The organism is Agrobacterium sp. S7/73 (assembly GCF_019355535.1).
In the GTDB taxonomy this organism is placed as follows: domain Bacteria; phylum Pseudomonadota; class Alphaproteobacteria; order Rhizobiales; family Rhizobiaceae; genus Agrobacterium; species Agrobacterium tumefaciens.
Genome location: NZ_CP072138.1, coordinates 396,904 through 454,574, shown reverse-complemented (window position 1 = coordinate 454,574; position 57,671 = coordinate 396,904). Strand labels below are relative to the sequence as shown.

32 protein-coding genes (2 of these 32 only partly in view) are annotated in these 57,671 nt (G+C 58.8%); 20 read left to right on the top strand and 12 right to left on the bottom strand.

Going from position 1 to position 57,671, the window contains the following annotated elements; genetic code table 11:
- Positions 1–751, bottom strand: the 5' portion of a protein-coding gene (locus J5276_RS26715; RefSeq protein ID WP_019565640.1) for a sugar ABC transporter substrate-binding protein. 203 nt of this gene lie to the left of the window's left edge; the window shows 751 of its 954 coding nt (coding positions 1–751); the start codon lies at positions 749–751; the stop codon falls past the left edge of the window.
- Positions 752–926: 175 nt separating this feature from the next.
- On the opposite strand from J5276_RS26715, the gene J5276_RS26710 reads away from it, so the two are divergent.
- Positions 927–1,922, top strand: a complete 996-nt coding sequence (locus J5276_RS26710) for a LacI family DNA-binding transcriptional regulator (RefSeq protein WP_209159918.1) — start codon at positions 927–929, stop codon at positions 1,920–1,922.
- A 584-nt stretch (positions 1,923–2,506) separates the two neighbouring features.
- Here the strand turns inward: J5276_RS26710 and J5276_RS26705 are convergent.
- The 5 genes from J5276_RS26705 to J5276_RS26685 all read right to left on the bottom strand — a co-directional run bounded on the left by J5276_RS26705 (position 2,507) and on the right by J5276_RS26685 (position 5,793).
- The gene (locus J5276_RS26705) at positions 2,507–3,574 is read right to left on the bottom strand and encodes an alkene reductase (RefSeq protein WP_209159917.1); all 1,068 of its coding nucleotides are present in this window, start codon (positions 3,572–3,574) and stop codon (positions 2,507–2,509) included.
- A gap of 116 nt (positions 3,575–3,690) precedes the next feature.
- Entirely contained in the window at positions 3,691–4,098 is a 408-nt protein-coding gene (locus J5276_RS26700; RefSeq protein WP_080802563.1) for a helix-turn-helix domain-containing protein, read from the bottom strand.
- A gap of 260 nt (positions 4,099–4,358) precedes the next feature.
- A complete protein-coding gene (locus J5276_RS26695) occupies positions 4,359–4,652 on the bottom strand; it encodes a type II toxin-antitoxin system RelE/ParE family toxin (protein ID WP_112664746.1) in 294 nt (97 codons plus the stop codon).
- Positions 4,652–4,906 carry a type II toxin-antitoxin system ParD family antitoxin gene (locus J5276_RS26690; protein WP_013637268.1) on the bottom strand — a complete coding sequence of 85 codons (255 nt, stop codon included), beginning with the start codon at positions 4,904–4,906 and terminating at the stop codon, positions 4,652–4,654. Before J5276_RS26690 ends, J5276_RS26695 begins: the two co-directional genes overlap by 1 nt.
- 194 nt (positions 4,907–5,100) lie before the next feature.
- Positions 5,101–5,793, bottom strand: a complete 693-nt coding sequence (locus tag J5276_RS26685) for a 4'-phosphopantetheinyl transferase superfamily protein (protein WP_112650650.1) — start codon at positions 5,791–5,793, stop codon at positions 5,101–5,103.
- 181 nt (positions 5,794–5,974) lie between these two features.
- On the opposite strand from J5276_RS26685, the gene J5276_RS26680 reads away from it, so the two are divergent.
- Both J5276_RS26680 and J5276_RS26675 read left to right on the top strand, forming a co-directional pair.
- On the top strand, positions 5,975–6,580 hold the full coding sequence (locus J5276_RS26680) for an Rrf2 family transcriptional regulator (RefSeq protein WP_236759717.1): 606 nt from the start codon (positions 5,975–5,977) through the stop codon (positions 6,578–6,580).
- A gap of 21 nt (positions 6,581–6,601) precedes the next feature.
- Positions 6,602–7,069, top strand: a complete 468-nt coding sequence (locus tag J5276_RS26675; protein WP_065662647.1) for an aspartate 1-decarboxylase — start codon at positions 6,602–6,604, stop codon at positions 7,067–7,069.
- Positions 7,070–7,101: 32 nt separating this feature from the next.
- Here J5276_RS26675 and J5276_RS26670 read toward each other — a convergent pair whose 3' ends face one another.
- The 6 genes from J5276_RS26670 to J5276_RS26645 form a co-directional block, all read right to left on the bottom strand.
- Positions 7,102–7,623, bottom strand: coding sequence for an Rrf2 family transcriptional regulator (locus J5276_RS26670; protein WP_065662646.1), 522 nt, complete (start codon positions 7,621–7,623; stop codon positions 7,102–7,104).
- A 131-nt stretch (positions 7,624–7,754) separates the two neighbouring features.
- Positions 7,755–9,107 (bottom strand): MATE family efflux transporter, encoded by a 1,353-nt coding sequence (locus J5276_RS26665; RefSeq protein WP_065662645.1) that lies wholly within the window; start codon positions 9,105–9,107, stop codon positions 7,755–7,757.
- A gap of 31 nt (positions 9,108–9,138) precedes the next feature.
- On the bottom strand, positions 9,139–12,525 hold the full coding sequence (locus J5276_RS26660; protein WP_209159916.1) for a non-ribosomal peptide synthetase: 3,387 nt from the start codon (positions 12,523–12,525) through the stop codon (positions 9,139–9,141).
- A 10-nt stretch (positions 12,526–12,535) separates the two neighbouring features.
- Positions 12,536–13,603 (bottom strand): LLM class flavin-dependent oxidoreductase, encoded by a 1,068-nt coding sequence (locus tag J5276_RS26655; RefSeq protein ID WP_112650645.1) that lies wholly within the window; start codon positions 13,601–13,603, stop codon positions 12,536–12,538.
- A gap of 39 nt (positions 13,604–13,642) precedes the next feature.
- A complete protein-coding gene (locus J5276_RS26650; RefSeq protein WP_209159915.1) occupies positions 13,643–18,202 on the bottom strand; it encodes a type I polyketide synthase in 4,560 nt (1,519 codons plus the stop codon).
- 41 nt (positions 18,203–18,243) lie between these two features.
- The gene (locus J5276_RS26645; protein ID WP_236759728.1) at positions 18,244–20,481 is read right to left on the bottom strand and encodes an AMP-binding protein; all 2,238 of its coding nucleotides are present in this window, start codon (positions 20,479–20,481) and stop codon (positions 18,244–18,246) included.
- A 337-nt stretch (positions 20,482–20,818) separates the two neighbouring features.
- Between J5276_RS26645 and J5276_RS26640 the strand changes: the two genes are divergently transcribed.
- From J5276_RS26640 to J5276_RS26560, 17 genes are all read left to right on the top strand, one after another.
- Positions 20,819–25,384, top strand: coding sequence for a non-ribosomal peptide synthetase (locus tag J5276_RS26640; RefSeq protein WP_209159914.1), 4,566 nt, complete (start codon positions 20,819–20,821; stop codon positions 25,382–25,384).
- Positions 25,381–26,277 carry a class I SAM-dependent methyltransferase gene (locus J5276_RS26635; RefSeq protein ID WP_065662639.1) on the top strand — a complete coding sequence of 299 codons (897 nt, stop codon included), beginning with the start codon at positions 25,381–25,383 and terminating at the stop codon, positions 26,275–26,277. Before J5276_RS26640 ends, J5276_RS26635 begins: the two co-directional genes overlap by 4 nt.
- Complete coding sequence (locus J5276_RS26630) at positions 26,274–27,734, top strand: aspartate aminotransferase family protein (protein ID WP_112650641.1); 1,461 nt, start codon at positions 26,274–26,276, stop codon at positions 27,732–27,734. Before J5276_RS26635 ends, J5276_RS26630 begins: the two co-directional genes overlap by 4 nt.
- 14 nt (positions 27,735–27,748) lie before the next feature.
- A complete protein-coding gene (locus J5276_RS26625) occupies positions 27,749–27,988 on the top strand; it encodes an MbtH family protein (RefSeq protein ID WP_112650640.1) in 240 nt (79 codons plus the stop codon).
- Between the two features lie 11 nt (positions 27,989–27,999).
- The gene (locus J5276_RS26620; RefSeq protein ID WP_065662637.1) at positions 28,000–28,518 is read left to right on the top strand and encodes a siderophore biosynthesis protein; all 519 of its coding nucleotides are present in this window, start codon (positions 28,000–28,002) and stop codon (positions 28,516–28,518) included.
- Entirely contained in the window at positions 28,515–29,078 is a 564-nt protein-coding gene (locus J5276_RS26615; RefSeq protein ID WP_112650639.1) for a siderophore biosynthesis protein, read from the top strand. Before J5276_RS26620 ends, J5276_RS26615 begins: the two co-directional genes overlap by 4 nt.
- A 37-nt stretch (positions 29,079–29,115) precedes the next feature.
- Complete coding sequence (locus J5276_RS26610) at positions 29,116–33,549, top strand: type I polyketide synthase (RefSeq protein ID WP_174066495.1); 4,434 nt, start codon at positions 29,116–29,118, stop codon at positions 33,547–33,549.
- Complete coding sequence (locus J5276_RS26605; RefSeq protein ID WP_174066494.1) at positions 33,546–40,745, top strand: non-ribosomal peptide synthetase; 7,200 nt, start codon at positions 33,546–33,548, stop codon at positions 40,743–40,745. The genes J5276_RS26610 and J5276_RS26605 overlap by 4 nt, the downstream gene beginning before the upstream one ends.
- 11 nt (positions 40,746–40,756) lie before the next feature.
- Positions 40,757–48,460, top strand: a complete 7,704-nt coding sequence (locus J5276_RS26600; RefSeq protein ID WP_209159913.1) for a non-ribosomal peptide synthetase — start codon at positions 40,757–40,759, stop codon at positions 48,458–48,460.
- Positions 48,461–48,464: 4 nt separating this feature from the next.
- Positions 48,465–50,129, top strand: coding sequence for a condensation domain-containing protein (locus J5276_RS26595; protein WP_112650635.1), 1,665 nt, complete (start codon positions 48,465–48,467; stop codon positions 50,127–50,129).
- 14 nt (positions 50,130–50,143) lie between these two features.
- Positions 50,144–50,887 (top strand): thioesterase II family protein, encoded by a 744-nt coding sequence (locus J5276_RS26590; protein WP_065662631.1) that lies wholly within the window; start codon positions 50,144–50,146, stop codon positions 50,885–50,887.
- Positions 50,888–50,926: 39 nt separating this feature from the next.
- Entirely contained in the window at positions 50,927–51,829 is a 903-nt protein-coding gene (locus J5276_RS26585; protein WP_236759716.1) for a ferric iron reductase, read from the top strand.
- Positions 51,830–52,006: 177 nt separating this feature from the next.
- Positions 52,007–54,379, top strand: coding sequence for a TonB-dependent receptor (locus tag J5276_RS26580; RefSeq protein ID WP_236735649.1), 2,373 nt, complete (start codon positions 52,007–52,009; stop codon positions 54,377–54,379).
- Between the two features lie 53 nt (positions 54,380–54,432).
- Positions 54,433–55,353, top strand: a complete 921-nt coding sequence (locus J5276_RS26575; RefSeq protein WP_112650632.1) for an iron-siderophore ABC transporter substrate-binding protein — start codon at positions 54,433–54,435, stop codon at positions 55,351–55,353.
- On the top strand, positions 55,350–56,399 hold the full coding sequence (locus J5276_RS26570; RefSeq protein ID WP_112650631.1) for an iron ABC transporter permease: 1,050 nt from the start codon (positions 55,350–55,352) through the stop codon (positions 56,397–56,399). Before J5276_RS26575 ends, J5276_RS26570 begins: the two co-directional genes overlap by 4 nt.
- Entirely contained in the window at positions 56,396–57,370 is a 975-nt protein-coding gene (locus J5276_RS26565) for an iron ABC transporter permease (RefSeq protein WP_081307459.1), read from the top strand. The genes J5276_RS26570 and J5276_RS26565 overlap by 4 nt, the downstream gene beginning before the upstream one ends.
- Positions 57,363–57,671 carry the 5' portion of an ABC transporter ATP-binding protein gene (locus J5276_RS26560; protein ID WP_065658838.1) on the top strand. 486 nt of this gene lie beyond the right edge of the window, so the window shows 309 of its 795 coding nt (coding positions 1–309); the start codon lies at positions 57,363–57,365; its stop codon lies off the right edge, out of view. The genes J5276_RS26565 and J5276_RS26560 overlap by 8 nt, the downstream gene beginning before the upstream one ends.

Genomic DNA, 57,671 nt, shown 5'->3' with positions numbered 1-57,671 from the left:
AATTGGCCGAGAGATCGAAAGAAGCGACCTTGACCTTGTCGCCATTGCCCATCTTCTCGACAACAGCAACCGCTCGCTCACCGACGAGCGGTGCCGACAGGCCAAGCACGACATCGACAGAAGAATCCGAGGTTAAAGCAGCCTGGATCTTTGATTCAATTTCCGCCGGGTCGGCGGAAGTCGGCAAGACCGTTACCTTTCCACCTTCGAAGCCCTTGGCGGTACCTGCACAGCGCTGGTCAAGGGCGGCATTTCCCACCTCCTGGTTTACGCACAGCACATGCTTCATGCCGAGAGACTTGAGTTTTTCGCCGACCTTGGCCCCTGCGGTAAGTTCGTCCTGGCCAACATGAAGCTTGATGCCAAGCTTTTCCGTTGCGGCAATGCCGGAGTTCATGGAAATGACGGGGATACCGGCCGCGATGGCCTTGGCAATCGCCGGGCCTAGCGCATCCGGATCGGGATTGGAAATTACAATGCCCGCCGGGTTTTGATTGACTGCGGCCTCAATGAGCTGAGCCATTGCGACCATATCGAAGGTCTCGGGTGCCCGGTAGTCAACCTTGGCATTGATGTCCTTGCCGGCCTGCATCATTCCGTTTTTCACGATCGACCAGAAGGGGTCAGAAGCTTGTCCATGAGTGACGGCGATGATGCTGGGCTGCTCCTCGGCTTTGACGCCAACCGACCAAGCGCCAATCAGTGACACGGCAATAGCCGCAGAAGCGAAATTCTTCCAAATGGATTTCATTTTTTCCTCCTCAATGTCACCCACTCCTCTGAGTGACGAATTCGAATGCTACCGGGTGCAAATGTGTTTGCTACCGGGTGCAAGCAGGTGCATGTTATGTCAGAATGCGTTAAAAGCAAGCATTCATTTCACTGAATCAAAAAAATGGAATTTATGTTCCATTACCGGAGAGTTTATGCGCAAGAGAGCAACGGCTAAACAGGTGGCAGATGCGGCGGGAGTCTCCAAGTGGACCGTGATACGCGCTTTCACACCGGGAGCATCGATTACCGACGAAAGCAAGCGGAAGGTCCTGGAGACCGCTGCAGCTTTGAACTACACGCCGAACCTTCTTGCACGAAGCCTTGCCACCAACTCGACGGGGCAGATCGCTGTCTTCGTGGATGACTTTTCCAACCCGCAAAAGCTCCCTTTCCTTGAGGCGCTTACCGAGAAGCTCCAGGCCGCAGGCCTGGTCGTGATGCTGATCAATATCAATAGCCACTTCAACCATGTGAACGCACTTCTCCATGCGGACCAGCGTCAGGTCGATGCCATCATTCTGTTTGGTACAGCGTTTCGCGACGAAACCCTGACAGACCTGCAGCACGGACGCGGCATGCCGCCTATGTTCGTGCTTGCACGTGACAGTCAGATCGACGGCGTGCCAGCGGTTGTCTGCGACGCGGAACTTGCTCTCAGGGAGATCGTCGACCACCTTCATGCGCAGGGATACAAACGCCCGGGCTTCATGAGCGGTGCTGCCGCTTTGTCCACGGCTTTAAAAAGAAGCCATTACTTCACGGAGTTCTGGGCAGAAAAAGGCATCAAAAACATCGTCCAAATGAGCGCGGAAAAATACAGTCTGGACGCTGGTGCGGCCTCGGTGAGGAAGTACTTAAGCGAGACTTCACCGCAAGATCGCGTCGATGTGCTAATGTGCGAAAACGACATTCTGGCAATGGGCGCAATGGATGAGATCCGGGCAAACTTTCGCCTTCAAGTTCCCGAAGATATTGCGATAGTGGGTTTCGACAACTACGAGATATCCGGTTCGTTCGGATACGGCATTACCACCTATGAGCAACCGCGCGACGAAATGATTGATGCAATTCTGAGTATGATCAAGGGGAGTTTGGCTTTGAAGACGGTAACTCTTCGGGGCGAGCTTGTCGTTCGAAGCTCAACTTAAACGCTGTCGACTGATCACAGTTGACTATTCTTTAGGACCATCCGATCGGAACGTCACAAAGTCGCGGCGAAGCTTGGGTGTCATCCAAACTGGATTTCATCAACGAGGCAGGCATGCAGTGTGCGTACCGACCGCCTTGGACGGAATCGAGCCGTCGACCTGCCACTACTTCAAATGCAAACTCGCAGATAAACCCGCCAGATCAAGTACCTGGCCCACTTGGAATGTCGGGAAGGGGTCGCGCGGGGACTATCTGGTGTTGGGGTGTCAAAGGCTAGAGCGAACATCGAAGGATCTGCCGCCTTGTCCGAGTTCGGCCATTGCGGCATCGGCGTCGATGGTCACTGAAATGGCCTTGCCCAAACTGAGGGCGCACTTGCAAAAAACGCCGAGCGAACCATTCATGGCCTCCGGGCGACCATCGCCCCATCCTCGACCTCTATCGCCCAGGAACGGCTGAACTACTTCGCAGCCGCTCGTTACGATCTAGAGCCATCAGGAACTGCTCTCACGACGATCCCGTCACTCTGTCCGAAATGGAGTGAGAGCGACGGGACAGCAGATGAAGCCTAGCCTGACATGCTTCAGCCGAGGGGTGGATAGTCGGTATAGCCTCGCTCGTCGCCCACGTAGTAGCTGGACGGGTCGGACGGCGCCAATGGGGCATTTTGACGGAAGCGTTCGGGCAGGTCCGGGTTGCTAATGAAGAGAGTTCCGAACGTCACCGCGTCCGCCAGATTGCTTGCTATCGCCCGCTCGCCACTTTCTCGGTCATATCCAACGTTTACGACAAACAAGCCGGAGAACCGCTTTCTCGCCTCGGGCGCCAGCAGCTTGAGACTCTCGGGAAGCTGCGCCGACTCCATGAAGTGAAGAATGCCTACCTTCCTCGTTTCGAGAGCTTCGACGGCGAACATATAGGTGCCCTCCAGGTCGCTATCGCCCATATCGTTGTAGGGTATCCGGGGCGAGAGCCTGACCGAAACACGGGAAGCCCCAAATACCCGGATTGCGGCGTCGGTTGCTTCGAGCAGGAAGCGGGCGCGGTTTTCGACAGGGCCGCCATAGGCGTCCGTTCTCTTGTTGGAACCGTCCTCGAGGAATTGGGCCGGCAGATAGCCGTTGGCGCCATGCACCTCAACCCCATCGAAACCAGCGGCCTTGGCCGCACGCGCGGCGGCCTCGTAGTCCTGAATCGTACTGTGGATCTCGTCGAGGGTGAGAGCCCGGGGGGTGACGGTCGGCTTTGGCCCCTCGGGCGTGAAAGCCTGGCTATTGAAGGGCACAGCCGAAGGCGCGACAGGCAAGGCTCCGCCATGGAAGTCTGGATGAGAAGCGCGGCCGGTATGCCAGAGTTGGGCGAAGATGAGGCCCCCGGCGTTGTGCACGGCCCGGGTGACCTTTCGCCATCCCTCGATCTGCTCGGCCGTGTGGATTCCCGGCGTATTCGTCCAGCCGATCGCCTGCTCGCTGATCTGAGTCCCCTCAGAGATGATCAGGCCAGCGGTGGCGCGTTGGGCGTAGTAGGTTGCAGTGAGCTCGTTCGCCACATGGTCTGGTGACCGCGCTCTTGTCATCGGGGCCATGAAGACGCGGTTCTTGAATTCGAACATCTCGGTCTTCAGCGGGGTCAGCAATTTTAACTCAGTCATTTTGACGCTCCAGTTGATCTGGGACGCCTAGGTATACGTTGTAGACTTGCTGTCAATCAGGCACCTTAAATCGCCTTGGTAGGCCTGAGGATACCTGGTCGCCGTCTTGGTTGGGCTCAATCAGCGCGTTTTCCCAGCTGAATACCGCTGAAACCGTCATCTGATCGTCGGGCGTCGAAGGCTTCTCGCGCTGCATTGACCTCCGGCAGCTTGTCCAGCGTCCACCGGTGAAGCTCGCCGAACGGCTTTTGCAGTGTTTGGCCCAGCTTGGTGATCTCATACTCCACAGCCACCGGCGATACGGACACGATGCGTCGAGTGATGAGGCCGTTGCGCTCCAGTTTGCGGAGACACTGCGTCAGAGCCTTCTGGCTCACGCCCTCCAGGCGCTTACGGATGAGGTTGAACCGATGAGGTCCGTCCGACAGCACCGCCAGAACCATCATGGACCATTTATCGGCGATCTGATCGAAGAGTGTCCTGCTGGCGCAGTCCGAGGAGAAGCAAATCGGATCTAATTCCATGACGATACGCACCTTCACAATCCATTCATGTCGATATCTTTATGCGCACAGGTAGCCCATGTATACTTGTGTTTCCCGAGGCGCTCCCTCAACACAAACTTCAGCCGAGTGCAGCAGACTCAAAATGACCGGATGTGGGGTGCGAAGCGACCATTGCGTGCGGGCCGCGAGTGGGCCATCAAAACCGCGCTGCCAGCATCGTGCTCTTGATGAGATTCGCACTGACGACCAATATGTTATAAATTCGGCGAAGTGGTTGGTTAGAAAGAATCTCCCGCCCAATCTTCATGGCTGTGCCGTATGCGGATGATGAATACGCTCCCGTCTTCAATGATGCGGTACACGACAAGGTGAGCCTTGAAAGGATGGATCCTGACAGGAGGAGAAATCTCATGGCGTTCGCGTGCCATTCTTGGGTTGGTGGCGATGAGCTCGAGCAAGGCAAAAAGCTCATCGTGATATTGTCTGGCGACTAGTGCTCCGAAGATGCGGATGCCTTCTTCTGCAATGGAAATAATATCCTCTTCCGCTTGGACAGATAGGCTAAATGGCATTAAGCGCGTCCGCGGCTGATGTCAGCTCGAGAAGTGGCTAAAGCAAACAACTCTTCCGTTGAACGGCTCCCAACTCCGCTTCTGATCCCGTCGTCGACAAATCGCTGCATCTCGGCAATCTTGTCCGTACGCGCTTGGTCTCTGCGGATCAGGTCCCGGACATAATCGCTCGCATTCGAGTATCGACCAGTCTTGGCCTGTGCTTCAACCCAATCTTTCATTGGGTCTGGCAGGGATACATTCATCGTCGCCATTCGAGTCTCCTTAATGCCTCAACATACTCGCTGATGGCAAAGTTTGTCAAAATAATGATGAGGTCGCAATTACAGCTCTTGAACCAATATGAACCGGCGATCATAAATTGGTCCTGAAGGCTTTATTTGCCAAGATATTAGCCGATCACCCGAAGTTAAAAAGGGAGGCCCGTGGGGCGGCAAAGGTAGGCGCGTCACCGCAAAAAATTGAATTCCGTCAATGTATGCTTTAAGATACTGACGCTGCTGCATACACAAATTGTGGGTATGTTTGTGTCGGTAGCCACGGCTAGAACATGGGTTGTATCGAGTTGCCGCCATTCGCCAGATAAACTTTCTGTCGGAAGAGTGGCAATGAAAATTTCCGAGCCTTCCGTATCGATGACAACATCGGTGAGTGGAATGGCAAGACCCGCACCATTGGCCTTTACAGCTGCCTCCTTCGCCGTCCACAATTTTAAGAACTCGACATTATTCGCTTCCTTCGGCGCGAGAAACGCTGAGGCGATCTGCCGCCAAACGTCGTCCTCTCTTTCGGATTCGACATCGACACCGATGGAGCCCGACCGTGAAAGCGCTACGGCGACCCAATCACCGCCATGCGACAGATTAAAATCCAACGAGCCACAGTCTAAGACAATCGGCTTACCGCCTGCTGCGCGTGAAAAATTCAGATCTACAGCATCCTTTCCAACGGCGGCACCGATCAGTAAACGCTTGAGGACATGTGCAGCTTGATAACGAAGACTGTCCTCCATTTTATGAAAGCGTTCCGCCTTGGCCCGCTCGACTTCATTGAGGAACATAGCCGGTTCGCAAACAACAAGAAGTTCGGAGACAGGAATTGCGACAACAATATCTGCTACGGTCAGAATCCTCTCAACCATTCGCTCTTACCATCCAATTTTGCGCAAAACTCTTTTCAGAAATACAAAGCGTCTGATGGGTATTACAAGTGTGAACGGTGTGGGTCGTCATCATTCTTACATCTTCCGCAACACTATCTGCTCCGATAGCAGTCATCGCGTGCGTTGACAGCACCGCTATTTATTCAGCGCCAGACACTCGATGACGATTTTCATCACAAATTTTTTCATGGCGAAGTCCGAAAGAGCACATCTCGCTCGTCTAATCTACAAGACGAGATTTGCACGTTCCGTCTCTCGATGTGAGGAGAATCATCTGATGTATCTGACTAGGGAATCTGAAATCGCGATCGGTATTCTAACGAATTTCGTACATGAAACAGAAGAAGCCCACACGACAAGAAAACTGGCTCATCGGCTTGGAGTGACGAAAGATCATGCTGCAAGGGTTGTTGCGGTTCTCGTCAGAAGCGGATTGTTGCGGAGCCGGCGTGGGCGGAGCGGCGGCGTCGTTCTCAATGTCGATCCGGAAAGTGTTTCCGTAGGCATGATCCTGCGGGCGACACAGCCGGTTATAGTCAGGCGGCCGCGCACGCGCAATGCAAGTCCTTCCGGTACAGCAGGCATTTTTCACATGCTGGCAGAAGCGACCTCCGAATATTTCATCGAGCTTGCGGATACCTGCAAGATTGCCGACGTCAGCCCGACGAAGATCGGCAATTCCAAGTGTCGCAGCCGACGATTGGTGCCGCCGGTACCGTTTGCGGGAGAGACTGATTCTCTCAGCCAATTGAATGCGACAATTTGATCATATTGAGGAGAGTTGCATTTGATACGCATCGTCAGAGCCAAGCTACACGGCATCACCGTAACGGGAGCCGATCTTGATTATCACGGGTCCATCACTCTGGATCCAGAGCATTGTGACCTCGCTGGTATCAGACCTCTGGAATTCGTCGATATCTGGAACAAGCAGAGCGGCGCCAGAATTTCGACATATGTGATTTTCGGCGAGGCGGGGTCAAAATGCTGCATCCTGAACGGTGCTGCGGCGCGCACCTGCCAGCGGGGAGATCAGGTCATCATATGCTCGTCGTCTTACGTTCAGGAGCGCGCGCTTTATGACACCGCGCCCATGGTCCTCACGTTCACGCCGAAAAACGACGTGAAGGATGTTCTGCGCTATCGCGTCAAAGAAACGGCACGTCGTCCCTTCGATTTCTTTATCGAAACCCTGCCCGATGGGCAAAGCACCGATATGGAAGACGAGGACGTGGCAGATCGAGCCATAGCCTGAAACAATGCGCCGGTCTTAACCGGCTGGCGCGTCTAGCTTCGATAGCCGGACTGTCTGGCGACCAAAGGCTGAGGCTGATCATCATCTGTCATGGAAATCGTTGCCTGGTGGCGGGACGCCATCAGGCCGCAATCCAGACAACTGACACGGAGATTACTGTCAGGAGCAATCAGGTCGGCAACCGTGAAGCGATCGAGAAGGCGGGCAAAAAAAGACGATGTTGTGGAAACGATGCGGCCAAGCAATGCTTCTGCATCCGACTGTGGCGATGAGAGATTATCTGCGCCTTCCCCGAGCAATTCGGGCTGTATCAGCCGCAGCACCTCGGTCAGCTTCACTGCCTCCGGCTCCCTTGCCAGTTTAAGGCCGCCACCGGGGCCTCGTTCGCTCAGCAGAAGACCGTTTCGCGCCAGCAGGGCGACAACCTGATAGGTGTGGTCTTTCGTAGAACCGATTTCCTGCGAGACCTTTTGAACCGATACGATTTCGTTCCCCTGTCGCGCGCATACTGCGAGTATGCCAAAGGCGATTTCAGTCTGCCGTTTCAGATGCATCGTTTATGAACGTCCTCATGACGAGTGGGGGATCGCCGATCCGGTTCTCACACTACCGTGTTATATCGCTCCGTTCAATTGTTCCAGGGATATAAGCCGGCCTCCGGCATGCTGCATGGATGAGCCTGCCCTTATTGCCTAACCTCGCGGGCAAGCCAGCGCTGCAGGAACAGGCCGCCCTTCATTGTTTCCTCGATAATCAGCGCCCACCATACGCCCGTCACTCCGAGATCGAGGAACGAGCAGAAAAACCAGGCCATGGGAAGACCGAGCCCCCATGTCACGGTCAGGCTGACCAAGACCGGCCAGCGGACATCTCCGACGGCCCGCAGCGATTGAAACAGGATCGTGTTGAATGCAAATCCGGGCTGCATGAATATCGTCAGAAACAGCAGGCTTCCGCACAATTCGATGATCGCCGGATTGTCGGTAAACAACCTAGTATAGGGAACCGAGGCGAGCCAGATAAGAGTGGCAAGCCCGGTAGTCGCGGCTGCCGCGATGCTTGCTGACCGGAGAGCCTGACTGGTCGCCGCTTCAAGCTTGCGTTCGCCGAACCGGTAACCAATCAGAACCTCGTTCCCCTGACTGATTGCCATGACGACAACGATCAGAAAAGCCATGGCGAGCATCGTATAAGTCCGTCCCAGCACGGCCTCGACGCCGAACCTGGCAACCAGCCCCAGGAGAATGATCTGGTAAAAACTGTAGGCGATGTAATCGGTCACGCTCGGCAGGGCGATTGCGATCATCCGCCGGGCAGTCGTCAGACGCGCAATCGTATCGGCAAGCGAAAAACGTAGCCCCAACTTGCGCACCAGCACCGGCGTTAAAACGGCAGCGGTCAGCAGGCGAACGCTCAAGGTGCCGATTGCAGCCCCTGTCACGCCCATGCCCGGCAAAGGCCCGGCTCCCAGAATGAGAACCCATTCAGCAAGGAGATAAAAGGCCGACACTCCCACCCCGAATGCCAGGATCAGTCTGCTGTGGCCGAATGCGCGCAGGCACGCCAGACCGGCCGCAATGAAGCCGTTAAAGATCATCCCAACCGCGACGATATTCAGGTAGAGGCCGGCTTCATCATTAAGGGCGGTCGATCCCGCCAGCTGTTCAAGCACGAAGGGACCCACAACGAGCAACGACAAGCCAAGCGCCAACCCGACAAGCGTGTTGGTCAAGAGCGCCACCGCAACCACCTGCCGCGCCGCCTCCACCTCTTCCCGGCCAAGATGCCGGGAAATGACGATGACTGCGCCGATGCCGATAAGCCCGGATAATTCAAACGCGATCAAAAGAATCTGTTTGGCGACAGCGACGGCGGCGGCGGCTTCGGCCGAATAGGCGCTTAATATCGCCGTATCGGCCAGATTGACAAAGAAACTCAGCAGCGAATGAAGCAGGAGCGGAAAGCTCAGCTGGAATAGTGTGGGCTTACCCTGCGTATTGAAGTCTTCTTTATCGGCGGTTGCGGCGCCCTGTTCCATGGCTGTAATCCTGACAGACTTTATAGACAGGTCAGGTGAAATTGCCTGACCTGATGCGCCGCTGCAATTGCCGTTCACGTCCCTGCACCCTGGTGTCGCTTCGCCCACGCGCACTCTCCGACGGTGTGGATTTGCCTTGCTGCAAATCCATGATGTGGCCGGCCAGCGTTTCCAGTGTCGGAAAACGGAAGAAATCCGTGACTTCCAGTTCGATGCCAAGGGCATCATGCACTCTGGCAGGCATGGCGACGATCAGGAGGGAATCGCCTCCCAGCTCGAAAAAATTGTCGTTGACGCCAATATCCTCGCGTTTGAGCATTTTCTGCCAAAGGGCGTGAAGGGCCTGTTCCACACTGTTTGCCGGAGAAGAAATTTCGGAAGCCGCCCGTTCCGAGCGATCCGGCAGCGGCAGACGTTTGCGATCCACTTTGCCATTCGCATTCATCGGAAACTCTTCCAGAAGGATGAAATGCGAAGGCACCATGTAACGCGGCAACCGGGCCGAAAGCGCTCTGTTGAACCGGATACCCATGGCACCCTTGTCGACGTTGCCCGAGCGATCCTCAAGGAGGACATAGGCCAGAAGCTGCTCCCTGTTTGCATCGAGCAGAACCAGAACCTGATCGACCCCCTCTTCTTCCTGAAGTAGGCTCTCGATTTCTCCAACCTCGATGCGATAGCCGCGCAATTTGATCTGGAAGTCGGTTCGTCCAACGAATTCCAAATTGCCGTCCGGCCTGCGCACGACAAGGTCACCCGTCTTGTAGAGGCGGGAGCCCGGCGTAGATGATCGGTCATAGGGATCGGGAACGAATTTTTCAGCCGCAAGCGCCGGACGGTTCCAGTAGCCGCGGCTCAGGCTAATGCCGCCAATGTGCAGCTCTCCCGGCACGCCTTCGGGAACGGGATCCATATAGGCATCGAGCACGAGGAACGAGGTGTTATCCAGACGGCCACCGATCGGCACCTTGCCGCTTTTGGAATGAGCCTCCTCCACCAGCAATGCGCCGGCCCAGATCGTCGTTTCGGTCGGACCGTAGACATTCCACAGAGAACCGATCCTATGAATGAGTCTCCCGGCAAGCTGCGCATCGAGAGCCTCGCCGCCGCAGAGGCCGGTGAGGGATTTTCTCCCTTTCCAGCCGCTGTCCAGCAGCATTCGCCACGTGGCTGGGGTCGCCTGGAAATGCGAAATATCATGTTCGTCCAGCGTCCTTCCCAGCTTCTCGGGTTGAAGCAGAAGGTCCGGTTCACGCATCACGGCGGTTGCACCGACGCTCAATGGCCAGAGCATTTCCAGAACGGAGATGTCGAATGCCGGCGTCGTCACCGAAAGCATTCGGTCTCCAGCCCTTATGCCGGGCTGGCGCGCCATTGACTGGAATTGATTGAGCAGGCCCCGGTGCGTAATCGGCACCCCCTTGGGTCGCCCGGTGCTGCCGCTTGTGTAGAGGATATAGATGTCACTGTTGTCAGGCATCGCCGGAAGCGCGGTATCCGGCTGGTTCTCAAGATGATGAACAGGATCGATGCAGGTAATACCGGGGAACAGCCCCGCATCATCAGTCAGCACCAGAACCGCTGCGGCATCCTCCAGCACGTAACCGATCCTGTCTGCCGGGTGGCGCGGATCGATCGGCACATAAACCGCACCGGCCTTTATGATCGCAAGGAAAGATATGATGCCGCTCGCCTGCCCCGGCAGCGAAACCGCCACCCGCATTCCCGGTTTCACCGGCCTTTCCAGCGTCAAAAGTGCCCTTGCGAGATTATTCGACGCCTCTTCGAGCTGACTATACGTCCAGCTCCGGTCGATGCATTCGATGGCAATATTTTCGGAATGGAGACGTGCCGCGCCGCTTATCAGGTCGTGCACGCCCTTGACCGGGAGAGGCCGCGCCACGAGCGCGCCCGATGAGAGAAGGGATTCGCGCTCACCGGCGGAGATATAGTCGAAGGTCGGCAGAAGCGCGTCGGGGGACGCAACGACCGAGCGCAGCAGGTTCTCGAAATGCTCCAGCTGCCGCTTCATGCGCACCGCCTCGAACCGGCCAGACCGGTACTCGACAGTGACAAGTGCGCCCAATGCGCGCTCCATGATCATCCAGCTCATGTCGAGCTTTGCTTCCGCGACCGGTATCGCTTCCTGCCTTACCCGCAGACTGGCGTTGCCCAGATCGAAGGCCTGCGCATTTTGCTGCCTGTAGCCCTGCGTCTGGACCTGAAAGGAAATCTGGAACGGCGAATTTTCCACCCCTTCGCGGTTGCTGCCCAGCACATCCATCAACTCCGCAAAGGGATAGTCCTGATGTTCCAGAGCATTGGCAAAGTCTTCCTGCACGCGTCTCGTCCAGTCTCGAAACGACATGGCGGGGCTAAGATCGTTGCGCAACACGATCGTGTTTGTGAACAGGCCAATCAATCCTGCCATATCGGGGTCGACCCGACCGGCAACGGGCACGCACACAGCAAGGTCCCTGCGACCCGTATAACGGTGGTGCAAAAGCTGGAAAACAGCGGCAAACACCACAAAGGTCGTCGTGCCAAGTTTGACGGCCAGACCCGACACTTCCGCCATCAAATCCTGCGAAATCTCCTTCACCAGCGTCTCGCTGGCCATATCCGCTGTTTCATGGCGGGGATAGTCGGCAGGAAACTCCTGTGGCTCGAGATTTTGCAGCCGGTTGATCCAGTACTGCTTCTGGCGCTCGTAGTCCTTCGTGCCGGACCAATTTTGTCTGGAACGGACAAAGTCGCCATAGGATCGCGGTAATGTATCGAGGACAGGTTCCCGATTGTTCGCCACCGCATCGTAACACAACGAAAATTCGCGCATCAGAATGCCGCGGGACCATCCGTCGGCAACCGTGTGATGAAAGACGAATACGAGAATATGCTCGTCTTCTCCAACCTGCAGAAGATGCGTCCGCATCAGCGGCGCTTTGGACAGGTCGAAAGCTGTGCGGGCGATCCGGCCTATGGCCTCGTCGCAATCGGCAGCAGACATGTTCCGGCAATCCGAAACCGCAAGTTCGGGCTCCATATCACCGAGAACCTGCTGCCAGGGCCTTCCCTCTTCAAGCGGGAAAGCCGTTCGGAGCGGCTCGTGCCTAGCGACGAGAATCCGAAGCGTGCGGAGGATCGTGTCGTGGTCCAGAGGGCCGTCGATATGCCACCTGAAGGGAATGACATAGGCCGAGCTCTCAGGGAAGATCTTCTGCTGCAGCCAGAAATGCATCTGCGATGATGTCAGCGGCAATCGCCCGGCCCCAACGCCGGCATCGTCGCCCTCAGGTGCGACATCGTGCCAGGACATGCCGCGCGCCTCTATCTGCGAGCGCAGCAGTGCCCGCTGCTCGGTGTCAAGATTTGCGATGCGGTTACGCAATAGAGCAATCGTCTCGGCATTCGATATCATCGCAAATCCTTCAGACCACTCTGGCAACGCGCATTGGCGGCCGGTTTGCTTCCACGAGTTTCAACAGGAACGGCAGGCTGCCCATGACGAGATCGTAATCCTGGACGAAATCGATCAGGCAAGCGATTTCATCGACACCCATCTCCGCCAGTGTGTCCACCGTCGGCTGGCAGCTTTCGGGCGTACCGATGAGGGACCTGCCTTTCATGAAACCCTCGATGCCGAATTCGATCAGGCTATCGAGGTCGTCATCGCTGAAATTATCAAGCGTTATGTCGACACCCATGCTCCGTCCAAGACCTTCAAGCAGGTGATAATGGGTACGGAGATAATCCCCGAACGGTTTGGAAACATTGGATTTGACCTTGCCGGTGTCGTCGCCCAGGAAGGTGTGCACCATCATGCTGACGGTTCCCGCAGCCGGATCGTGACCATGTTTTTCCCGCGACTTGCGGTAGGCTTCAATCTTCGGCGCGAGCGACTCTGTCGTCTCGCCAAGCAAGGCCGTCAGAACGTTGAGACCACGGCGGCCTGCTTCAATAAAAGTCTCCGTGGACTGGCATGCAACCCAAAAGGGGATACGCGACTGCACGGGTCGTGGCAGGGTTTTCGCATCGACGACATTACCCTCCGCATCCTCGAACGAGGCCGCCTCGCCGGCGAGAAGCCGGGCGATCTGTTCATATGAGCGCCACATGGTGCTTCGGCGGTTTCCGTGTGGCTCCTTCGAAAAGATGAATTCATCTTTCGTCCAGCCGGCCGCGATTGCAATGCCTGCCCTGCCTCCGGAAAGATTGTCAACGACCGCCCATTCCTCCGCCACGCGGGCAGGATGGTGCAGGGCGGCAACAACGCTGCCGGCTCTTAGCTGAACCTTGCGCGTTACCATCGCCAGTGCAGCACTGACGATCGAAGGATTGGGGTAAAGACCTCCAAATGCGTGGAAATGCCTTTCCGGTACCCACAAGGCTTCGAGGTCGTTCGCATCGGCAAATTGCGCACTGTCCATCAGCAGGCGGTAATTTTCCTGACCCGGACGCGACCCGTCACCGTCAAAATAAAAAAGGCTGAATTTCATCAGAATGATCCCGATTGTGTGTGAACGTTGTCGACGTCTTCAACGGCCGGCCTCTACGTCATCAAGCATCGAGGCAAGGATATCCACCTGACGATTGCGGGCGTCGAGCCCCTCCTGTATGACCTTGGCGAGACCGGCGGCTGTTGGTGCGTCGAAAAGCAGGGCCCGCATTGGAATTTCAACGTCGAAGCGCTTCCGAAGCCGGGCGACCACCTGGATGGCGAGCAGCGAATGACCACCGAGTTCGAAGAAATTATCGGCGATACCAATGCCGTTTATCCCGAGAAGCTCCGCCATGATGGCGACGACCTCTTCCTCAAGCGCCCCCCGTGGTGCAGCATAGGTCGCTGATACCCCAACGCGGGCGGATTTCTGGATACTGGTTGTGGCCTCGTCGGTACCGTGAGCATCCGCTGCGGGGCGGTTTTTGAGATCATAGGGCGTTGCCACGATTGAAGCCGGCGAAGCCTCCGAAAGGACCATCGCCGTGACCTGCCAAACTTCCTCCGGGGTTATTTCCCTGTGGGCTGAATGACCAGTCTCCGTCGCGTGGACCGATGCGCAGGCATCCCAATTGACGGATTTCCAGACCGGGCCTGATCGCCGTTGTTTTGTGGAGACGAAAGCATCCAGATAAGAATTTTCCGCGGCGTAACGACCGAGGCCCCTACCGCCAACGATCGATGAGAGCGACGACTGGACGAGTACAAACATACCGCTACGCTGTCCAATAACACGATCAAGAGCATCGATTGCGCCGGACTTTACGGTTCGAAGGCTTCTCGTGTCGAAGTTTTCACTGCTAAGCAGGCCGAAGTATTGATAGCCCATGGCGGCTGTGTGGAAAGCACCCTTTACCCGACCAAGGCTTTTCTCGCCTTCTTCCAGCGCGGACCGAAGCCATGACGCATCGCTGACATCACCAGAAAATAGAAGATAGTCTTTTCCTGGCGTTCCCAGCGACCTGAGCGTCTGGATGAAAAGGCTGACCGGATGGCGGGGGCTATGGGATGCAAGCCATCGCTCCCAGTCCGGCACCAGCGGAATTCCCGCACGACCCGCCAGAATGACTTTCGCTCCAGCTTTGATGAGGGCGCGGGAATAGACAAGCCCCAGCCCTTCCAGAAGTTCGCCTATGACAAGATAGGTTTCACCGGGCTTTGCAACAGGGCGATCTGCTGCCCCGCTGAGGTCAACCCGCTCATGGGAGAGCGAGAGCAAAATACCGTCACGAAGGGCATAAATCTGCTCTCCTTCGACAAACGGCGAGGAGATGACGTCCCGCAGGTACTTTGTGGCATTTGCCGGCGGACCCTGAAGATCGATACTGCGGCACAACAATCCCGGTAGTTCCTGACCCAACATGCGCGCCAGCCCGTTGATCCGGGCTCTCGCGGGCTCGACACTGTCGGCGGCGAAAATCCCGTGCATGGCCCTGCCGACAAATGTCACATCCGGGCGCTGGTTGCCGCTGGCAAGCGTTCGGGCAAGGTTAATCGCGAAATTCCACGCGGCATCCGGCAGGTCCGTCTCCGCCATTCCAAAACCGCTGACGATCTGATCCGGCGTCCAGTTCCTTTTGGCAAGATCATCGAACAAAGCAACGAGATGCTCCGCTTTGGCCGGATCGATCGTATAGGCTTTCTCCGAAATGTCGAATATAGCACCCCCGCGAACAACAACCGCATCAATCCCGTCCGGAATGTCGAAAAGAGCCTCGGTACCGAAAACGAGCCAGCAGCCTCGAGCGCTTGATGCTGCCCCGTTTTTTAACGGCCGTGTCTTCCACACCGGCTGATGGAACCATTCGGCCATCGGTCTGTGGGTTGCGGGTGCAGCCACGTCCCGTCCACTTACGGGCGGCGCAATCCAGTATGACTGACGCTCGAAATGATATCCCGGCAACCCAACGCGGCGACGCGGCGGCCCGTCTTGAAGAGACTCCCAGCGGACATCAATGCCTGTCAACCACAGCTGTCCGAGGGCCAGCAGCGCATGGTCGGCAGCATCAGCCGTTCCGGCCGCATCCGGCAATGACGTGACGATGCGGCAGTCATCATTCGCCTGCTGGCGCGCCAGCCGTGAAAGCGTTGAGCCGGGCCCGACCTCAAGCAGGACGGGAGCGGAAAGATCGAGAATATGTTTCATGCCGTCGCTGAAATTTACCGCCCTGCGTAGATGTTCGGCCCAATATGCCGGGTTGCAGGCCTCTTCAGCCCGCAGCCAGTTTCCGGAAAGATTGGACACCACATCGATTGCCGGCGCGGAGAGAGCGATGCCGTCGAACAAGCTTGCAAACTCCGCAAGGATCGGCTCCATCGCCGCGCTGTGAAACGCATGGGATGTCCTGAGCAGCCGGCACCCTGCCCCGTCTCTCTCCAGACGTTCGGCAAAATTATGCAGAGCCTCCGTGTCGCCAGCGACGACGCAGCTGCCCGGCCCGTTCACCGCGGCTATTTCCAGCCCGTCATCCAACCTGGCACGGAGATCAGCCTCGGGCAGCATCACCGACAGCATTGCGCCGGGCGCGCAACCCTGCATCAACCGCCCCCGTGCCAGCACCAGGAACACGGCATCCTTGAGGGAGAAAACCCCTGCCAGGCAGGCCGCCACATATTCGCCGACGCTATGGCCGATCATTGCCCGCGGCTGCAACCCTTTCTGCATCCACATTCTGGCCACCGCATATTCAACGGCGAACAGGGCGGGCTGGGTGCGGTCAGTGCGGTCCAGCCCGGTATCTGAGGCATCCGCCCCTGCAAGAAGCAGTGCCCGGATTCCAAGAGCGTCGGGTATCAGTAACAGGCATTCATCCAGCGCGGTTCGAAAGTGCTCCTCACGCTCATAAAGCGACCGGGCCATTCCCACATATTGGCTACCCTGGCCAGGAAACATGAACACCAGGCTTGGATCATGCTGCGGGATCTGCCCCGTGGCGAAACCGGGTCCGAAGGCAGTTTTCAGTCTCTCGGAGGCATCGGATAGTGTCGTCGCGAGCGTGATAGAACGGTGGCTGAAAGCTTCCCGTCCCTTCTGCAGCGTATGGGCCACATCGGCGAGGGATACCCCCTCATTTTCTCCGATTTTCGCGAGCGCGTCAGAAAGGGAAGATTGCATCGCGGCGAGCGATGCGGCCGAGCGCGCCGAGAGCGGCAGCAGCAACGCGCCCGTCTCGTCTTCCGGCGATTCTTGTGGTGCGGGTGCTTCCTCGATGATCACATGGGCATTGCTGCCCCCCATGCCGAAAGCGCTGATCGCGGCGCGGCGCGGCCTGTCGGCGTCCGCTTTCCAGTCTGACTTGCCTGCGGCCACCCGGAAGGGACCGCTTTCAAAATTACAGGCGCTGCTGGGCGTCGTGAAGTTGCCACTTGCGGGCAGGCATTCATGCCGCAGCGCAAGGACAGTCTTGATGAGCCCACCGATGCCGGCCGCGGCATCCATATGCCCGACATTTCCCTTGAGCGAACCGATGCGGCAAGTACGGCCTTCGGCACGAAGCGACGGCCCGTAGATGCGGTTCAGCGCGGTCAGCTCGATCGGGTCGCCAATCGCTGTCGCGGTTGCGTGCGCCTCCACATAATCCACCGCCGAAGGAGCGATCCCCGCATTGGCCAGCGCTTTCTTGAGAACCGAAGCCTGACCTTTGACGCTCGGAGCAGTCAATCCGACCTTGGAGCTGCCGTCGTTACCGATCGCCGAACCAGCAATGACGGCATAGACCGTATCGCCGGCCGCCCTCGCATCGCCGAGGCGTTTCAGGATCACGGCACCGACGCCGTTGGTGAATATAGTGCCGTTCGCAGCCGCATCGAATGGCCGGCATTGGCCATCGGGAGCACCGATGCCACCCACTTCATAGAGATAACCGGCAGGTTTGGGCTGGCCGACGGAAACTGCACCGGCCACTGCCATCTCGCATTCACCCGCCAGCAATGCCTGAACGGCGAGATGCACCGACACGAGCCCGGTGGCGCAGGTTGCCTGGACGCCAACACTCGGACCGTCAAGATCGAGGTGGTAGGCGACACGAGATGCGATCATGCCGGAAACATTGCCGAGCCCCGCCTGCAGCGGCGCTACGCTGTCGCGCAGGGAAGGGTCGGAATGGATATGGGTAAAGTGATAATTCAGCGAACCGCCGGCATAAACACCCGTGCAGCCCCGGCTTTTCGCGCTTCCGTAACCGGCATGTTCCAGCGCGTTCCAGGCGCATTCCAGAAACACCCGTTGCTGCGGGTCGAGCAGCTGCGCCTCCCTTGGCGCATATCCGAAAAACCCGGCATCGAAAGCGGTCGGGTCGCTGAATCCGCCCCAGACCCTGACATAGTCGGGCTGACCCGCCAGTTGACGGTCGACTCCGGCGCTTTCGAGGTCGGCATCCGTTACCGCCGTCAATCCAGAACCGCCATCGGCAAGCAATTGCCAGAAACCATCAATGTCATCAGCACCGGGAAAACGGCCTGCAAGGCCGATGATGGCTACACGCTCATCCTGACGTTTCTGAAAAGTCTCCAGACGCTCCCGCGCGTCGCGCAAGATTCCGAGCAATGTCGCCTGATTGGGCTGACTGTCGGCCCCGGCCTGTTGTTTTACGTTCATCGGCGATGGCTCCGATCATCGATTGTATGAAAAGCGTGAGATTATTTTCGGCCTGTTCCAGCCTGCAGAAGTGATGACAGGGCAGCCAGTTCGTGCGACAAGTCGCTTTCTTCCCGTGCTTCATCCGACTGGGAATTCTTCGCCGGCTTATCCTGCACCTGCGCCGACATCTCGGGGGTGAGGAGATCGCTGCACAGATGCTCCACCAGCGCGTCGATCGTCGCGTACTCGAAAAACAGCGTCGGCTGCGTTCTGATACCCAACTCACGCTCCAGCGTTCCAGCAAGGCCGACAAGCGCCACGGAATCCAGCCCAAGATCAAAAAAACCGGCACTTGCAGCAGGCAGGGTTCCGGCAGGAAGACGGGAAAGCCATGACACTTCCTCCCTGATCCACTGCCGAAGCAAAGCCGGATATCGGGACCGATCAACCTGCGCCAATTGTTGCGCCCAGTCTGGAACCGCACCCGGGTCGGCAACGGGCCTGAAACTCGCCTGCGGGGCGGCCTCCCAACGCTCCACCATCTTGAGATTGCCGTTCAGTAGATCCTGACGGCAGGCAAAACGCCGGACCTTACCGCTCGGCGTGCGCGGCAGGCTGCTGGGACGGATGAGGACTATGATGGCGAGTTTGAGCTTGTGAACACGGGAGATGGCCCCGCGAATGGCTTGCAGGACGGCTTCGGCATCCAGATTGCGCAGCCCCTCACGGGTAAGCTCGCAGACGAGACCGACCTGTTCCTCACCGTCCACATCAAGCGCAAAAGCACCCGCCCGCCCCTGTGCAAGCGCGGCATGCGAAGAGAAGGCGGTCTGCTCTATGTCCTCAGGATGATGGTTTTGCCCCCTGATGATGATGAGATCCTTGAGGCGACCGGTAATGAAATATTGCCCTTCATGGCGAAAGCCAAGATCGCCCGTTCGGCGCCAGCCACCCTCACCGGCAATTTTCTGGTCGAAACTTTCCGCGCTTGCTTTTGCTCTCGCCCAGTACCCGGGCGTGACATTAGGGCCACGGATCCACAATTCGCCGACCTGCCCATCGTCAAGCAGCCGGTGCTGCTCAGGCTCCACGACAAAGATCTCGATATCCACTCCGGGACGCCCACAGGCCGCCAGTTCGATTGCATCATGCTCATCCGCTCCAGCGGCGAGCGGTAGCGCCGTTCCCTGCTTTGCCAGCGTTTCACGCTTGAAGCTTCGCAATTGCGGCGGATCGGATGGGGCATTGCCGGTCAGGAAAAGCGTGGCTTCGGCCTGGCCATAGCAGCAATAGAAGGCGCCGTGCCGGAAGCCATGGTCGGCAAACAGGGCGCTGAAGCGTCTCAGCGTGTCCGGGCGCACAGGCTCCGCCCCATTATAGGCGATCCGGACCGCGGAAAGATCAAGCCGCGCGGCCCCTTCCGCACTGTAGCGGTCGGCGCAATGCTCGTAAGCGAAATTCGGTCCGCCGATAATGGTCGCCCTGTTTTGTGTCGCCAGTTCAAGGAACCGCAGCGGCCGCCGCAGAAAACTCGCAGGTGCCATGATCGACACCGGAAATCCGTTGAAGATCGGCGACAGGATGCCGTCGATCAGCCCCATATCGTGATAATGGGGCAACCACGTCGCGGACCGGTCCTCAGAGCCATAGTGAAATGCAAGGCTGATCTGCCGCAGGTTGGCCATCAGGTTGGCATGGGTGACCATGACGCCTTTCGGATCGCTGGTCGAACCGGACGTATATTGCAGAAATGCAATCCGGCTTCCGTCGAGAACGGCGGGCGCGCTTGCCGAAGGCGTAAGATCGCGCAGAGAAATATCGGGATCGGCTCCTGAAGGCGCAAGGCAGAATCCGTGACCGATGGCCCTTTGGAGCGGCTCGAGCAGCTCCTTCAATTCGTCAGCGCAAACAATTCCCGAGATGCCGGCGTCTTTCGCAACATGCAACCAACGGTGTATTCCTTCATTTCGCCGTGGCGCCGGGACAGGCACAGGAACGGCACCGGCATGCAGGCATCCGAGGAAGGCTGCGATGAATGCGAGACCAGGCGGGTAAACGATGAGAACCCTGCCGCCCTGACCGACGAGACCCGTTCTGGAGATCTCATCAGAAACAATCTTAACGCGAGCATTCAATTCACCCCATGTCCATCCGTCACTACGGCTTTCACCGATCGTTCCTGGGTCATCGGGGTAAAAACGGAATGCCTCATCTAACGGCCGGACTGCGGCTAAATCCTCAAGCCTATGTATTATCGTTATAAAACCACGTTCTCCAGATGGCTTTCGAGCGAACATCGGCATGATCTGCATCTGAAAAAACTCCTGACGTCGGGCAACCATTATCCGCTACGACCAACCATAGGATGTTCATCGTACTGATTGCACACACTCACCCGCCAGCAGCGGACGTCGCGGTCCGCTGCTTCTCGATGGCAACAATTACCTCTTGCATATAATTCTTGAATCGCTTAGTCAAGAATAAGAAATTGAAATTGATGACCGGTTTCGGGCAGCTGAATATGCAATTGATGGTTGTTTTACCGATGAGTACTCTGCTGCGCAACGCCGGCCTGAAAAGGCAAGCTATTCGTTGTCCGGATCGTGTGAAGCCGACACAGCCAAGGGGCGGCTTATGAATTACATCGAGCCAGTCGAGACCCTCATAACCCGGCTTCATCAGAACAATATCCGTGTCTGGATCGATGCTGGAAGCCTGAAATGTTCAGACCCTGATGGTCGCTTGAACGATGCCATGATGAGCGAAATCCGGACCAGAAAAAACGACATTCTGGCGTTCCTCAACATGATGCATGCGGACTTTGACGCAATCGGCCAGAATGATATCCCTCCCCGTCACGAGACTTGCCCGCCGCTGTCATTCGCCCAGGAAAGACTGTGGCTGATCGACCAGATCTATCCGGGCTCGGCATTACACCACATCGGCATTGCGCTCGAAGTCCGCGGCACTCTCGACCTCGATGCGCTGAGGGCGGCGCTCGCCGCTGTCATGAGCCGCCACGCGGTGCTTCGCGCCCGCATATACAGCGACAATGGCGCGCCGAGACAAACCATATCCGCACATTGTGACACGCCTTTTTCCGTCCTCCAGATTTCACTCGCCGATGCGGCGATGGAAGATGTCATTCATGCGGAAACGAGCAGACCCTTCGATCTTGCCGCCGAACCGCCCATCCGCCTGCTCATTGTCAAGTGCGGCGATGGCCGCTATGTCCTCGTTTTTACGCTGCACCACATATGCGCCGACGGCTGGTCTACTGAAATCCTGCTGAGAGACCTCGGCGCGTTTTACAGCGCGCAAGTGTCAGGCAGCGCGACGCCGGAAGCTGCGTTGGCGATACAATATGGCGACTTCGCCGCATGGCAGCGCGAGCGTCTGGCGGCGGAAACGGCAGGAGCGCTTGAGGAATTCTGGAAGCAGCACCTTTCTCAGCCTTTGCAGACCACGCAGCTGGTAACGGACATGGCGCGCAGCGCAGGCCATGGCCACGCGGGTGAACTGCACGACTTTTCGATCGATAAAGCGACAGCCGATGCGCTGCGAAAGATTGCCGCCGCGCATGGCACGACGCTGTTCACGGCGCTTTTTACCGCCTTTAACCTGCTGATCCACCGCTATACCGGGCAGACCGATCTGGTGATCGGCACGCCCGTCGCCAACCGCCCGCATGTGGAGACGGAAGAACTGGTCGGGCTGTTCGTCAATCCTCTCCCCGTCAGATCGCGCATCGATCCCTTCGGCAATTTTGAAAAGGCCCTGCGGCAAACACATGAGACCCTGCAGCAGGTTATCAGCCATCAGGACATGCCGTTCGAGCGCATTGTCGATATGGTCGGCGTGCAACGCGATCCCGACAGCCACCCGCTGTTTCAGATAAAATTTCAGCTCGACGCAGCACCACACGAGCGCATCCGGCTTCCCGGGCTGGAAATGCGCCGGCTGGCGCGCCAGGACAAGGTCTCGAGGCTGGACCTATGCCTCGATCTACGCGAGACGGAAACCGGGCTTTCCGGCACAATCGAATACAAGACCGCGCTGTTTCGCGCCGAGACGATCGGCCTGTTTGCCAGTCATTTCCAGCAACTGCTGAAATCCATCGTCGCCACCCCCTCCCTGCCGATCGCCACTCTTGCGCTTTTGACACAAGAAGAGCAGCAGCAGCGGATTTGCGACTTTAACAACACGGTGCAGGAACACGCAGGCCCGCAATATTTTCATGAATTGTTCGAAGCACATTCGGCGCGGGCGCCGCAGGCCGTGGCGCTCATCATGCCGCAGGCGGATGCCGATGATATCATGACATATGGCGAGCTTAACGCGCGCGCTAACAGGCTGGCGCGCCTGCTGCGCAGTAAAGGCGTTACTGCAGAAACGGTCGTCGCAATCTCGCTGCCGCGCAGCTTTGACATGATCGTGGCCTGGCTTGCAGTCTGGAAAGCAGGCGGTGCCTATCTGCCTCTCGATCCGGATTACCCCGCGGAGCGGATTGGCGCGATGCTGTCGGATGCAGATGCCCGGCTTGTCGTCAGCCACAGCTTGATCGATCTTCCGCCGACAGCCGACCGGCTCAATCTGGATGAGGACTTCCCCCACGAGGAACCCGCCGACAACCTTGAAACGGTCACTTATCCGTCGCAGCTGGCTTATGTGATCTACACGTCAGGCTCGACAGGCAAGGCAAAGGGCGTCCTTGTCGATCATAGCGGGCTGATCAATCTGACGAGGGACAAAATCCGCGCCTGCGACGTCACGGCCGACGATTGTGTGCTGCAGTTCTTCAGCTTCAGTTTTGATGCCTCCATTCCTGAACTCGTCATGAGCCTCGGCGCCGGTGCCAGGCTTCTTCTTCTACCCGGATATGCGACCCTTCCCGGCGCCGAACTGGCCGGCATCCTGCACACGCGGCATGTGACACACCTGACAATGACGCCATCGGCCCTGCTCTCCCTGCCGGTCGATGACCTGCCGTCGCTGCGCACCGTTCTGGTGGGGGGAGAAGTTCCCATGCCTGAACTCATCGAAAGATGGGGAAAGAACCGTCGTTTCATCAATGCCTATGGCCCGACCGAAACCACCGTCAATGCCAGCATGGTCGATATGGGCGGGGGGCGTGCCGGCCTGCCGGTGCTGAGGCCCGCGGCAAACAAGCAGCTCTATGTGCTTGATGAAAATCTCGAGCTGTTGCCCTTTGGCGTGCCGGGAGAACTTCATATCGGCGGCTGCGGCGTTGCCCGCGGTTATCACGATCGGGCGGCGCTGACGGCCGAACGTTTCGTTCCCGATCCATTCGCCACAGACGGGCGCGCGGGCGTGCTCTACCGCACCGGCGATCGCGCCGTGCTGCTTGCCGATGGGCGGGTCCGCGTGTCAGGACGGCTGGACAGCCAGGTCAAGATCCGTGGATACCGGATCGAGCCTGGGGAAATAGAGGCGGGCCTGCTTGCCCACCCGGCCATCGTTTCGGCGGCGGTGGCGGTGCGTGACGACGGACGCGGCGGCAAAAGGCTCGCCGCCTATGCGGTTCCTCAAACCGATCAGGACGCGGCAACCAGATCCACGCCATCGGAAATCCGCGCATGGCTGGCGAACCGCCTGCCGAAATTCCTTGTGCCCGACACGTTCGACTGGCTCGAGGCGCTGCCGCTTACCGTCAACGGCAAGATCGATCCCTTAAAGCTTCCCGCGCCGCGCGCCGAAACAGATCCCGATGGCCGGGCGCCCGAAGGCGAGATGGAAACCCGGATAGCCAGTGCGTTCGGACATATTCTGAATATTGATCAGGTTGCCGCAACCGACGATTTCTTCACGCTTGGTGGCCACTCGCTGCTGGCCACCCGTTTCTGCGCCGTTGCAAAGGAGACGTTCGGCCTCGATATCGGCGTTCTCGATCTTTTCAACGCCTCCACGGTGGAAGCGCTGGCAAACCGCCTGCGGACAAGAGACGCCGGTAAAAGCGGCAGCGACGATGAAACCATGCTGCTGAAGCGCGATATAAAACTGGACGATGCAATCCGTCCAAGCGCAACGCCAAAAGCCACAAGCGACACCGCCCACGTTTTCCTGACGGGTGCAACCGGCTTTCTCGGAACCTATCTTCTCCACGAGCTGCTTCGCGACCCCGCGAGAAAAGTCACCTGCCTGATCCGTGGCGACGATGGAATGAGCCGCCTGCGGCAGGCCTTCCGGCAATATGACTTGCCCCAGTCCATGTTGACGGAACGCGTGACGATATTGGCGGGCGAGCTTTCCAAACCGGGCCTCGGGCTTGCCGCCGGGGACTACGACAATATTGTCCGGAATGCCGATTGCATTTTTCACAATGGCGCGGAAGTCCACCACCTTCATCGGTACGAGCGGCTGCGCGAGACCAATGTGCTTGGAACCCAAGAAATTCTCAAACTCGCCTGCGCGGGAGCGGGCCGGCACGTTCATTACGTCTCGACGCTCAGCGCCCTGACGCCGCGCCGCGGTTCTAGCAGTGTTCGGCCTGTCTGCGAACTGGAAAGCGTGGAAGGGTTTGCCCCGCCCGCCGGCGGTTACAACCGGAGCAAATGGGTCGCGGAGCATCTCGTCAACGAAGCCGGCAGGCGAGGATTGCCGGTGACGATTTACCGGCCGGGAGCCATATCGGGCGACAGCGTTACCGGCGCCTTCAACGGCTCGGACATATTGTGCCGTCTGGTGCAGGCCTATCTTTACACCGGGACAGCGCCGGAAGGCGAAAGACTGCTCGATATGCTGCCGGTCGACCATGTGGCCCGGGTGATTGTGTATCTCTCCGGCAAACAGGCTTCGGCAGGACAGGTTTTCCACCTCATTCATTCCTCCCCCGTTTCAAGCGCCCGCCTCTTTGAGGCCTGCGAACTGGAGGGGATCGAACTGAAACGGGTTTCGCAGCGGGAATGGCAGGACATGCTGAGCGATGTGGCGCGCGGAACGCCAGACCACCCGCTCTATCCATTACTGGGACTGCTGCGCTCGCCTTCCGCCGCCGGCAAGAGCGATGAAAAACAGATGCGCAACTTCGATTGCCACCTCACACAGGCGGCAATGTCCGACGCACCATTCCGCGAACCGGCCCTGACATTCGAGCTTTTGCGGACATATCTGCGCGCATTTGCCAAGGCCAACTTTCTGAACGCGGCGTCCGATGACGCGCGAAAGCAGGGTGAACGATGAGCACAGTTATATCAAGCGAAGCCAGCAATTACGACCATTGGGCCTGGCTCTACAACCACACGCTTGGCCCGCGCTATAGCGAGCAGAAGATCGCTCCCCTGGCACGGGCGGTTCTTTCGCAACTGCCGGACGGCGCTTCGGTTCTCGATCTCTGCTGTGGAACGGGACATCTTGCAAAGCTGATGGCTGAGCGCGGATATGCCGTCACCGGGCTGGATGGTTCGCAGGACATGATAAACCATGCCCGCGGCAACGCACCGGATCTTGAATTCGTTCTGGGTGACGCAAGGGATTTCACCTTTGAGCAGCCCTTTGACGGCGTGGTCTGCACCAGCGCATCGCTGAACCACATCCAGAATAACGAAGACCTGCGGAAGGTTTTTTCAAGCGTCCGCCGCTGCCTGAAAGATGATGGAATTTTTGCTTTCGACATCAACCATCCCGGCCAGATGACGCGCTACTGGCGCGATCTGCCGGCCGAAGGCGAACTCACCGATGAATACGCCTGGCTGATAACGCCCCGCTATAATTCGCAGTCGAACGAGGGTTCGTTCACGGTTGAAATCCATACGAGGTCGAAAGCGGCACGCTTCTCGTTGGCGGAGGCGGCATACAGGCTGGCGGTCCGGCGGCTTTCCAATCGCCGACGGCTTGCTCTCATCGCCCGCTTCGGCATTCCCGGAAACAACTGGCAGCGCCACTCGGTCACCAACCCTGTGTGGGGGCACAATCTGGATACCGTGACCGAGCTTCTCCGGGCATCGGGCTTTTCGGTCAAAATGCGGAGCACCGATGGCGGTCCGGTGACCGATGAGAGAGCAGTCTACTTCCTCTGCACGAAGATTGCCGGCGACCGCGCGGGGCAGGAAGTCACACAGGAGGCCGTCGAATGAATATTCACAATCCCGGCACCGCGACTGACCCAATCGCCGCCATCGTTACCGACTTCAATCTCAAGACGCCGGGTTCGAAGCGCGCCGCCGCCTATAACCGGGATTTCCTTTCGGACAAAAGCTCGATCGGCCTTCCCTTCACGATGCAGACTAAAGAGGCCCTGTATCCCATCGTCGCCACCCATGCCGAAGGCGCCTATTTGCAGGACGTCGACAACAACAGATATGTCGATATTCTCATGGGCCTCGGCACCAATCTCTTTGGCCATAATCCATCCTTCATCCGCGCGGCAATCGAAGCGCAGCTGGCTAAGGGCTTTGCGCTCGGGCCGCAATCCGATCTGGCGGGCGAGACCGCGGAACTGTTTTGCCGTATCACCGGAAAAGACCGCGTCACATTCAGCAACACCGGAACCGAAGCCGTGCAGACGGCCATGCGGATAGCCCGTGCCGCAACGGGGCGCGACAAGATCGTGCTGTTTACAGGCTCGTATCATGGCCATTCCGACCCCGCACTGCATAAGGCCACCAAACTTGAATATATCCGCAGGGGCGCTTTGCTGCGGTCTCATCCGGCATGGCTCGTGGCGCTGAAACCGCTCCTGAGACGCATGGTGCTGACGAAAGCAGTTCCCGGCTTTTCAGGCGTGGCACCCTCCTCCGCCCGCGATATCGTGCTGCTGGAATACGGCAATCCTCGTTCCATCGATTATATCAGGCGTCACGGCGCCAGCCTTGCCGGCGTGCTCGTCGAGCCCGTTCAGAGCCGGAGCCCGGAGCTGCAGCCGCGCGAATTTCTGCATGAATTGCGAAGCGTGACCGAAAAGACCGGAAGCGCGCTGATATTCGACGAGATGATTACCGGCTTCCGCGTCGCGCCCGGCGGCGCGCAGTCCCATTTCGGCATAGATGCGGATATTGCAACCTACGGCAAAATCGCCGGCGGCGGGTTGCCGCTGTCGCTCATCGCCGGCAACGGGCGGTTCATGGATTTCGTCGACGGCGGAGCCTGGGCTTACGGCGACAGATCCTTCCCGAAGGTGGCCCCGACATTTTTTGCAGGAACCTATTGCCGCCATCCGCTGGCGCTCGCAGCCGCAAAGGCGGTTGCGACGCGATTGCTGGAAGACGGACCGGCCCTGCAAGAGGGCCTGAACGCCAGGACGCTGGCATTCGTGGAACGGCTGAACGGCGCACTCAAGGATGCGGGGTTGCCCGTGGCGTTCATGAGCTTCGGTTCGTTCTTCGCCATATCCGCTGCCCGCAGCCGCATCTCGCCGCAGGCTGTCACCATGCTTTCCTTCCTTCTTCTGACCTCCGGCGTTCACCTTCGTGCCGGGGACCGTGGCGGTTTTCTTTCTACCGCCCATAGCGATGACGACATCGCCTTTGTTCACGACGCTGTTCTGCAAAGCCTGACGGCTCTGGCGGACCACCGTCTTCTCGACAGACATTGATCGGAGTGACCACCATGAGTTCCCAGACACCGGCTGAAGACCTGCACTACAACGTCGTGATCAGCGACGAGGAGCGATACTCGATATGGCCGGTCTACAAGGCGGTCCCGGCAGGGTGGCGACCGAGCGGGTTTTCCGGATCGAAGCAGGCGTGCCTCGATCATATCGAGGTGGAGTGGACCGACATGCGCCCCTTGAGTTTGCGGCGGTTGATGGACGGCGAAGCAGTAAACACAACCAGCGCGCAAGAATAGGACGTGACCCCATGGACGACCAACCATGGCCAAGCCCGGCGCCCGGCGCGGACGCCGGACCGGACAGGGAGTGGCTTGCGCAAGATGCAGTTCTCGATCTGCTCGTGCCGGAGGCGCTTGCACCGGTAATGGCGCCGGAAGAACACGACAAGGCCTACCTGCAGCACATTATCTGCGAGGCAATTGAGGCGTTCACGCTGCATTATCCCGAATGCCGCGCGCGTATCGCCGCACTTCTGGGCAACATGGAAAAGCCGATGTCCGATCCCGGCATCGTGGATGTCAGTGGCCTTCCGTTGACGTCCTTTCACGCGAACGACTACGACCGGTATTTCCGCGTGAACCGCATTACCACTGCCCAGCCCGCCCATGTTCTGCTGCGCAGCTTCCTGCAGGTCGCGCTGTCAGTCACCGATCTTTTCTGCCGGGCGCCCCACATGTCGGAGAAGGCGGCGAAAGCCCAGTTTGACGGTTTCGAGGTTCATGCAAGGCTTCTTGCAAGGTGCTTCGGCGTGGAGTGTGCAAGATGACCATTGCTTCCCCGTCGCCATCCCGGATCTGGCGCGAATTCCACTGGGCGTTTTTCATGAACGTGCAAGGGCTGGTTCTGTGCCTGCGTCGTTTCAACATGCAGGTGCATGAGGGCAACCACACCGAAGCGGACAGGGAATTGCGGGCAGCCGCGGTGCTCCTGCGCACATCTGCCAGCTCCATGGACCTCGCCGCCAGCTTCAGCAAGGCGGATTACGAAAACACCATCCGCGTCTCCATGACGCCGCCTTCAGTGGAATCCGATGACTTCAGCGGGCTGATGTCGTTCGATCATGCCGTTCTCATTCAGGTCTGGCGTGAAATGAAGGACGTGTTTGCCACGCTGCCGGTCGAACTCCACAACGCCCATGCTGAATTCGTCACAGCCTACAAACATCTGGCGGAAGGGCATGTCGGGGTCTGCTCACGTTTCGTCGGCTCCGACGCTGGCAGCCTGCGATACGGCGACCGGAAGGCGATCGATACGCTCCAGCGTTTCGAACGCGGCCGCCTCGGCATGATCGATCCCCCCAAAAAGGGCTGCCCGTTCCACAAGTAACGTGCGTGTTCAATTTCTAATCCAGCGAGAACTGCATATGTCCGACTATACCAGCGCTTCAAACCAGGATCGGAACGCCTTTCGGGTCGCCGTCATCGGTATGGCAGGCCGCTTTCCGGGAGCCTCCGACATCGAGAGCTTCTGGGATAATCTGGTTCATGGCCGGGAGTCGGTCAAAGAATGGACCGACGAGGAACTCATTGCGTTGGGTGTGCCGCCCGAGCAGCTTGCGGATGCGGATTTCGTGCGGGCTTCAGCACCGCTGGAGGGGGCTGACCAGTTCGACGCCGAATTTTTCGGCTACAGCCCCAGCGAGGCGGAAATTCTCGACCCGCAGCAGCGCCTGTTTCTCGAATGCGCATGGGCGGCGCTGGAGCGCGCCGGGTATCAGGGCGACACCTTCGACGGTTCCATCGGCGTCTATGCCTCGAGCGGCTTCAATACCTATCTTCTGAACCTGCACGCCAATGCCGCGGTGCGCCAATCGATCAGCCCCTTTGAACTGTTTGTCGCCAACGACAAGGATTTTCTAGCGACGCGCACGGCTTACAAGCTCAATCTGCGCGGACCGGCCATGACGGTGCAGACGGCCTGCTCCTCATCGCTTGTTTCCATCCATGTTGCGGCACAGAGCCTCATCGCGGGCGAATGCGATATTGCGCTCGCGGGCGGCGTAACGGTTTCCCGTTCGCATGGATATGTGGCGCGGGAAGGCGGAATATTGTCTCCTGACGGGCATTGCCGGGCGTTCGATGCGGATGCCGCCGGGACCGTTCCCGGCAGCGGCGTCGGCGTTGTCGTGCTCAAGCGTCTCGAAGATGCGCTTGCAGACGGCGATACGATCGACGCCGTCATCATCGGTTCGGCCATCAACAATGACGGCGCGCTGAAAGCAAGCTTCACCGCGCCGCAGGTGGACAGCCAGGCCATGGTCATCCGCGAGGCCCATGCGGCTGCGGGAATATCGGCCGATTCCATCGGTTATATCGAGGCGCATGGCACGGGAACATCGCTGGGGGACCCTATCGAAATTGCGGCGCTGACGCAGGCCTTTCGCAAGACGACGGCGCGCACCGGCTATTGCGCCATCGGCTCGGTGAAAACCAATATCGGCCACCTCGATACGGCCGCAGGCATTGCAGGCTTCATCAAGACCGTGCTTTGCCTGAAGCACCGCAGGATTCCCGCGAGCCTTCATTTCAGACAGGCAAACGCGAAGATCGACTTCCCGGCGAGCCCCTTTGCGGTCAATACGGCCCTGCGGGACTGGGCTGCTTCGGAAAGCCCCCGGAGAGCTGGCATCAGTTCTCTCGGTATCGGCGGAACGAATGCGCATGTGGTGCTGGAGGAGGCACCGGCCGACGCGGGCAGCCGCGCCAGGACGCAACCGGCATCCCCGCAGCTTCTGGTATTTTCGGCGCGCAATGATGCAGCGTTATCAGCATTGCTTTCAGCACAGGCAAAAGCGTTCGAGGCGGACCCGGAACTTGCCGTCTACGACGTTGCGTTCACGCTGCGTCATGGCCGAAAGGCTTTCAGCCATCGCCAGTCGGTGGTTGCCGATGACCTGGCGTCGGCTGCGGCGGAACTGCACCGTCTCGCGGCGGAAAAACCAGCTATTGCCGGCAGCACGCCGTCACCGGTTTTCCTGTTTCCCGGACAGGGAAGCCAATATGCCGGAATGGGGAAGGATCTCTACGAGCGGGTGGAGCTTTTCCGCGCGCCGTTCGATGCCTGCGCGGATCGTCTTTCCAAGATCATGCACCGCGATTTCCGCGCCGATCTCTTTGCCGGACATGACGACATCCAGACTACGGAGTTTGCCCAACCGGCGCTCTTTGCCGTGGAATATGCCCTTGCAAAGGCATGGATCGCGCAGGGTGTGATACCGCAGGCGCTCCATGGCCACAGCATAGGCGAATATGTGGCCGCCTGCCTGGCGGGTGTCTTCGATCTCGATACAGCACTTTCGCTCGTCGTGGCGCGCGGCCGGTTGATGCAACAGGCCGCCCCCGGCGCAATGCTTGCTGTCGTTCATCCCGATGCGCCGGTCGACCGCTGGCTTGGCGCAGAGATTGCCCTGGCGGCCAGCAATGCGCCCGGCCTCAGCGTCGTTTCAGGCCGCCTGGATGCCATCGCAAGGCTCGAAACGGAACTCAAACAGGAACGTTACGTGACTCGGCGACTGAAGACCGGACATGCATTCCATTCACCGATGATGGCGCAGGCCGCAACGCGCTATCTGGCAGAGCTGCGAAATGTCAGGCTTTCCCCGCCGGCCATTGCGATGATCTCCAATGTGACGGGAACCTGGCTGAGCGCCTCGCAGGCGACGGATCCGAATTACTGGGCCAGACATCTTGAACAGACCGTGCGTTTCGATGAGGGGATGCGAACCCTTCTCGGCATTGACAATACAGTCTTCATCGAGGCCGGACCCGGCTCGGCACTGTCGGGTCTCATAAGCGAGCATGCTATCGCGGAAGACCGGATCATACCGTGCCTTGGCCGTGCCAGACCGGAAAACGAGACAGACCAATACCTTGCCGCACTGGGACAATACTGGAGGACGGGCGGACATCTCGACTGGCAGGCCGTATCGGCTGAAGGCAGCCGCGTGCCGCTCGCCACCTATCCGTTTCAGGGGCAGCGTTACTGGATTTCCGCCCAGACGGCAGGAAATCAGTCGCCTATCTCCACCCCCGTCGACGGCGCCAGAATCTTTCGTCCGACATGGCAGCGCCTGTCGCCGGCAACCCCGGCAGATTACAGAAACCGCCGTGTACTGATCCTTGATGAAGGACGCATCGGCAAATCCCTCGCCGCACGGCTGGAAGGCGCCGGCGCTCAGGTCTATCGCGCCATTGAAGGCGACAGGTTCGACGAGTGCGATTTCCGCTGCTTCAGCCTTGCGGGACATTCCGCGGCGGATTTTGCCCAGCTGCTCGACACCCTGGGCGAACGCGGGGCTCTGCCACAGGACATCCTTTATCTGTGGCCGCTGAAGTTCGGCAGGCGCAACGAAGTTGCGGCCCTGCTCAATCTCGTGCGGGCTCTCACCGCACAGGGACATAAAAGCAAGCTGACGCTGGTGACCAATGGAGCAGCGGATGTCACCGGGCTGGAGAGCCTCGACGACCTGCAGTCTCAGCTGCCGGGCATCCTGAAGGTCGCCGGTCAGGAGTATGAAGATCTGACCTGCAGGCATATCGATATCATGGTCACGCCGGACACGGCGGATCAGGCGATCGCTGATCGCCTCCTGGCAGAATTCAACGGAACCGGCCCGATGCTCGCCATAAGGGGCCCGCATCGGTGGTCACATGGCTTTGCGCCGCTCGACCTGCCTGAACCGCAGGTATCGGCTCGCCTGAAGAAAAACGGCGTTTATGTCGTGATCGGCAATATCGCCGAAGGTGTCGGCACCGTCTGGCTGAATCATCTTGCGAAAATATCCGGCACACGCCTGTCCGTGCTGCAACCCATCAACGATGCGGAGACCGCCATTCAGTCGGAAGCAGCTATCGATACGCGCCGGATCGACTGCAATGATCCGGCTGCCATCGGCGCGGCACTGGATGAGGTGGTGTCGAGGCGTGGGCGGATCGACGGGATTTTTCTGAGCATGCCGCAGGCGAACCGGCGGGCGGCAGCGCCGCTTTCGATGATGGACGATACGCATCTCAGCTACAATGAAGCGGTTCGCATCGCGCCGCTGCGTGCGCTCATAAAAGCCATGGAGCAACGGCGGGCAGGTTTCTGCTGCATTCAGTCATCGCTTGCAACCGTTATCGGCGGCGTCGGGCTCGCCGCTTATACATCGGGATATCAGGCGGTGGAGTTGCTTGTGGCTGCTCAGTCGCGCGGCACAAGAATGCCCTGGTTCGCCATTGGTTACCCGCTCATCGATGTTCTGGCTGCCGGCAAACGTTCCTCGCTCGACACCAACGCCTATGCGATTGCCTCGGAGGATGCCTGGGACCTGACGAGAAAGATCATCGAGAACGGCATTACCGGCACAACGATGCTATCGCGCAGCGACATCACCGTGGCACCACCCGCGGGCAAGAAGGCGCAACTATCGAAAGCACCGGTTTCGGGTCGCGCAAGGCCGGCGATGTCCACACCCTTTATTGCCCCGCGCACCCGCATCGAAACCACGGTCGCAGGCATTTTCGAAGAGCTGATCGGCGTGAGCGGGATCGGCGTCGATGACGGGTTTTATGAGCTGGGCGGCCACTCGCTTCTGGCCATCCGCGTTGTCGCCAAGCTCAGAGAAACGTTCCCGGTCAAGATCGAAATGCGTGAACTCCTCTTCGAAAACCCGACGGTCGCCCGCGTGGCGAGCATGATTACCGCCCATATGCCTGATGAAGGTGACCTGGACGAAATGGCAGCGTTGCTGATGGAAATCGAAGGCCTTTCCGACAGTGAAGTCCAAAGCGCGCTTGGAGGAGCAGAAGCACGATGAACGAATTCTACGCCAAACTCGCGAACCTTTCGCCCGAGCGCCGTCGCCTCATAGAGCAGCGTCTTGCCGAGCGGGGATATCAGTCGGCTCTCGACTCCGTCATTCCGGGACGCGAGGAAGGCAATGTTGATCGGCCCCTGTCCTTTGCACAGCAGCGCCTGTGGTTCATGCAACAGCTTGAACCTGACAACACGGCTTACAACATGCGCAGCATCCTGCGGTTTCGGGGAAAACTCGACAGGACGGCATTGGAAGAGGCGCTGGCGAATGTCGTAAAACGGCATGAGCCGCTGCGAACCCGCTTCGTTCCCGGCACAGACGGCTTTCCGGAACAGGATATTCTGGCGGCCGGAGACACAGAAATCGAATTCCTCGACCTTGGACAGGACATTGATGCCGAAGCCACGGCCCGCCAGCACATCCTGCAGCGGCTTTCCGAGCCCTATGACCTCAGCCATCCGCAATTGCGCGCAATGCTGGTTCGCCTGTCCGCCGAAGATCATCTGCTGGCGGTCGGGCTGCACCACATCGCCGGCGACCGGTGGTCCATGACCGTGCTCGCCCGGGATCTCGCGGGCTTCTACAAGAAGATGACCGGCCAGTCGCACCACCTGCCTGACATTCGCGTTCAATATGCCGACTGGGCGATCTGGCAGGGAAAGATGCTGCGCGGCCCGGTGCTTGAAAACCAGCTCGCATACTGGAAAAAGGCGCTTGGAACCGACCTGCCGGTACTGGACCTGCCATTCGACCGCCCGCGCCCGGCCATTGCAAGCTTTCTCGGCGCGCAATTTGCCGTCTCCATCGACCCGGCACTTTCAGGACAGCTGAGGGCGCTCGCACGGGCCCATAATGTCAGCCTTTATGTCCTGCTTCTCTCCGCTTTCAAACTGGTGCTGCATCTCTATTGCGACAGCGATGATATCGTGGTGGGCAGTGAAGTCGCAAACCGCGACAGGCCGGAAACCCAGGCGATGATCGGCCCCTTGGTCAATACGCTGGTCCTGCGTACCGATCTTGCGGGCAATCCGGATTTCTTAGGCCTGCTGCAGCGCATCAGTGAGACCGTCCGCACCGGCCTGGCAAACCAGGACGTACCTTATGAGCGGATCGTCGAGGCTCTCAATCCGAAACGCTCCCTTTCCGAGATGACGCCGCTGTTTCAGGCCAAATTCGATCTTCAGCACAATCTGGCTAGGTTGCCCGAACTAAACGGTCTTGCCATCGAAACCCTGCGTCTGCCCGACGGTGCCGCAAAAAACGAAATCCGTTTCAATCTCGAGGACAATGACCCTGACATCGGCGGCAAGATCGAATATGCAACCGATCTCTTCAATGAGGAGACGGTCTCCACCCTATGGCGGCGTTTCGAACATGTGTTGCGCACGATCGTCGAGGATCCCGCCCGTAGGCTGTCGGAATTTTCTCTTCTGTGCGACGACGAGCAGCAGGAACAGATCCGCCGGTCCGCCGGCCAGGCGCTGACATCCAACGGGCTTTGCCTGCACGAGATGCTGACGGCGCAGGCGACACGCACGCCGGAAAAATCCGCAGTGGCAAGCGAACATGGCAAGCTCACCTATCGGGACCTCGATCAACGAAGTGAGGCGATTGCCGCCGCGCTCGCCGCCGGCGGGTTTGGCCGCGGCTCCATCGTCGGCGTCTGCATGCAGCGCACGCCGGATCTCATCGCGGCCCTGTTCGGCGTATTAAAAGCAGGCGCGGCCTATGTGCCGCTCGATCCGGACTACCCTTCCGAGAGGCTTTCCTTCATCGCACGGGATGCGGCCATCAGGGTCATACTGACGGATAGTGACCGGCTGGCATTCGATGCCACGGACGATCTGACGCTCCTTGAGGTCGGTAAACTGCCCGATGCGATCGTTTCCGCCGCTTACGCCTGCGATCCGGCCGATCTTGCCTACATAATCTATACGTCCGGCTCGACAGGGCGACCGAAGGGCGTGGCGATCACGCATGGCAATGCCGCCGCCCGCATGCAGTGGGCGGCCAACAACTTCACCGCAGACGAGCTAACAGGCGTCCTGGCATCGACCTCGGTCTGCTTCGATCTTTCCATATTCGAGATTTTCGGCACACTTTCCTGCGGCGGCCAGGTGGTTCTGGCCAACACACTCTTCGATCTGCCGCGTTTGCGGGATGTCACCGAGGTAAGCCTGATCAACACCGTTCCAAGTTTGCTGCGCGAATATCTGCGCCACGACACGCTTCCGGCATCCGTTCGCGCCGTCAATCTTGCCGGAGAGCCCCTGCCGCCGGTCCTGCTTGAAGAACTGGCGAAGAAGGCACCGCAGGCACGCATACACAATCTCTACGGACCTTCGGAAGATACGACCTACTCGACGGGCGCGATGGTTCGCGCCGGCGACGGGGAAAAAACGGTTTCCATCGGCGCACCCCTGCCGGGAACGGAAGCTTATGTCCTCGACCGGGCCGGACACCTCCGGCCTGACGGCTTGGCGGGCGAACTTTATCTCGGCGGAGCCGGTGTCACCCGCGGGTATCTGCGGCGACCGGGCCAGACGGCAGAGCGTTTCGTTCCGGACGCTTTCTCAGGCCGGTCATCCGCCTATCTCTACCGCACCGGCGACCGGGTCAGGCGCCGCGCCGATGGCACGCTGGAATTTCATGGACGTCTCGACAATCAGGTCAAGATCAGGGGCCTGCGGATCGAGATCGGCGAGATCGAACACCAGCTCGAGGATGTCGACGGCGTCAACGAGGCGGTCATCGCAGTCATCGGCGATGAAGCAAGCCCGGAACGCCAGCTGGCCGCCTATATTTCGCTCGATGCCGGACGACAGCTGATAGTGGAAGACATCCGCGCTGCGCTGGCAAGGAAGCTGCCCTCCCACCTCGTCCCGGCATTATGGACCATCCTGCCGGCCTTGCCGCATCTGCCGAACGGCAAGATCGATCGCAGCGCCCTGCGCGCACTCAAAGTAAAGACGCCTGACGGAAGCGGCACCGCACCGCGAAACGATATCGAGGAACGGCTTGCAGCAATTTGGCAGGACGTCCTTCAGACGAGCATGATCGATGTCGAGCGCAGCTTCTTCGAGATGGGCGGACATTCGCTCCTCGCCATCAGGATCATAGCCCGCGTAAAAGCCGATTTCGGGGTTCCACTTCCGCTGAAGGCAATTTTCGAGACACCGACAATCGCTGGGCTGGCAAACCGACTTGAGAACGAGACGGAGGAAGTCCTCAACGCCGACGGTCACTCGATTATCCATAATCCTGAAGACCGCCATGAGCCGTTTCCGCTGACGGATATCCAGCATGCCTACTGGATTGGTCGCAACCAGGGCTTCGAACTCGGCAGCGTCGGCTCCCATGGCTATCGGGAATTCGATATCGACAATCTCGATACCGATGCGCTGGAAAACGCCATCAACGCACTTGTTGCGCGCCACGACATGCTGCGCGCCATCGTCGATGCCGATGGGCGGCAGCGCGTGCTGGCGGACGTTCCCCACTACAGGTTGCCGGTGGCGGATCTGCGGGATGAGACTGATCGCGCTACCTGCCTGATGGACATCAGAAACAGGCTGTCGCACAATATTTTCAAGGCGGATCGCTGGCCGCTGTTTCACATCGAGGCTGCCCGGCTTGATGGGAAGACAACGAGGCTGTTCGTCAGTTTCGATGTTCTCATCGGCGACGCCTGGTCGCTGAAATTGATGGGCACCGAGCTAGCGGCGCTCATGCAGAAACGCGCGCTTCCTGAAATCGGACTGACATTCCGGGATTATGTTCTGTTTGAGAAATCCGCGCATAACAATTCTGCCTATGAACGGGCGCGGGAGCACTGGTCTGCCCGCATAGCCAATTTGCCAGCCTCACCGGATCTGCCGCTGGCATGCAACCCATCGCAGATCGAGCATCCGCGCTTCACGCGTCGCCGGGGCCGGCTTGCCGCTAAAGACTGGTCGCGTTTCAAGGAACTGGCCCAGAGCGCTGGTCTGACCCCGACAGCCGCGATCATGACGATCTTCGCGGAAGTTCTGGCGCGCTGGAGCAGACGTCAGGATTTCACCCTCAATCTGACTGTGTTCAGTCGCGAACCGGTTCATCAGGATGTGGAAAATATCGTCGGTGACTTCACGGCGTCACTCCTGCTGGGGCTTGATTTTTCGGCACGCGCCGACTTCACCACGCGCGCGCGTCAGGTTCAGTTGCGTCTGATGGAAGATTTGGAACACAGGCTTTTCAGTGGTGTTTCCGTGCTTCGCGAACTGGCGAAACAGAACGGGCGTTCCGGCGGCGCCCTGATGCCCGTGGTTTTCACCAGCGTGCTGGGCCAGGCATCGAGAGACGACAGCACTCCGCGTCTCGATACGCGACTGGTGGACAGCGTCAGCCAGACGCCGCAGGTCTATCTCGACCATCAGGTCTCCGAAGATCAGGGCGAGCTCGTCTATAATTGGGATGCGGTCGAGGAACTCTTCCCGCCATTGATGCTGGACATGATGTTTGCCGCCTATCAGACATTGCTGCGGGCGCTGGCGAGCGACGATGCAGCATGGCAGACCGAGCCCGATATCGTTGATTGCCAGGCGTTCGAAACGCTCAATAGCAGGGCGAAAATCGCGCTTCCTGACAATACGCAGCTCCTGCATGAAGCGTTTTTCGAGAGAGCTGCGAAAAGCCCTGACAAGATCGCCGTCTGCGCAGAGGGTATCGAACTGACTTACGGACAGGTGGCTGAACGCGCGCTGGCGCTGGCAGCTATCCTGCAGAAAGCCGGCGCGGGTCCGAACGACCGGGTTGCCGTTTCTCTGCCGAAGGGCGCAGATCAGGTGATCGCCTGCCTCGGCATTCTGGCAAGCGGCGCGGCCTATGTGCCTGTTGACCCCGATCTGCCTGCGGAGCGGCGTTTCGAGCTGGTGGAAGATACGGCGGCCGATCTCGTCATCGCCGAGGGGGGCGACTGGCCGCAGCGGGTAACGGTGATTGCGGTTCCCGAAGAAGGAGTGGCAAGACCTTCATTCTCGGCAACCGAACCATCGGACCTCGCCTACATCATCTTCACATCAGGTTCGACCGGAAAACCAAAAGGCGTGATGATCGACCATCGCGGTGCGCTGAATACGATCCTCGACATCAATCGCCGCTTTGCTATCTCCGCCGAAGACCGGGTTTTCGCGCTCTCGTCTCTGAGCTTCGACCTTTCGGTCTACGATATATTCGGTCCGCTTGCCGTTGGCGGCGCCATCGTCATTCCCGTTGGCGAGGAAGTGTCGGACAATGCCCGCTGGATGAAACTTCTGCTACAACATCGGGTGACGGTGTGGAACTCCGTGCCAGCTCTTGCGCAATTGCTGCTGGCCGAACTGCCGACGCTCAAGGAAAAGCCTCCACTGCGCCTGATCATGATGAGCGGTGACTGGATTCCCGTCAGCCTGCCTCAAGCCTTGAAGGCACAATTGCCAGATGCCGATCTCATCAGCCTTGGCGGGGCAACCGAAGCTTCCATCTGGTCGATTTTCCACCCGATCGGGGAAGCCTTGCGGAACTGGACGAGCATCCCCTATGGCCAGCCGTTGGCGAACCAGCGCTGGTATGTACTCGATGATCAGGGGCGGCCCTGCCCGCCATGGGTCACGGGTCGGCTGTTTATCGGCGGCATCGGTGTTGCGCGTGGTTATTGGGGGCGGCCGCAACTGACCGCCGAACGCTTCATTCCCGATAGTTTTGCGGACGAAGAAGATGCTGGAAATGGCGCACTTCTGCTTTACGAAACCGGCGATCTCGGGCGGCTGCGGCCGGAGGGATTGCTGGAGTTTCTGGGGCGCGAAGATTTCCAGGTGAAGGTCAACGGCTTCAGGATCGAGCTCGGGGAAATCGAGACCGCGCTGCTGCAAAATGAGAATGTCGCCGAAGCCGTGGTGACGACGACGGGACAGCCCCCTGCCCTCGTCGCCTATATCGTTCCGAATACCAAAGGCAGCCTTATCGGCAAACTGGAAGCAAAGGCCGGCCGCTCAGGCAATGGCGGGTTGGGCGAAGCCGGAAACACCGTCGATTTGCCCACGCCGGACGGGCTGTTGCACGACGCGATCGCCCGGCAAAGTCATCGCCGCTTTTTGAACGCTCCGGCGGAGCTTCAGAAAATCGGCCATCTCTTGGCCAGTATACGGGCCTTCGATGTTCCCGGCACACCGCTGAAAAAGGCGCTTTACCCGTCAGCGGGCGGACTTTATCCGGTTCAGACCTATATTCTGGTCCAGGATGGCCGGATCGAGGGGCTGTCCGCCGGCTGGTATCGTCATCATTCCGCCGAACACCGGCTTGAATTTCTGGCGGCCGCTTCGCAGGAACAGATTGCGGCAATCGCCGGCAAGAGCGACGATATCGTCGGGCAATGTGCTTTCCTCGTGCTTTTCACCGGCCTCACGGCACCCATGGCGCGCAGCTACAGGGAAAAGGCCAGAGACTTTTGCCTGCTGGAAGCCGGTCATATGGCACAGACGATGATGCTGCATGCGCCGCTTCTCGATATCGGCCTTTGCGCTGTGGGCGGCGTCGATCTGACCGCCATCACATCGGCACTGGCAACAGAAGAAGACGAGGAGCCGCTTTACGTGCTGGCCGGCGGATCCATCAATCCAGCATGGAACACACAGTGGCAGGCATCCACTCAAATGCGGGGTGAAACCCTCTCTGAGCGGCTCCGCGTCTTTCTTGCCGGAAAACTTCCCGCCTATATGGTGCCCCGCGAATTCGTGATCATGGAACGGTTGCCTCTCAGCGCCAATGGCAAGGTTGACCGAAAGGCCCTGCCCGCACCGGGCGCGAGGGCACGCCGCACCGTTGCCCCGGCGACCGAAAACGAGGCAACACTTCTGGCGATCTGGCACGAACTCCTGTCCAGCGACAACGCGGGCGTGGAGGATAACTTCTTCGAAGCCGGCGGCGATTCACTGACGATTATGCAGCTGCTGTCGCGCATCAGGCAGGAATTTTCGGTTCACCTGACGCTTGCCCAACTCTTTGGCGCCACCACCGTCAAAGCCCAGTCGGAATTGCTCAGCTCACTTTCACCGTCCCTGCCGGACGAAGCGGAAACCGGCATCTCCCCGATCATTCCGCAGACATCCGTGAACGACCTTTCCGAGAGTGACGTGGATAGAATGCTGAAGCAGATGCTCTCCGGCCAAAAGGACCAGTAGACGTGAATACAATGGATATTTCCCGACTGACACCGGATGAAAAGCGCCAGCTTCTGCAGCGCCTGATGGCTGGACAGCAGGCATCCGAAAAAAAGAACTTCCGCCTGAGCCATGCCCAGGAACGTATCTGGTTCGTGGAGCAGATGCAGCCCGTCACAGGCGCATATTCGATACCCGTCGCCATCAGGCTGGAAGGTCTGCTCGACCGCAACAGGTTGAAGACCTGCTTCGATATGGTGGTGCAGCGCCATGAAAGCCTGCGGACGGTTTTCGAGGTCCGGGACGGAGAGCCGTTCCAGGTCATCGCTTCGCACACAACGACAGACTTCAGTTTTCACGAACTGGGCAATGACGAGCACGCACGCGACGACGCCATAAGCCGCTTTGCGCGGGAACCGCTCGATCTCTCGCAAGGTCCGCTGTTTCGCGTCGGCCTGTTCTCCGTCGCACCTGGCGAGCATATTCTCGTCATGGTGATCCATCACATCATTTCCGACTACGCCTCGTTGCAGATCCTGACCGATGAGGTCTACAGGCTCTATAGCGCAGCCGGCTCTCCATCCACGGGCCAGCTGACGGCACTCGATATCCAGTATCGCGACTATGCAGAATGGCAACGTAACGGCACCGCAGCGCTTTCAGGTCAGATCGATTACTGGCGCGAACAGCTGCGTGACGCACCGCTGCTGCTTCAACTCCCGTTCGATTTCGCCCGGCCGGTGACGCAGACGTTCCACGGCGCCCGGCACAAATTCCACCTCGGGCCGGACCTCTCCGCTGCCATCAAGGATCTGGCGAAAAGCCGGAAACTGACGACATTCATGGTGCTGCTGGCGGCCTATCAGATTCTGCTCGCCCGCCTTTCGAGATCGGACGACATCTGCATCGGCACGACGGCATCAAGCCGGAACCTGGCTCAAACCCGCAACCTCATCGGGCTGTTCGTCAACAATCTCGTCATGCGGACGCGCCTGCAACCGAATGACACTTTCGATACGCTGCTCGAACGGGTTCGGGATACGACGCTTGAAGCCCTGTCCAATCAGGATGTGCCCTTTGAGCAGGTGGTGGATGCGCTGAATGTCAAGCGCGACATCGGCCATAACGCCCTGTTCCAGTCAACTTTCGTGCTTCACAATGCGTCTGGTGCAACTTTCGACCTCGGCGATATCAAGGTAACGCCGATCGCACTCGATTCCGGCGCCTCGCGTTTCGATCTCAGCCTCGACATGCACGAGGGACGGGGAAATGAAGGTTTCAGTGGCGTTTTCGAGTTTAACACGGACCTCTTCCTGCTTGAAACGGTGGCACGCTTCTCCGGCTATTTCCTAAGACTGCTCGGCGGGCTCGTATCGAACCCCGGCGGCCGCATCGCCGAAATCGACCTGCTGGGCGAGACTGAGCATGCGGCCATAGCGGCTGCGAACCGGACAAACGTCGCCGTTCCTTCGACAGATGTTGCGTTGCTGCTGGAAGAGACGGCAAAGGCGCGCGGCTCGTTTGCGGCTGTGCGTTGCGGCGACCGGCAATATTCGCACGGAAATCTGAACGATGCCGCCAACCGCGTCGCATCCGGTTTGAGTGATCACATCGGCAAAGGCAAATCTCATCCCCGCGTCGCCATCTGCCTGCCGCGTTCCGAAAACCTCGTCATCGCCATCCTCGCAGTGCTGAAGCTCGGTGGCCATTATGTGCCTCTAGACACCGGGCACCCGGCGGAACGGCGCGCACTCATTCTCGAGGACTGCAAGCCTGACATCACTCTCGTCAGCGAGGCTGACGATGACGCTGCGAAAGCAGCATATCCATGCGATTGCATAGCGATTGAACCTCTGCTGCGTGCAACTGGCTCCTTCGGCAATCCGCATCGCGAGACGCTGCCTGACGATCTGGCCTACATCATCTACACGTCAGGTTCGACGGGCAGGCCGAAAGGCGTGCCGATCCGGCAGAAAAGCCTGGTCAATCTTCTGGGCAGCATGGCGAGCCGGCCGGGCATGTCCGCTGAAGACCGGCTCCTCGCCGTCACCACACCGGCCTTTGATATCGCCACCCTGGAGCTGCTGATGCCGCTTATGGTCGGCGGCCTGCTGATCATCGCCGAAGCCGATGATGTCTATGACGATATGGCCCTTTCGGAGCTTATCCGGAACCACGGCGCGACGATGATGCAGGCGACCCCCGCGACATGGCGGCTGATGGCCGATGCCGACTGGAAGGCTCCTACGGGTTTCAGGATGCTTTGCGGCGGCGAGGCGCTGGAGCCGGGCCTTGCCCGCCGGCTGCTAGCGACCGGCGGCGAATTGTGGAACCTCTACGGCCCGACCGAAACGACGATCTGGTCCACCTGCACACGCATATGCGCCGAACATCTGGAGCTTCCTGCCCTTCCGATCGGTGAGCCAATCGCCAATACGCAGCTTCATTTGCTCGATGACGCGCTGATGCCGGTGCCGGCAGGCATTATAGGAGAACTGTACATCGGCGGCGAAGGTCTCAGTCCTGGCTATTTCAACCGCGAAGATCTGACTTCGCGCGCATTCGTCGAGGGACCAGCCGCAGGTTTGAACGGTGGACCTGAAACATCGAGACTCTACCGGACAGGTGACCTGATGCGGCGTTCCGCCGCCGGGCATCTTCTTTATGTCGGCCGCGCCGATTTTCAGGTCAAGCTTCGCGGTTTCCGCATCGAACTCAGCGAGATCGAGGCGATCCTCGCCTCGCAGCCATCCATCGAGCAGGCCGTGGTTACCCTTTGGCAGGATGAAGAAGGCTCGGGCACCCTCGTTGCCTATTGCCGCCCCGGGACAGGCCCGGTGGACGAGGAAGCGATTCGCATAGCGCTCGCCTCACAGCTTCCCTCCTACATGCTTCCTGCCGCCTATGTCTGGATCGATAGTCTTCCATTAAACGCGAATGGCAAGATCGATCGCAAGCGGCTTGAGCGACCGAAACAGATAGTCTCGTCAGCCGCCTATGCCGCCCCACGCGAAGGCACCGAGCAGTTGGTCGCGGCCATATGGTGTGAATTGCTCGGCGCCGAAAAGATCGGTCGTGAGGACAATTTCTTCACGGTTGGCGGCCATTCCCTGATGGCGACGCGGATGCTCGCGCGTTTGCGGACATCATTTACCGTCGACCTGCCGCTGCGCACCATTTTTGAGAAACCGGGGCTTGCGGAATTTGCCGGTGCTGTCGATGCGCTGGTTGCCGTGACGGGACGCAGGCCCGAAGCGGCTTCTTCCGGACTGGCAAAGCGGAACCATGCCGGCCGAACGCCACTGTCGTATGCACAGAACAGACAATGGGCGCTTGCGCAGCTGGAACCGGACAGCCCGCTCTATAACATCCCGTTTGCCCTGAAGATCAGGGGAGCGCTCGATTTCGAAATCCTCTCGCATGCGCTGGAACTGACGGCGCAAAGACAGGATATGCTGCGCAGCCGGTTCGTTTCGGTCGATGGCAAGCCCTTTGTCGAGACCGACCCGGAGATAACGTTCCGCATCTTGCCGGAAGAGATCGGCGACCGGGAACTCGAGGCTGCCCTGCTCGATTGCGCGCGCCGGCCACTCGATCTTGCCGTTGCGCCACTCCTACGCATTCACGCCTTTCGCAACGGCCCGCAGGACCATGTCCTGCTTTTCATATTGCACCACATCATCGGCGACGCCCTTTCAGCGGAAATTCTGCTGAACGACGTTGCAACGTTTTACGCGTCCCTCTTGAAGAACGCGGCGCCGCCAAACGGGGCGCTGCCCCTGCAATATGCGGATTTTGCAGTCTGGCAGCGGGAGCAGGACACGACGAATGAGGTCGATTACTGGCGAAGGACGCTTACAGGCGCTCCGCCACTGCTGGAATTGCCTACCGATTTTGTACGGCCCGCCATACAGGGCTTCTCCGGCGATAGCATCCGGTTCTCGCTTGACGCGGTTTTACTCGCAAAATTGCGGAAACTCTGCGACCAGCAAGGCGCTACCCTTTTCATGGGAATGCTGACGGCGTTCGCGACGCTGCTCCAGCGCGCCAGCGGCATGCGTGATATCGTCATCGGAACGCCTGTCTCCGAGCGTTTCCACCCCGATCTGGAAAACGTCATCGGGATGTTTGCCAATACGCTGGCGATCCGATTGCAGACGCAGGGCGGTGAGAGCTTCAACGAAGCACTGAAGACAGCCCGCAACACGGCATTAAGCGCTTTCGCCAACCAGGCCGCGCCGTTTGAGAAAGTGGTCGATGCGCTCTCGCTCCCTCGGACATGGAGCCATAACCCGCTGTTCCAGGCCATGCTCGTCTCGACGGTCGAAACCCGGCGCGAAGCCATTTCGCTTGCCGGCATGGAGTGGGAACGACTGGCACTTCCCGATAAGTCGTCGCGTGTGGACCTGACATTGTTCATCCATGAAACGGCGGAAGAATTTTCGTGCCGTCTGGAATATCGCAGCGATCTTTTCCGCCGCACAACCATGGAATCGCTGAGTGAGGCGCTGGTCGTCCTGCTTGAAAAGATTGTCGAACATCCTGATGTGCCACTCGAAAGGCTGTCCCTGCTATCGGGTAGCCAGCAGAAAAGGCTCCGGCAATGGAACGAGACGGGAGCAGCATTTCAGTCGCAGTGGCGCTGCCTGCACGACTTCGTGGAAGCGAGTGCCGAAGCCAATCCGCAGGCGATAGCCGTTACCGATCAGGACAAGAACCTGTCCTATGCCGAACTTGACCGGAGAGCCGACCGGCTCGCAAGCGGGCTCGCCGCAGCTGGCATAAGCAGGGGAAAACGGGTCGGCATCCGCCTTGGAAGAAGCGTAGAGCTGGTGGTCGCCATATTGGCCGTTCTTCGCACCGGCGCGGCCTATGTGCCGCTGGATCCGCGTTACCCTGCCGACCGCATAGAATTCATCGCAGTGGACGCCGATCTGGCGCTCATTCTGGTCACGACAGAGGAAGATATTTCGACTGTTGCACAGAATTTCCGATGCATGACTACGGGCATGTTGGAAAACCTGGCAGGCGGGGCCGTGCCAATGCCGGCGACGTCGGAATCCGATCTTGCCTATATCATCTACACATCAGGTTCGACCGGCAGACCGAAGGGCGTGGCCATCGAGCATCGAAACGCTGTTGCTTTCGTGCAATGGTGCCTGCACAGCTTCACCGGCGATCAGCTGTCCGGCGTGCTCGCCTCCACCTCGATCTGCTTTGATCTTTCGATCTTCGAAATATTTGCGACGCTTGCGGCGGGCGGACGCATCTTCATGGTGGACGATCTCTTCGCCTTCCCGAGCGCACCGTTTTCAGGCGACGTGACGCTGGTGAACACCGTTCCGACACCGATGTCCGAATTGCTCAAACTTGGCCCCCTGCCCAAGAGCGTGAAAACCGTTTGCCTGGCGGGAGAACCGCTTCCGCGCGAACTTGTCGCGCGGATTTACGCCAACGACCATGTCGAAAGCCTCTATAACCTGTACGGCCCCTCGGAAGACACGACCTACTCGACGGTGGCGCCGGTGCCTAAATCGGGAGAATGGTTCGGGATCGGAGTTCCGATTGCCAACACCCGCGCCTACGTGCTCGACGGCGAAATGAACGAGGTGCCGGTTGGAATTCCCGGCGAATTGTTCCTGTCCGGCAGCGGGCTGGCGCGTGGCTACTGGAACCGGCCCGGCCAGACGGCCGAGCGCTTTCTGCCCAATCCTTTTGCGGATTGCAACGAACACCGCCTCTTGTATCAGACCGGCGATATCGTGCGTAGACGTGATGACGGTGGCCTCGATTACATGGGGCGCGGCGACCGACAGCTGAAGCTCAACGGTTTTCGTATCGAACCGGGTGAAATTGAGGCCGTATTGCTGCAGCAGGAAGGGGTGCACGAGGCCGTTGCCGGGCTCTGGCGCGACGCCTCCAATCATCCGCGCCTGGCAATGTGGGTTGCCGGTGACCCTACACTCGAAATCGCCAAACTTGTCGCAATTCTCCGGCAACGTCTGCCCGAGCATTTCATTCCCGTGCTTGCGACCAGGCTCGATGCACTTCCACGCCTGCCAAACGGTAAGCTGGACCGATCTGCGCTGCCGGATCCCGCAACCTTTGGCGAACGCGCCACTGAAACCGCAAGTCCGCTCAATGACCAAGAAGACGTACTCGCGCAGATATGGCAAGGTTTGCTCGGTTGCGGAGACATCCGGCAAAACGACAATTTCTTCTCGCTCGGCGGCGATTCCATTCTTGCCATCCAGCTAGTTTCGCAGGCCCGCCAGAAGGGCTTGAAGATGACCCCGCGCGATGTATTCCTCCATCCCAAGCTCGCATCGCTCGCGGAAGCGACGCGCGTGGAAAGCACTGCGACGGCCGGAAACGGTGATGGCGATGATCAAGCTACGCTTGGGGCGATACAACGCTGGCTGCTGGATCAGGAACTGCCCGATCTTGCCCATTGGAACCAGGGATTGATCCTGAAACCCACTCAACCTCTCGATCCCGACAGGCTTGAAAAGGCGATTTTCAGGGTCCTCGAACAGCATCGTTCACTGCGCGCCAGATTTTTGCGCCAAAATGGGCAATGGCAACAGAAATTCGCCCCCCTTTCGGCGATGTCGCCGATGCAGCGACTGGCCGCCGCGGATGAGAACGACGTCACCGATTTTGCCAACAAGCTACATGCCGGTTTCGATCTTGGAGCCGGGCCTCTTTTCGGCGCGATTTTCGCAACATTGCCCGATGGTTCCGGACGCCTCATCCTTGCGGCCCACCACCTTATCGTCGATGGAGTGTCCTGGCGAATGATCGTCGCGGATATTGAGCGGCATTATCTGGAAACTGGCACCATTCGCTCCGGCGCGGTCGCGGCGGGCAGCTGGAACAGCCGGCTTTCGCGGTCGGTGCTTTTCGACGGAGAGGAGGCATATTGGCGCGGCATATGCGAGGAAGACGTGCAGGCGCTGCCACTCGACAACGAGAGTGGGAGTAATACTCAATCGGGTGCGGTGACGTACCGGCAGACGATTGACGCCGACACAACAAGACAACTGCTTAGGGATGTGCCGGAATGCTTCAGCATCGCCTCGAACGAAGTTCTGGTCGCAGCCCTTTATCTGGCGCTGCGGCAATGGAGCGGAAAGCCACGTCTGCGCCTTGAAATGGAAAGCCACGGCAGACCGCACCTGTTCGAGGACATCGACATTTCCGAAACGGTGGGCTGGCTGACCGCGCTTTATCCCGTGTTGTTCGATACGCCCGACGAGGCAACACCGGACCGCCTGCTTCTCGACGTCAAGGACACGTTGCGGCGAATTCCCAACAACGGCGTCGGTTTCGGCGTTCTGAAATATCTTCGCAACAAAGGTGAGCGTTTGGACTACGGCAAACCACAGGTCCGCTTCAACTATCTCGGCCAGATGGATGCCATGTTCGCAGCAGATAGTCTGTTTGCGCCTTCCGGCATCACATCCGGTCCGATGTACGGTCCAGACAATCCGCGCGATGCGATCCTCGAGATCAATGCCATGGTGGTGCGCGGCGAATTGCAATTGCAATGGGTCTATGGCGCGCAATTGCATTCCGAAGACACCATCAGGACACTGGCCGCCCATTTTCGGGACCATCTTGAAACGCTGATCCACCACTGCCTGAACGGTTCAGGTGCGGGTTTCAGCCCTTCTGATTTCCCGCTGATGGATCTCGGCCAGGACGAACTCGACAACCTGCTAAAGAGCTTGTGACATAATGGACAATCGCCCCCTTGAAAGCCGCCGCCGCTCGGCTATCGAAAACATCTATCCCCTGTCATCCATGCAGGAAGGATTGCTGTTCCACTCCATCGCCACGCCCGACGAAGGCGTCTACGTGCCGCAGATCGTCCTGCAACTGAGGGGTGCCGTCGATCCGCAGATCATGCATGATTGCTGGAGCGAGATGGTGTCGCGCCATGCGGTTCTGCGCACTACCTTCCACTGGGAAGAAAGGGACGAACCCTTTCAGGTCGTCCACAGCGATGCCGGCCTTGCCTGGTCGCAACTGGATTGGTCAGGAATCAACGCAGAAGAGCGGCAAAGACGCCTCGGTGCGCTTTTGTCCGCAAACCGGAGGCAGGCTTTCGATCTGAAGATGGCGCCGCTGATCCGCCTGCAATGGATCGACTATGGCGGGGAAAATTCGCGTCTCGTGCTTCAGTACCACCATATCATTCTTGACGGATGGTCGGCGGGCCGCATCGCCGAAGACGCCTTCAGGACCTATCAGAGACGGTGCGGCTCATTACGTCCGCCACTGCCCGCACCACGGCCCTATGTGGATTATATTGCCTGGCTGAAAAGCAGGAAACGTGAGGCGACGCGTGCGTTCTGGACGGACTACACGGCGAAGATCGAGGTCCCGGGCAGGATGACCCGCGACGCCACCGGAGGCGAGGCCGATTTCTCAAGTCATAACTTCACCTGCGATCCCGCAGTTTCCACGCAGGCGGCAAAACTGTGCAGGGACATGGGGATTACGCCCAATACCCTGCTGCAGGCCGCGCTTGCCATCGTCATCGCCCGCAAGGCCGGCAGCAGACACGTCGTCTTCGGCGCGACGACAGCCGGGCGACCTTCCGAACTCCAGGGTGTGGAAAACATGGTCGGCCTGTTCATCAACACGCTGCCGGTCTGCATCGACGTTGAGAATGGCCCTCTTGCCCCGTGGTTGCAGACATTGCAGAAACGCCAGTCCGCCTGTGCGGAACACGACTATCTTCCGCTACGCGAGATACAGGCAGGGCGGGGCGATCTTTTCGACTGCCTGCTGGTCTTTGAAAATTATCCCGTGCCGCGAGATATATCGACGGAGGCGACATTCGCCGTGACCGGCGTCGAGGTCGATGAATGGACACACTACCCCTTCACCCTGTTTGCCGCTGCCGACGCCACGAAGATTGCGATTTCCGCCCGATACGACAGGCGCTGCATTTCCGCGCAGGAGGTAGAGGCATTCCTGAATGAGCTGGGCGCGACAATCGGCGAGATCGCCGGCGGCACTCCAACGGTTCCGCACGTATCCGATACGGACGCAAGGCCGGTCGATATCGACAAGCCTGCGCTGCCTTCGACGGAAACACACAATGATCAGCCCTTTTCCGCTACCGTCTGGACAGAAACGGAAGAAAGGATTGCCCGGATATGGGCAGAGGTTCTGAAAGTTGAGGTCGAGTGCAATAGCGATAATTTCTTCAACCTCGGTGGCCATTCGCTTCTGGCTGCCCGGGTCGTCAACCGGGTGCGGCGAGAATTTACGATCAATTTTCCCGTAAAAGTCCTGTTCGACCGCCCGGTCCTTGCGGCATTTGCAGCATTCATCGACGCGCTGAAAGCAGCCGCCGCACCCGTGGGCGAACACAATGCGATTGAAATATGATACAAGGACACACAATGACAGTTCGTCCCAGGTTGATCTGCCTCCCGCCAGCCGGCGCCGGCCCAAGTCTGTTCCGGTCTTGGGTTCATTCTGAGAGCGTCTTTGACGTCACCCCAGTCGCCCTGCCGGGTCGCGAAGCGCATTTCACCAAGCCGCTGCCGCGTGATATCCAGAGCCTTGCCCAACATGTGGGACACGAAGTCTCCGGGCTGCTTCAAGCTCCCTATGCCCTGTTCGGTTATTCCATGGGCGCTGTGGTGGCCTATGAGCTGCTGCGGCACATCTCCATTCGGGGCCTGCCGCTCCCGGACGCGCTCTATATTCTTGGCTCGAACGCACCCGACCGTGTTCTTGAAGGACGTAAGCCCATTCACGTCATGTCGAGCGAGGATTTTCACCAGTCGCTGGTCGAAATCGGCGGTACGCCGGATGAGATATTACGCGACAAGGAGGCGATGGCGCTGTTCGAACCCGTTCTGCGCAACGATTTTCGTATTTGCGAGACTTATGAATTTACGCCTCCGGATGTCCCTGTTACGCTTCCGGTACATGTATTCGTGGCCGACGCCGACCATCTGGTCAGCTGGAATGCGGCGCGTGCGTGGGAAAGCTGTATCGGTCAGGAAGTCACCATGCATCGGATCGAAGGGTCGCACATGCTTGCTCAGCAAGCTTTTGCGCACTTCATCGGCAAACTAGGCCAGCTGTGGAAAACCGATACGATGCAGGCAGGGGCTGTTTCAGCGAAAGAGGCATGAGCCTGATTTGAGATGCGAATCTGACGGATGCGACGGACAATGAGACATCACGAAACCGCCGGAATCCCCGAAGCCAGCGATATTCTGACGGAAGCAACCGCTCTCCAGCAATCAATGTGGACCGAAGTGCCGTGCAGCACCGGTGCAATGCTTCCCGGCTGGACAACTGCTGCCGAGCTGTTTTCCAGCCCTTCGGAACTGCAGGAATTTCTGGACTATGAGGGGTCGTTCGATCCCGGCGTCGACCTCAAAAGTCGCGCCGCATTTCTGATGAGCGACTATTGCTACATCTTCTTCATGGCCACCGTTCCGTTGCTGGTTGGCCGTGGCATCGTGCCTGATATGTCGCCTGATACCTTTTCGCTGCAGTTCTATACCCACCATGGCGAGCATGACGGAGAACAAATGACGGTGCGGCGGGCCCGCGTCAGGCTGTTGTCACCGCAGATCTTTGCGGATCAGGATGACGGGCCGCATTCGACGGTCACGGACCACGCAGGCCTGTGCGAGCATTTCAGGATGGGCGTCGAGCAACATTTCCGTCCGCTGGTGGAAGCATTGGCAAAAAGGACCGGTTTTTCGAAAAATGCGCAATGGCGGCTGGTGGGAGATGCCATTGCCGGCAGATTTCTCGACGTCGGAAGACGGTTCGGCTGTCTCGCCGATGCGATGTCGACGGCAATGGCGATAGTCAAGGTACAGGGATCGCCTTTGAACAACCGCCAGCTGGGGTATTTTGACCTGACCCTGCACGACAGCGCATTGAAGGAACCATTCACCTACACGTTTCGCGCGCGTGGCGGATGCTGCCGGTACTATACCGTTAAGGGTGCGGAAAAGTGCCCGACCTGCGTGTTGAAGTCGAGCGATGAACGGGACGCCTGCCTGCTACAGGAAATGCGCGCCCATTTCTGCCTGACGCAGAATCATTGTTTTTCATAAATTTATTTCGACTTGAGAGTCCCATACTCCCTCCCCTGTTCGTCTTCAGCATGAGTGGGCAGATATTGCCCCTTTTTGTCTGAATAGCTTATCGAGCGCGCGGGAGCGGGGGCTTCAATGGAATGCAAGGGAATTAACGCCAGAACGGCTCGAACCGGTCTGGCTGGATGTGTGGCGATGCTGCTCGCAACTTCGGTTTCTGCTCTGGCGATGCATGTGCCGGCCGCAGCGCAGGACACCGGTCAGGCAAGCGCCTCGCCACGACAGATTTCGATTGCCGCCGGGCCGCTTACCTCCGCCCTCAATCAGCTTGCCACACAAACCGGCCTGCAGATCATGTTTGACGGATCGGTTGCCAATGGCAAACGGTCCCGCGGTGCCACCGGTAATCTGACGCCGTCACAGGCGCTTGACGCAGTGCTTGCCGGCACAGGCGTCCAGCCGCGTTTCGCCGGTCAAAATCAGATTGTCCTCACTGTTGCCGCGAATAATACCGATGCTGTCGGCAGCGACGGCACGACGGTACTGCAGGCGATCACGATTTATGGCGCCCGCAATGCCACGACGCTGGCCAGCACGTCTTCGAGCATCGGTATCGTCACCGCGCAGGAAATTGCCGATGGACAGATACACAGTTTTCGCGACAGCTTCCGCCGCATGGCAAACGTCATGGATGGCGACTGGGCCGATGCCGGTTTCATCATTCGTGGTGTCAGCTCGGAGGGTCTTGTCCCCGGCGGCGCGCCGCTTGCAACGCTCTATATAGACGGCGTTCAGCAGACGGTGCGTGGTGCGCGCCGCGGGGCACGCGGGTTGTTTGATGTCGAGCAGGTCGAAGTCTATCGCGGCCCGCAGTCAACCCTGTCGGGGCGCGCTGCCATGGCTGGTGCCATTTACATCAAGACGAAGGATCCCACCTTCGAAAGGGAGGCGGAACTTTCGACCACAATCGCCACCGGCAATCTCTACGGCACCGGCTTCATGTTCAATGCGCCGCTGATGGACGATCAACTCGCCGTTCGTATCTCCGGCGAAGTTCAGCGCAGCAAGAACGATATCAACTACCCGACATTCGCGGGTTACGAAAACTACAATGAGTTCACGCACGACTTTTATTACCAGGTCCGCGGCAAGGTCCTGTTTGAACCGGCGGAAATGCCGGAGACGCGCGCCCTTCTCAGCTACTCGTTTTCACATGACAACCCAGCCGTTCGCGATATCGGCGGCCCAAAAGGCTCCATCCCCTTCAGCTTCGACCAGAAACGCGGCGATTATCTACTTCCGGCTTACATAGAATATCGCCCGACCGACGTGCATAATGTCGGACTGGAGGTAACGCATGATTTTTCAGACGAGTTGAAGCTGACGTCACTTTCGGCCTTCAGCTATTCCGACGCCGATCGTCTCTCGGTCAATTATGGAACCCCGGGCGAAATCAACACCTATCATGGCTACTACAAGGAGTGGATCGCCTCCCAGGAACTCCGCCTCAATTATGAAGGTGACAAATGGGACTGGGTCGGTGGCGTCTATTTTGCTTTTGAAGATGAGAAGAATTTCTACGATCGCACCATTCCGCTGACCGCCACCGTCAACCGCAACCAGGTTCAGCACAATACGCAGAAATCGTTCAACGCCGCCCTGTTCGGAGAGGCGACATATGAATTCGTTCCGACGTGGAAAATCACCGTCGGCGGCCGGCTGGACTACACGGATCAGGATATAACCCAACATCTGGTGCGGACCCAGCCTCTTGGCGGCAGGCCGACCGTTTTGACGGACTATGCCGCATCCTTCAACGAGGTCAATTTCGTACCGAAAATCGGCCTTTCGAAGGAACTGACGGACACACAGACGGTCGGAATTACCTATTCCCAAGGTTTCCGGACAGGTGGCGCGAGCTACGATTCTTATCGTCGGACGGCCTATAACTACGAACCGGAAACGGCATCGACCTACGAGATTTTCTACAAAGGCTCGTTCATGGATGACCGACTGACCGTAAATTCAAACGTGTTCCTCACCAAATATTCGGACCAGCAGGTTCTGATGCAGCTCGATCCGACGGATCTGCTAAGCCGGCGCATCATCAACGCCGCGTCATCGGAAGCGTGGGGCTTCGAGTTCGAGCCGTCGTTCAAGGTAACTGACAACCTCGAAACCTTCGCATCGCTCGGCTACGTCCATACCGAGTTCAAGAACTTCAACGATCTGACTTACGGCAATCTGTCCGGCCTGCCATTCCCGGAAGCACCCGAGTGGTCGCTGGGTCTTGGCGCTCGCTACACGTTTGATAACGGTGTCTATGTCGGTGCAGACGCCAAATATACCTCGAGCTACCTGGCACGGCTGGGCAGCCTGCCGCACGATTATCTCGACAGCCGTTGGATCGTGAACCTGCAGGCCGGCTACAAAACGGAGCGGTGGGAAATCAACGCCTTCGCGCAAAACCTGCTGGACGAGGAATATTTTGTCTACAACGACAATGATATTGCCGCCACGCTCGGCGAGCGCCGCAGTGTCGGCCTGAACCTCAAGGTCAAATTCTGATGCGTTTCTTGCGCGGCTCCATGCCGCGCAGGCTTCCATTTCTGGAGTAATGAATGATCCTGCGATCGTTTCTCATCTTGCTGATGGGACTTTTTGCATCCGGCGCTTCGGCGCAATGTTCGGGCCGTTCCCTCACGACAGGCGTGTATGGCGCACCGATCTGCGTGCCGGACACACCTCGCAGGATCGTTGTGCTCGATCCCTTCTATAATCTCGGGATGGCGCTTGAACTCGGCCTGCCTTTGGTAGGCGCGCCGCTTATGTCCGTTCAGGACCATGAACTGAAGGGGAAGGCCGACAAGGCGACGGTCTCCGATATTGGCGAAGCCCGGCAGCCCAGTCTCGAGCGCATCGTGGCCCTGAAGCCGGACCTGATTGTCGGGGACGCAGCCCTGCACGGTCAATCCTACCAGAACTTCGCCAAGATTGCGCCGACTGCGCTGATCGACGCAAAGAACTGGAAAGACCATTTCCGCACATTGGCGCTCCTTTCGGGAAAAAGTGATGGGGCGGCAGGGATGCTGGCCAGCTACGAAAAACGTGTTGCCGCCATCAGAGAGAAGACTGCTTCCCATAAGGTATCGGTATTGCGGGTGACGCCCAGCGGTTTTCATGTCTATCTCGACGGTCCGGCTGCCTATGCGCCCTATGCAGTTCTTCGTGACGCCGGCATAAAACGTAGCGTTTACGAAACGACTGAGGACAACACGGTCTTCAAACGACCCGAATGGGAGGACCTCGCCCTCCTCGACGGGGACATCCTGCTCTACGTCGTTGCCGGCAGATACGATACAACCATGGACGATGCGCTTGCCGACCGCACGACCAGCAACCCGTTCTGGCAAATGTTGCCGGCAGTCGCATCCGGAAACGCCCACCGGGTAAAGCGCGAAACATGGATGAGCTTCAACGGCATCGGCTCCGCAAACAGAGTCCTCGATGACATCGAGCAATATCTGCTGGACAGGCCGTGACATTGTTTCGCGGACTATCGAAGGCGGAAAGACTGATACATCCTCGCCGGTCGGAATTTTTCTGCTCGGTCCTGCTTCTGCTCGCCATTGCTGGCCTGCTGGTTTCCGCAATGCTGGCAATAATGACTGGCCCGGTGCCCCTTTCACCATCGACGGTGCTCTCTGCAATCTTCCGCTTTGACGGCTCGCGTGATCATCTCGTCGCAACGTTGCTGCGCTTGCCACGCGTCGCGGCGGCCGTGATCGCAGGTGCGGGCCTGGCCGTTTCAGGTGCGATCATGCAGGCGGTGACAAAAAACCCACTGGCTTCGCCGGGGCTTCTCGGCATCAATGCCGGCGCAGCTTTTGCGGTCGTCGCTGGCCTGTCGATCATGGGCGTTTCGGGCGACGTGCTGGTCTGGTATGCCTTTGGTGGCGCGGCATTTGCCGCGCTCTGCGTTTTCTTCATCGGCTCTATCGGCCGTGTGGGCGCGACCCCGCTGATCATGGTGCTCGCTGGAGCCGTCGTGGCGACATTCCTCACGTCTTTGACCACGGCAATTCTGATCTTCGACCAGACGACACTCGATGCCGTGCGCTTATGGACAGTCGGTTCCTTAAGCGGCCGGACGATGGAGCACGTCTTCACTGTGCTGCCATATTGGCTTGCAGGACTGCTCGGCTCACTGCTGCTCGCCCGTCATTTGACGACACTCAGCCTTGGCACCGACGTCGCCACCGCGCTTGGCCAGAACCTCGCCCTTTGGCGTAGCCTGTCGGTGGTGATCGTCATTCTCCTCTCCGGCAGCGCCGTTGCACTTGTCGGGCCTGTCGGCTTCGTCGGCCTCGTCGTGCCGCATATCGTTCGTATGGCCATCAGCGTGGATTACAGCTGGGTCATTCCCTTCAGCGCCGTCATCGGTGCGATCATGGTTGTCATCGCCGATCTCACCGGGCGGATCATCTTGGCCAACCAGAGTTTCCCCGTGGGCGTCACGATGGCGCTGATCGGAGCACCGTTTTTCCTCTGGCTGGCGCGTTATCGCACGGGGGCAGGCAGGCCGTGACACGAGCAATAACTGTTCTAGTCCTTCTCAACCTTCTAGCCGTTATTGCTGCGATGATCTGGGGTGACCAGTCGATTGGCTGGCGTGATGTCGCCAACGCGGTTATCGGCGGGGCGTCACCCGACCTGCAGATGATCGTCATCGAATTCCGGCTTTCAAGAGCAATGCTGGCCCTGCTTGCCGGTACAGGACTTGCCGTGGCGGGCACGATTTCGCAGACCGTCATGCGCAATCCCCTGGCAGAGCCCGGCGTTCTGGGTATCAATGCGGGGGCAGCGCTCGTTGCAAGCGTGGTTATCATCCTTTTTGCTAATGTTTCACCAACCGTTCTGCCCTGGGCGGGCTTTGCAGGGGCCGTCACAATGGCGGCAGCCGTCTACGCGCTCGCCTGGAAACGAGGCACGTCCTCTCTCAGGATCATCCTTGTAGGCATAGGCCTCAGCGCCATGGCCGGCGCGGGAACCAGCTTTTTGACCGCATTCGGCAATGTCATGGATGTGCAGCGGGCAATGATCTGGCTTTCGGGCAGCGTCTACGGCGCTGATTGGACCAAGGTCAAAAGCCTTCTACTGTGGCTCTCCGTTCCGCTGGCCCTCACCTGGTTCTCCTACCGGCAGTTGGACCTCATCCGTTTTGGCGACGATGTAGCGACCGGGCTTGGACAGAAGGTCAATCTCGTGCGTGCATTCCTGATATTGCTCTGTACACTGATATCGGGTGCCACCGTCGCGATGGTGGGGCTGGTGGGGTTTGTCGGCCTGATCGCCCCGCATGTTGCGAGACGGATCGTTGGCCCTGCCCATCAAGCCCTCATTCCGGTTGCTGCTCTGACAGGCAGTCTTTTGCTGCTGGTCGCTGATATTATCGGCCGCACGGTCATCGCACCGGCCCAGCTGCCGGCCGGTATCGTCACGGCCCTGCTGGGGGCTCCATTTTTTGCCTATCTTCTGAAGGGCCGCCGGCATGCATGAAGACCATCGCCTCGCGACACGCAATCTGTCCCTTGGATATAACGGCTCCGTCATTGTCGACGACCTGAACCTGAAAATTCCGTCCGGGCAATTCACCGTTCTCGTCGGGAAAAACGGATGCGGCAAATCCACGATATTGCGTGCACTCGCCGGACTCCTCAGCCCGATGAAAGGCGAGATATTTCTGGACGGCACATCGACGCGGAAAATTCCATCGCAGGAACGAGCAAAACACATCGGCGTTCTCACGCAGGGGCCGCAGGCTCCAGAGGGGTTGTCCGTCGCCGAACTGGTCCGTCAA

Coding starts and splice junctions, on each gene's coding strand:
- J5276_RS26710 (WP_209159918.1), top strand. CDS start 927: ATGCGCAAGAGAGCAACGGCTAAACAGGTGGCAGATGCGGCGGGAGTC.
- J5276_RS26705 (WP_209159917.1), bottom strand. CDS start 3,574: ATGACTGAGTTAAAATTGCTGACCCCGCTGAAGACCGAGATGTTCGAA.
- J5276_RS26700 (WP_080802563.1), bottom strand. CDS start 4,098: ATGGAATTAGATCCGATTTGCTTCTCCTCGGACTGCGCCAGCAGGACA.
- J5276_RS26695 (WP_112664746.1), bottom strand. CDS start 4,652: ATGCCATTTAGCCTATCTGTCCAAGCGGAAGAGGATATTATTTCCATT.
- J5276_RS26690 (WP_013637268.1), bottom strand. CDS start 4,906: ATGGCGACGATGAATGTATCCCTGCCAGACCCAATGAAAGATTGGGTT.
- J5276_RS26685 (WP_112650650.1), bottom strand. CDS start 5,793: ATGGTTGAGAGGATTCTGACCGTAGCAGATATTGTTGTCGCAATTCCT.
- J5276_RS26680 (WP_236759717.1), top strand. CDS start 5,975: ATGACGATTTTCATCACAAATTTTTTCATGGCGAAGTCCGAAAGAGCA.
- J5276_RS26670 (WP_065662646.1), bottom strand. CDS start 7,623: ATGCATCTGAAACGGCAGACTGAAATCGCCTTTGGCATACTCGCAGTA.
- J5276_RS26665 (WP_065662645.1), bottom strand. CDS start 9,107: ATGGAACAGGGCGCCGCAACCGCCGATAAAGAAGACTTCAATACGCAG.
- J5276_RS26660 (WP_209159916.1), bottom strand. CDS start 12,525: ATGATATCGAATGCCGAGACGATTGCTCTATTGCGTAACCGCATCGCA.
- J5276_RS26655 (WP_112650645.1), bottom strand. CDS start 13,603: ATGAAATTCAGCCTTTTTTATTTTGACGGTGACGGGTCGCGTCCGGGT.
- J5276_RS26650 (WP_209159915.1), bottom strand. CDS start 18,202: ATGAACGTAAAACAACAGGCCGGGGCCGACAGTCAGCCCAATCAGGCG.
- J5276_RS26645 (WP_236759728.1), bottom strand. CDS start 20,481: ATGTTCGCTCGAAAGCCATCTGGAGAACGTGGTTTTATAACGATAATA.
- J5276_RS26640 (WP_209159914.1), top strand. CDS start 20,819: ATGAATTACATCGAGCCAGTCGAGACCCTCATAACCCGGCTTCATCAG.
- J5276_RS26635 (WP_065662639.1), top strand. CDS start 25,381: ATGAGCACAGTTATATCAAGCGAAGCCAGCAATTACGACCATTGGGCC.
- J5276_RS26630 (WP_112650641.1), top strand. CDS start 26,274: ATGAATATTCACAATCCCGGCACCGCGACTGACCCAATCGCCGCCATC.
- J5276_RS26625 (WP_112650640.1), top strand. CDS start 27,749: ATGAGTTCCCAGACACCGGCTGAAGACCTGCACTACAACGTCGTGATC.
- J5276_RS26620 (WP_065662637.1), top strand. CDS start 28,000: ATGGACGACCAACCATGGCCAAGCCCGGCGCCCGGCGCGGACGCCGGA.
- J5276_RS26615 (WP_112650639.1), top strand. CDS start 28,515: ATGACCATTGCTTCCCCGTCGCCATCCCGGATCTGGCGCGAATTCCAC.
- J5276_RS26610 (WP_174066495.1), top strand. CDS start 29,116: ATGTCCGACTATACCAGCGCTTCAAACCAGGATCGGAACGCCTTTCGG.
- J5276_RS26605 (WP_174066494.1), top strand. CDS start 33,546: ATGAACGAATTCTACGCCAAACTCGCGAACCTTTCGCCCGAGCGCCGT.
- J5276_RS26600 (WP_209159913.1), top strand. CDS start 40,757: ATGGATATTTCCCGACTGACACCGGATGAAAAGCGCCAGCTTCTGCAG.
- J5276_RS26595 (WP_112650635.1), top strand. CDS start 48,465: ATGGACAATCGCCCCCTTGAAAGCCGCCGCCGCTCGGCTATCGAAAAC.
- J5276_RS26590 (WP_065662631.1), top strand. CDS start 50,144: ATGACAGTTCGTCCCAGGTTGATCTGCCTCCCGCCAGCCGGCGCCGGC.
- J5276_RS26585 (WP_236759716.1), top strand. CDS start 50,927: ATGAGACATCACGAAACCGCCGGAATCCCCGAAGCCAGCGATATTCTG.
- J5276_RS26580 (WP_236735649.1), top strand. CDS start 52,007: ATGCTGCTCGCAACTTCGGTTTCTGCTCTGGCGATGCATGTGCCGGCC.
- J5276_RS26575 (WP_112650632.1), top strand. CDS start 54,433: ATGATCCTGCGATCGTTTCTCATCTTGCTGATGGGACTTTTTGCATCC.